The sequence below is a fragment of the Methylobacterium terrae genome (genome assembly GCF_003173755.1).
GTDB lineage: Bacteria > Pseudomonadota > Alphaproteobacteria > Rhizobiales > Beijerinckiaceae > Methylobacterium > Methylobacterium terrae.
Genome location: NZ_CP029553.1, coordinates 2404446 through 2462116 on the forward strand (window position 1 = coordinate 2404446; position 57671 = coordinate 2462116).

Here is a 57671-nt window from a genome sequence, read left to right on the forward strand (position 1 = left end):
AGTTCGCCAGCCGCTTCTCGCCGGCGGTGATCCGCTCGAGCCGCACGCCCGGCAGGCGGAACTCGATCTCGACCTCCGGGATCGAGCCGAGCAGGCGGTAGGCGAGGGAGGCGGTCTTGGCGGTGTGGCTCGTCATGGTGAAGCCGAAGGGCGAGGGCGCGAAATGCTTCACCTTCTCCTTCATCGTCTTCGACGGGCGCCACCACCAGGAATCGTGCACGTAGGCGACGTGGGCCGGATCGACGAAGCTCAGCGCCACGAGGTCGAACGACGCCTCGACCTCCAGGATCTCGACGAGCTGGCCGCAATACTGGAAATCGACCTCCGGGATCGGCGGCGCCGCGCCCGGATCGCTGCTGGCTGGGCTCGCCGCGAGCGGGTTCGCGGCCGCGTGGACCCAGATCAGGCCGGACCTCTCGGCCACCGCAAAGCGGGCGAGGCGGACCGAGGCGAAGTTGGCGTCGTCCCGGCGGGCGAGCGCGGGGATCGCCGCGCAGGCGCCGTCGGGCCGGAACTGCCAGCCGTGGAACGGGCAGACGAGGTTGCCGTCGACGAGGCGGCCGGCCGACAGCGCCATGCCGCGATGCGGGCAGCGGTCGCGCAGCGCGAACAGCGCCCCCGATTCCTCGCGCCCGACCACCACGGCCTCCTCGCCGAGGCTCACCGCGCGCATCGCCCCGGGCCGCAGCGTGCGGCTCTCGCCGACGCAGTACCAGACGTCGTCGAGCGCCCGGCGGATCGGATCCCCTGTCATGCCTCTTCCACGGTCGTGATGCTCCCGGCCTTCGGCAGACGTCCTTACCCCATCCTGCAGGCCCGTGAAGCGCCGGGATGCGCGCACCCCCGCGCGCGGGGCGCATCGGTCGCGATCCGATCCGTTCGCGGGACGGCCGGAATCGCGGCGGCCGGGGAGGAACGCCGAGCGGGGCCGTTCGTTACCGTGCCGGCGCTGCCGCAACGCGAGTGCGCCGCGGACCCCCTTTCACGGCCGCCTCGACGGCCCCCCACATGCCAAGCCCCTGACGGAGGATGACACGATGAGCCTGCTCGGGACGATCGTCAGCAAGATCCTGCACCCCTTCGGCGGCGGCGAGGCCCAGGCGCAGACGCCGGGCGAGGCGACGAAGACCGACACCACCTCGGCCGGCGGCGGGGCCTCCGGCGGCGCGTCGTCGGGCGGCGACGTGCCGAAGGTCGACGGCAAGGTCGATGTCGAGGCGGTCCTCAACGACCTCGCCTCCAAGGCCGGTCAGCCGCTCAACTGGCGCACCTCGATCGTCGACCTGATGAAGCTGCTCCACCTCGACAGCAGCCTGTCGGCCCGCAAGGAGCTCGCCAAGGAGCTGAACTACACCGGCGACACAGAGGATTCGGCCACCATGAACGTGTGGCTGCACAAGCAGGTGATCAAGAAGCTCGAGGAGAACGGCGGCAAGGTGCCGGACGACCTGAAGGACTGAGGATGTCCCGGCCCGCTCCCTCCGGGGGCGGGCCTCACGTCCGACCGTCGGGCGGGCGCCTCGCGGCGAGGCGCCGGGCCTCCGCCAGGAGGCGTCTCGCATCCGCGACCGCCTCCTCGAGCCCGAGCCGCGCCTGGCGCACCTGCGCGGTGAGGCCCTCGCCCATCCGCCGCAGGCGCTCGGCGTCGACGTGGCCCTGCGCCGTCGCCAGCATGATCTCGTCCAGCCGCTCGCAGAGGTCGGCGAGGCTGAGGCCGCGGGGCAGGGCGGGCAGCCGGGGACGGGAGCGGCCTCGGGCAGGCCGACCAGCGGCAGGCGGGGCCAGGCGGCCCGCAGCCGCCCCACCACCTCCGGCAGCGCCGGCGAGGCGGACAGGCCCGCGCTCACCAGAGCGAGGTCGATCACCCGGAACCCCGGACCGGACGGCGCGACGCAGACCTCCGTTCCGATCGCGTCGAGGACGCCGTAGCCCTTGGCCGCCAGCTGCCCGGCGAGGACCGGCACCGCCTCGCCGGCTTTCCGCAGGACCATCAGGACGGGTTCGCAAGGGTCGCCCATCGCATCTGGGTAGCACGGGCGCCAGCGTGCCTGTAGCACGCCGTTTGACCTAAACTAGGCCGTGAGCCGGGACCGTCAGCGCCCGGTGCGCACCCGGGTCCAGAGGCGCGTCACCACCCGCTGGGTGCGGTCGTCGTAGGCGGTGTTGGTGAACAGCCGGCGGAAGGTGGCTTCGTCCGGGTAGATGCCGGGATCGGACAGGATCTCGGGCTTGACCAGTGCCTTCGCCGCCAGGTTGCCGCTGGCGTAGGAGACGAAGTTGGTGTTGGCGGCCGCCACCTCGGGCCGCATCATGAAATCGATGAAGGCGTGGGCCTCCGCCGCGTGGGGCGCGTCCTTGGGGATCGCGAAGGCGTCGAACCACATCAGGGCGCCCTGCTGCGGGATGGAGTAGGCGATGTCGACGTCGTTCTTGGCCTCGCGGGCGCGCTTTCGCGCCTGGAGCACGTCGCCCGAATAGCCGACCGAGAGGCAGACGTCGCCGTTGGCGAGCTGGTTGATGTACTCGGAGGAATGGAACTTCTGCACTGCGCCGCGGATGCGGAACAGCGCGTCGCCGGCCCGGTCGAGGTCGTCGATGCGGCGCGAATCGGGCTTGAGGCCGAGAGCCTGGAGCACGCTCGGGATGATGTCGTCCGGCGAATCCAGCATCGTGACGCCGCAATCCTTGAGCTTGGCGGTCAGCTCCGGACGCAGGACGATGTCCCAGGTGTTGAGCGGCTGGTTCGCGCCGAGGCGCTCGCGCACCAGCGCGGTGTTCACCCCGATGCCGGTGGTGCCCCACATGTAGTCGACGGCGTAGAGGTTGCCGGGATCGTAGGCCGCGAGCCGGGCCGTCACCTCGGGCCAAGCGTTCTTGAGGTTCGGGATCCTGGCCTTGTCGAGGGGCTGGAACGCGCCGGCCTTGATCAGGCGCTGCAGGAACGGCCCCGTCGGCACCACGATGTCGTAGCCCGAGCGGCCGGCGAGCAGCTTGGTCTCGACGATCTCGTTGGTGTCGTAGGTGTCGTAGACGACCCGGATGCCGGTCTCGCGGGTGAACGCGTCAAGCATCTTCGGGTCGATGTAGTCCGACCAGTTGTAGATGTTGACGACCCGCTCCGGCGCGGCCGCCGCGGTGCCGGCCGGCACCGCCACGAGGGCGAGAAGGCAGGCCAGGCTCCCGAGGAGACCTTGCCGCAGGAAGCCGCGCCGGAGGAGCCGCATCTCAGGCCCCGGTCGCGGCGATGATCGAGATCTCGACCCGGTATTGCGGGCCGGCGAGCTTCGCCTCGACGGTGGCGCGGGCCGGGGTGTGGCCGGCGGCGACCCAGCCGTCCCAGGCCCGGTTCATCTCGGCGAAGGTCGACATGTCGGCGAGGTAGATCGTGGCCGAGAGGAGCCGGGTCTTGTCGCTGCCCACATCGGCGAGCAGCGCGTCGATCTGGGCCAGGATGTCCTTGGTCTGCGCCTCGACGCCCTCGTTGTTCGAGACCTGATCCGCGACCTGGCCGGCGAGGTACGCGGTGCCGTTATGGACCACCGCCTGGCTCATCCGGGGGCCGGTCTCGAAACGCGTGATGGTCATCGACAAACTCCTCGAGGCCCTGGATCGGCGCTCCGGCGCCTTGTGCCGTCGAACCCCGGCCCGCGTAAAGGGCCCTCGCCGCGCCGGAACCCGGTCGCGAAGGGTCGATCGCGGCGCAACCACGGCGGGCCCGCGCGTTTGCCCTTCATCGAAGCGGAGCCGAAGGGCAGACCCCCATGCTTGCGATCCTGTGGACCATCATCATCGGCTTCGTCGCCGGTGTCATCGCCAAGTTCATCATGCCCGGCTCGGCCAACGAGCCGAGCGGCTTCATCATGACCACGCTGCTCGGCATAGTCGGTGCTTCGTAGTCTTCCTTTCGACTTCTCGGCCAGATCACCGGCTGGTACTCACCCAACCAGGGCGCCGGCCTGATCGCCTCGGTCGTCGGGGCCGTGATCGTTCTGGCGATCTTCGGCTTCATCCAGGGCCGCCGCCGCACCACCGCCCTCTGATCGTCGGGCCGGCGTCCCCCCGCCGGCCCTTCCCCTGAACGAAGCGAGGCCCGCGCCGGCATCCCGGCGCGGGCCTTCTCACGTCGGCCGAGCTTTCACGTCGGCTGAGCGGATCCGGGGCGCCGCGCGGGCGCCCCGGGCCTCGACGTCAGATGCGCGCCGGCGCGTGCGAGTCGCCGTTCATCAACGACTTGGCGGCGCAGTGGCCGGTGGCGCCGCGGATCGCCAGGAGCGAGCCGGCCACCAGGGCCGCGAGGCTCAGGAACTTGTTCGGCCGGGGCTGCGCCGCCGCGGCGGCCAGGCCGAGGCCGAGCACGACCGAGATGGCGCGCTCCTTGGTGGTCAGGTTGCGCTCGCCGCCGAACACGTCGTTGATCAGGTCGTTGGCCATGGGGGCTCCGTCGGGCTGAAAGGCGCGGACGAGTGTCCGCTCTCGTCGCGGTGCGAACGCGGCCGGACGCGGACGTTCCCTGGCGGAGACGGGGTCCTCAGCCCTGCGGGGCCTCTGCGATCAGCCGGTCGTCGATCTCCCGGGCCCGGATCGCCGCCGGGCGGTCGACGAGGCGCGCCACGTAGGCCTCGTAGGCCGGGCGCCGCTCGATTCCGCCAAACTGCATGCCCCACATCAGGTGCGAGCCGAGATAGAGGTCGGCGGCCGAGAAGCGCCCGCCGGCGAGGTACCCGCCGCCCGAGACCGCCCCTCGAGGGCGTCGAGGACCTCCGCGAGGCTGCCGTAGCCGACCATCGCGCGCATCCGGGGATCGTCCGGCACCACGACGCCGAGCGCCTTGTTGGTCACCGCCGCCTCGACCGGCCCGGCCCCGAAGAACAGCCAGCGGTAATAGGCGCCGCGCTCCGGGCTGTCCGGCGCCGGGGCGAGGCCGGCCTGCGGGAAGGCGTCGGCCAGGTAGGCGCAGATCGCCGCCGTCTCGGTCACGGTGACGCCGCGGTGGCGCAGTGCGGGCACCTTGGCCAGCGGGTTGACGGAGCGGTAGGCCGCCTCCTTCATCGCCGGGCCGTAGCCGAGGATCTCGGTGCGGTAGGTCGCCCCGACCTCCTCCAGCATCCAGCGGACGATGCGCCCGCGCGACATCGGGTGGGTGTAGAAGACGAGATCGTCGCTCATGCGCTGCCTCCCCGGCGGGCGAATCAGCGGCGCCCGCGATAGACCTTGAAGCAGAGGCGGGGCTGAGCGGGAAGAAGGACGGCGGCGGGCGGTTCACAATTCCAGGAATACCGCAGCCGGAAAGCCGAACCGAACAGCCAGCGCTCGCGCCTGACGCGGGTTGATCCGGCGCTTCCCGTCCAGGATCTCGGACACGACCGATTGTGCCCCGATTTCGGGAGGTCGGACTGCCCTAGGCCGCGCTCCTGCATAACGGCGCGCAACACCTCGGCGCCCGACGCCATCGGGAGAGGCCGGCGCTCCTCGTCATAGGCTTCGATCAGGTCGCCCATGCGGGATGCTAGTAGGGAGAGGGAATGGTCCTCGTCCTCGCCGGCGAGGGCCAGCACCTCGTCTAGCTGCTCGACCAGCCGCTGGTACGCTTCATCCGTCGTCGGTTTGGTGAGCAACGGCGCGAAGTAGGACCAGTGCTCGGCAACCTGCTTCACACAACAACCGTCATCGCCATTTCCCCTTGTCGTATTGGGAATGATCCATGATGTCCTGGATATATATCTTGCCGAATTTAGAATTTACGATCGCAATCAGGCAAATTTGTTGCCACCGATGTCGAACACGTGGAAACGGCCGACTTTGTCGGTGGCTGGGAAGAGCCCCTTCATGCCGGCGAAATCAGCAGGAGCCGATGCCTTGATCAGCCTGTACCACGCATCGAGTGCGCTCGCCGTGTGCGGCCACCGCTGCTTCGCCTCCCAGATGCGCGCTTGGGTGATGACATGCATGGCAGGCTATCGCAATTTGCTATAACCATGAAACTAGAAGCGCCTCGATCTGGACGCAAGGGATCTTAGTGAACCAGCCGGCCTGACGCAGCCTTTCGCGGCAAACACGAAAAAAGCGCGGTCCCACAGGACCGCGCTTCTCGTAGAACCGGGCGGCGGGAGCCCTGACAGGCTCCCGCCGGATGGTCAGGCGATCACTCGCCGCGGGGCTGCCGCTCGCGGGAGCGGTCGGCGTCGCGCTGGGCCTTCAGCTTCTCGGTGAGGTCCTCGCCGGTCTCCTGGTCGACTACCTTCATCGAGAGGCGGATCTTGCCGCGATCGTCCTGGCCGAGGAACTTCACCTTCACCTTGTCGCCCTCCTTCACCACGTCGGTGACCTTGGCGACGCGCTGGGCGGCGAGCTCGGAGATGTGGACGAGGCCGTCCTTGGCGCCGAAGAAGTTGACGAAGGCGCCGAACTCCATCGTCTTCACGACCGTGCCCTCGTAGATCATGCCGACCTCGGCCTCGGCCACGATCGAGCGGATCCAGTTGTAGGCCGCCTTGATCGCCTTGCCGTCGGCCGAGGCGATCTTGATGATGCCGGTGTCCTGGATGTCGATCTTGGCGCCGGTCTTCTCGACGATCTCGCGGATCACCTTGCCGCCGGTGCCGATCACTTCGCGGATCTTGTCGGTCGGGATCTGCATCGTCTCGATGCGCGGCGCGTGCTCGCCGAGCTCGGGACGGGCGGCGGTGAGGGCCTTCGCCATCTCGGCGAGGATGGTGGCGCGGCCGTCCTTGGCCTGGGCGAGCGCCACCCGCATGATCTCCTCGGTGATGCCGGCGATCTTGATGTCCATCTGGAGCGAGGGTGATGCCCTCCTCCGTGCCGGCCACCTTGAAGTCCATGTCGCCGAGGTGGTCCTCGTCGCCGAGGATGTCGGACAGCACCGCGTAGCGCTCACCCTCGAGGATGAGGCCCATGGCGATGCCGGCCACCGGACGGCGCAGGGGCACGCCGGCATCCATCAGCGACAGCGAGGCGCCGCAGACCGAGGCCATCGAGGACGAGCCGTTCGACTCGGTGATCTCCGACACGACGCGGATCGTGTAGGGGAACTCGTGGGCGGCCGGCAGGACCGGGTGCACGGCGCGCCAGGCGAGCTTGCCGTGGCCGATCTCGCGGCGGCCGGGCGAGCCCATGCGGCCGGTCTCGCCCACCGAATAGGGCGGGAAGTTGTAGTGGAGGAGGAACGTCTCCTTGTAGGTGCCCGAGAGCGCGTCGATGAACTGCTCGTCGTCGCCGGTGCCCAGCGTCGCCACCACCAGCGCCTGGGTCTCGCCGCGGGTGAACAGGGCCGAGCCGTGGGTGCGGGGCAGCACGCCGACCTCCGACACGATCGGGCGCACGGTCTTCACGTCGCGGCCGTCGATGCGGGAACCCGTGTCGAGGATGTTCCAGCGGACCACCTTCGACTGGGCCTCCTTGAAGGCGGCCTTGATCTTCTCGGCCTCGAAGCGGGCCTCGCCGTCGGTCGGAGCAAGGGCGGCCATCACCTTCGCCTTCACGGCGTCGACGGCGGCGTAGCGCTCCTGCTTGACGGTGTTCTTGTAGGCCTCGCGCAGGTCGGTCTCGCCGACCTCGAGCACGGCCTTCTCGACCTCGGAATTGTCCGCGGGCTGGAAGTTGCGCGGCTCCTTGGCGGCCTTCTCGGCGAGACGGATGATCGCCTCGATGACCGGCTGGAAGTGCTTGTGGCCGAACATCACGGCCCCGAGCATCACGTCCTCGGACAGCTCCTTGGCCTCGGATTCGACCATCAGCACGGCGTCCTGGGTGCCGGCGACGACGAGGTCGAGGGTCGAGCCCTCCATCTCCTGGATGGGCGGGTTGAGCTTGTACTGGCCGCCGACATAGCCGACGCGGGCCGCGCCGATCGGGCCCATGAACGGCACGCCCGAGAGGGTCAGCGCCGCGGAGGCCGCCACCATGGCGAGGATGTCGGGGTCGGTCTCGAGGTCGTGCGAGAGCACGGTCACGACGAGCTGGGTGTCGTTGCGCCAGCCCTCGACGAAGAGGGGGCGGATCGGCCGGTCGATCAGGCGGGAGACCAGGGTCTCCTTCTCGGAGGGACGGCCCTCGCGCTTGAAGTAGCCGCCCGGGATGCGGCCGGCGGCGTAGGTGCGCTCCTGGTAGTTCACCGTGAGGGGGAGGAAGTCGATGCCGGGCTTCGGCTCCTTCATCGACACCACGGTGGCGAGCACCGAGGTCTCGCCGTAGGTGGCGACCACGGCGCCGTCGGCCTGGCGGGCGACCTTGCCGGTCTCGAGCACGAGCTTGCGCCCGCCCCACAGCAGCTCTTCGCGTTGAACGTCGAACATTGTCGTCATGCCTTCCTGCGGTCCGGGAGGGCGGCGCCAGCGCAAGACGGCGAGGGGCTCATCCGATGAGCCACCGGCGATCCTGCCCTGGCGGTCGCGGCCCGCATCCTTGCGGGTCCCGGCAGAGTGGGGCGGCCGGACCCATTCCGGCCCACCGGGACGGGCGAGCGCCCCTTCGTGGAAAGGGCGGCTCACCCGCGAAAACGCGGCCCGGACCGGTGCCCGAACCGCGCAAGCGCGCCTTAGCGGCGGATGCCGAGGCGCTCGATGAGGGCGCGGTAGCGGGCCTCGTCCTTGCGCTTCAGGTAGTCGAGGAGCGACCGGCGCTGCGACACCAGCTTGAGCAGGCCGCGGCGCGAGTGGTTGTCCTTGGTGTGGGTCTTGAAGTGCCCGGTGAGGTTCTGGATCCGCTCGGTGAGGATCGCGACCTGCACCTCCGGCGAGCCGGTGTCCGAGCCGCCGCGGGCGTGTTCCTTGATGAGCGCGGTCTTGCGCTCCGCCGTGATCGACATCGCGTGTCCTTTCAGTGCTACGGGTTCACGAGGTGCGCGGCTCCCCGGAGGGAGGCCGCCTTCCGCACGGGGCTCGGCCGGGCCGGGATGTCGTCCAGCGCGGTCTGCCAAGGCGAAAAACCTCGCCGTGTGCGGGCGAGGGTGGCGCACCTCTACACGAAACAGCCGGCGCTTGCCACTCCCCCTCGTCCCGTCGTCCCACGCGCGGTTTCGTCACGCCGGTGCCGGACGCTCGCGATACGGCCGAGGTCGAACCCAGGATACCCCCGAGCAGTTTGCCCGCCATTCCCCGCCACGCGAGGCCTCCGCGATGACCCCTACGACGACCGCGAGCACGACGACCGCGAGCGAGACCGGATCGGCCACGAACGAAACCGCTCAGTCGATCTACGTCACGGCCCTGCGCAACACCCACGCCCTGGAGAAGCAGGCGGCGCAGATGATTCAGCGCCAGATCGAGCGCTACGAGAACTATCCCGAGCTGACCCAGGCCCTGCGGCTGCACAAGAGCGAGACCGACCAGCAGGCCACCCGCCTCTCCGACCTGCTGCACGGCCACGGCGAGGACCGCTCGCTCCTCAAGGACGTGGTGACCCAGACCGTGGGCAACGTCGCGGCGCTCGTCCACAGCGTGACGGGCGACGAGGTCTTGAAGAACCTCTACACCGACTACTCGGTCGAGACCTACGAGATCGCCGCCTACACCTCGCTGATCGCGCTCGCCGAGGAGGCCGGGCAGGCCGGAGACGTCGAGACCCTGCGCCTCTCGCTCCGGGAAGAGGAGCGCATGGCCGAGGCGGTCTTCGAGCAGATCGTGCCGGTGACGAAGGGCTACGTCGCCCGCGAGGCCCGGGGCGAGAAGGCGGACCGGTAGAGCGTCTTCCGACGGAGCGGGCGAGCCCCGTCCGACGCCGCACGCCGGACGGGGCTCGAGGTTCCGCCTCCGCCGCCGCCTACTTCGCCCTCTCGTGCTCGGCCATCCCCACAGCCTTGTAGTCGTAGGTCGGGTAGAACTCGGTGCGGTAGGCGCCCCAGGCGGTGTCCTCGAGGACGCGGTTGACCTCGCGCAGGCGCGTCGCCGGCAGGCGCAGGACGATGACCTGGCCGATGCCCATCGCGACCGTCCAGGACACCACCTCCATGCCCGGCGGCGGGAAGGCCTTGTAGAACCCTTGCTTCGCGAGCTGGGCGTTCAGCTCGGAGAGCGGCCGCGACTGGTCGTGACGCAGGAAGACCGTCAGCAGCACGGCGTTGTCCGGCGTCGCCGTCGCCGAGCCAACGGGCGGCGCGGGCGCGGTCTGGACCGCACCCTGATTCTGGGCTTGGGCTTGGGCGGGCAGGGCGAGCGCGGCGCCGAGCAGCACGGCGGCGGTTCGGGCCGCGAACGGAGGTGACCTCATGCCTGATCCTGGGATCGCGAGAACGTCGATCGAGGGCGCCGGGCCGGCGCCGGCCGCTCAACGCGGTGCGGATCGATCCGATCCCAAGCACTGACAAATTCCGGGAGCCGACGAATGCGGGCCGACGGAGCGGCGGGACCGATCGCTAGAGGAGCTTGCGGGCGAACCGCACGAGCTGCGACGCCGCCGTGCCGACGCGTCCGCGCAGGCCTGCCGCGGCGGCCGGGAGCCCGCTGCCGAACTCGCCGCGGACGAGCCCGAGGATCTCGGCGACCTCCGCCTCGCGCCCGGTCCCGGGCCCGAGCCGCGCCAGCTCGTTCACCGCCCGGGGCGCCGGGTCGGCGACGCGCGTGCCCCAGTCGGTGCCCCAGACCCGGCGGGCGAGGGCGTCGTTGCGCCGCGCATGGACCTCCCGCACCCGCGCGACCATGCGGAGATCGAGGGCGCGGAACGGCTCGCTGTCGAGGCCGTGCTCGTGCGCCAGGACGTCGATGCGCGCGGTGACCGCGCGGGCGAGCGGCTGCGACCCGCCGGCCCCGGCCGCCCGCAGGCGGCGCGACACCTCGACGCCCACGGGCCCCAGGCTCTCGTTGGTGCGGTAGGCGAGGTCGTCGGGCGTCAGGAGCGGCAGCAGCCGGTCGGCGATCCCGAGCTCGGTCGCGATCCGCTCGACCAGGGGCGCCCGCGAGTGCCGGTCCTGCACCGGCACGAGGTGCACCCGCCCCGCGGCTTGCCCCGCCCAGTGGCGCAGCCCCCGCCAGTAATCGTAGCGCCGCGCCCGCAATTCGGCCTCGAACGCCGCCGCGAAGGCCCGGGCCTCGCGCAGGAACTGGATCCGCCAGGTGTATTGCGACTGCAGGTAGGTTTCCTGCGGGCGCACCGTCATCAGGATCTCGGGCCGGAAGCCGCGGCGCTCGAACAGGCCGCAGATGAGCTTCGGGGCCCGGTGCCAGGGCGGCAGCAGGCACAGGCTCTCGTAGGAGAGGAGGGCGACGTCGGCCCGGGTCTCGGCGAGAATCCGGTCGAGGTCGGCGAGGAGCTCGCCCCGCTCGCGGCGCGGCCGGCGTCCGTCGAGGGTCTCGCCGAGATGCTGGTGGCTGGCATGCGGGTGGGCGGCGGAGGCCGGCGTCAGCGCCGGGTAGAGGATGCCCGCCCGGCCGAGGTCGTCCCGGTGGAGGTGCAGCAGCATCTGCAGCGACGAGGTGCCGGTGCGGGGCGTGCCGATGTGGATGATGGCGCGGCGCATCGGCGGATCAGCCCTCGCCGGCCCGCGCCTCCGGGCGCGCGATCGGCGGGGCGGGGCGCCGGATCGGAGTTCCGCGCGGCGAAGTCCGGTCGGCCGGGATCATGCGATCCTCCCTCGTGTGCCTGCCTCGTGTGAGCGCCCGGTCGGCCGCGCGCCGCGGCGCCGGCCGCCGGCCGAGCCGCGCCTACCGGGACGCTTCCGCCACCCGAGTGCGAGCCCGAACACGGCGTTTTTGCGACGCCGCGACACTACATTCGAGCAGAAACACCGGAGACACGAGAGAAATGCGCGCCATCGATCGATCAGCTATACGGCCAAGCTCTTGATTTTCGATGCGATTTCGATCGATTTCAGATGGCTGGCCTATCGAATGCCGGGCAATTGAATGTAAATGTTGCGAAATATGTGTCTGAGTTCGTGAGCTGTGTTGGCGGGCACGATCGACCGTGCGGGCCGATCGCAGCGCGCCGTCCGGCTCAGCGCAGGCCGCCGCCCACCACCCCGGCCTCGACGGCGACCGACAGGCGGTCGGTGATCGCCCACTCGACCCCGACATGCGCGTCGGGCCGCACGATGATGTCGTCGCGCGAGAACGGGGCCGAGACCGGCGTCGCCCCGGCCCGCAGCGTGCCGTGCACGGCCGCGGCGCCCGCCCGGGCGTAGAGCAGCACGTCCGGCGTCAGCAGCGTGCCGACCTTCACCTGCACCGCGCCGGCGAAGTCGCGGGTGTAGCTGAGGCCGCCGAAGCCGGGGGTCAGGCCGCCGGAGGTCGCCGCGAGGTAGTCGAACCCGCCGGCGATGCCGTAGACGAACCGGCCCTCCTGCCACAGCCGCCCGCCCTCGAACCCGATGGTCGGCCCCGCGTAGCTGCCGAAGCGCCGCGACGAGACCGCCTCGAACCCGGTCGACAGCCGGGCGTAGGAGCCGGACCAGCGCCCGTCCGCTCCCGGTCCCTCTTCCAGGGCCCTCGGCCAGGCAAAGACGGGCAGGTAGCCGAAGCCGACGAGGCCCTGCGCCGCGCCGGGATCCGGCGCGAGGGCACAGGCGCCGAGGACGAGGCAGGCCGCGAGGCGGCGCACGAGGGGGCGGGCCGCGAGGCGGCGAAGGGGGCGGGCCGCGAGGCGGCGCAGGGAGCGGGAATCGGCGCGTCCGGTCATGCGGGCAGGATAGCCGAGGGCGCGCGAACTAGACAGACGGCCGCTTTTCGCGCGCGCCGCCCAGGCCCGCTGCCACCGGCAGGCCGGCGGCGCACAGGGCCGCCATGATCCAGAACGCCCCGGCGCCGAGCGCGCCGTAGAGCAGGCCGCCCGCCGCGGTCAGGATCGCGGAGGCGAGGCCGAGGCCGAACGTGCCGTAGAGGGTCTGGCCGGTGGCGGCGAGGCGTTCGGGCACCAGCTCGGCGATCCGCCGCATGATCGCGAGGTGGAGGAGCGCGAAGGTCAGGCCGTGGCTCGCCTGCGCGACGGCGAGGACCGGCACCGCGCCGCTCGTCGCCATGGCGCCCCAGCGCAGCCCGCCGAGGCCGGCGGCGAGCATCGCGGCCCGCGCCGGCCCGAGCCGGGCGAGGAGCCACGGCCCGGCGAGGACGAACACCACCACCTCCGAGGCGACCGCGAGCGACCACAGGAGGCTGATCGTGCCGGCGCCCAAACCCGCGGCGCGCCAGCGGATCACCGCGAAGGCGTCGTTGAGGGCGTGGCTGCCGATGACGAGGGCCGCGACGAGGAGGAGCCGGCGGAACGGCGCCAGGCCCAGGAGCGCGCGGATCCCCGACAGGCCCGGCGCCGGGGCGCCGCCGTCGGTTCCGCCGGCCGGCACCCGGGTCGTCGCGAGCGCCATGACGAGAAACATCGCCGCGCTCGCCGCCACGACGCTCGCGAGGCCGGCGAGCCCGACGAGCTGGCCGGCGACGAGCGTGCCGAGCACGAAGGCGGCCGAGCCGGCGCCGCGCACCCAGCCGTAGGAGAAGACCCGCTCGCGGGCGACCGCGGCCAGCGCCAGGGCGTCGGCGAGGGGCGCCAGGGGCGCCGTCGCCGCGGCGTGCAGCAGGCTGACCGCCAGGAGCGCCGCGAGGCCGTGCCCGGGAAGGTAGGCGAACGCGACGATCCCGGAGGCCGCGGCCGCAAGGCCCAGGACCGACCGGGTCGCGCCTCGGCGGTCGGCGAGATGGCCGGCGGCCGGGCCGGCGACGAGCCGCACCAGGGTCCCGGCGGCGAGCACGAACCCGATCTCCGCCGCGCTCAGGCCCCGCTCGCCGAAGAAGCTCGGCAGGAACGGCGCCTCGAGGCCGTAGGCCGCGTAGAGCGCGCCCTGGAGGCCGACGAAGGCCGGGAAGGAGCTTCGCCGAAGGGCGCCCATCACCCGGCCCCTCGGCCGAGGAGCCAGAGCGCCAGGCCCGCGCCCGCGATGCCGGACAGCCCCCAGAACGCGGCGGGAAAGCCGAGATACTGCGCCGCGAGGCCCGCGAGCACCGGGCTCAGCGTCGCGCCGGCGCCGAAGGCCGTCATCACGCCGCCGAGCCCCGCGCCCGCGTGGCCGGTGCCCTCCATGATCTCGGCCACCAGGGCCGGGATGGCGACGCCGGCGAGCCCCATCGCGAGGCCCTCCAGCACCTGGACCGGGATGATCCATCCCCAGGAATCCGCGAAGGCCGCGAGGCCGCCGCGCAGGACCACGAGGGCGAGCGCCAGCGCCAGGACCCGCCCGTGGCCCCGCCCCGCGGCGAGGCGGGCCGCACCGAGCGCCGCGGCGATCATCGTGAGTTGCGCCGTCACCGTCATGATTCCGGTGGTCAGGCTCGGATCGGCGCCGGCGGCGGTGCGGGCCTGGGCGAGGAAGGGCAGCATCGCGCCGTTCGCGGTCTGGAACGCCAGGACGCTGCCGGCCAGCACCAGGAGCGGGCGGGTGCCGAACAGCACCCTCAGGGTCGAGCGCCCGTCCTGCTCGCCGCCCCGCGCCGCCGCGTGGTCGATCCGCGCGGGATCGAGGGTGAGGAGCACGCCGCAGGACGCGACCGCCATCACGACGATCGCCACCGCGACGAAGCCGAGGCCGCAGGTGTAGCCGAGGAGCCCGGCGAGCGCCGCGTTGGCGGCGTTGCCGGCATGGTTGAACGCCTCGTTGCGCGAGACCTGGCGGCCGTAGGCGGCCTGCCCGACGAGCCCGAGGGTCAGCGCCGCGACGAGCGGCGCGATGCTGGTGTCGGCGACCCCGATGACGAGCTGCGCCAGGGCGATCAGCCACAGGCTCTTCGTCGCGACGAGCCCCGCCGCCCCGAGGGCGATCGCCGCCACCGCGACGGCGAGCAGGGCGCGCTTGGCCTTGGTGCGGTCGATGAGGGCGCCGATCGGCGTCGTCGCCGCGAGGCCGGCGAGACCGGCGAGCCCCATGGCGAGGCCGATCGCGGCCGGCGCGAAGCCCTGCTGCTGCAGGTAGACGCCGAGAAACGGGCCGAACCCCTCCCGCGCGCCCGCCAGGGCGACGTTGAGGGCCAGCAGGCTGGTCGTGGGCGGCATGCCGGCCTTTCAGGGAGTCACGGTCGATTTGGTCGCACCCCAGAGAACTAGGGTGGGGTATGACATATGTTGCCGTCCAAGGGCTGCCAGTGCGACCGAGCAGTGCGACCGAGGTGGCCCGCCGGAGACGCCGCGCGTGATCGATCGAGAAGGGCAAGACCTGCGGGAGGGCCCCGACCCGGGCCCGACCCGGGGTCGGACGTCGTCGGGCCGGGCCCGGATGCCGGAGCCGGGCGCTCCGCCCGCCCCGCGCTGCGTCGTCGCCGTGCCGGTGCGCAACGAGGTCGACCGGATCGGCGCCTGCCTGTCGGCGCTCGCCGGGCAGGAGGAGGTCGGGCCGGACGCGATCGGCGTCGTGCTGTTCCTCAACAACTGCACCGACGGCACCGCGGAGGCCGTCGCCGCCCTGCGGCCCGGCCTGCGCCTGCAACTGCGGGTGATCGAGCGCGACTTTTCCGGAGCCCATGCCGGCTGGGCCCGGCGCGAGGCGATGGAGGCGGCCGCCGCCTGGCTCGAGGAGACCCGGCTCGAGGAGGCGGCTCCGGACGGCGTGATCCTCACCACCGACGCCGACAGCCGCGTGCCGCCGGACTGGATCGCCCGCAACCTCGCGGCGCTGGCCCAGGGCGCCGACGCGATCGCCGGCACCATCGCCCTCGACGCCGAGGAGGCGGCGCGCCTGCCGGACGCGCTCCACGCGCGAGGCCGGCTCGAAGGCACCTACGAGGCGCTGCTCATCGCCCTCGAGGCGCTGGTCGACCCGGTCGCCCACGATCCCTGGCCGCGGCACGCGACCCGTTCGGGCGCCACGCTCGCGGTGCGCCTGAGCGCCTACCGCGCCGCGGGCGGCCTGCCGGCGATCCCGCTGGGCGAGGACCGGGCCTTCGTCGCCGCCCTGCTGCGGGCGGATGCCCGGGTGCGGCACGCCCCCGACATCGTCGTCGTCACCTCGGGCCGGCTCGACGGCCGGGCCCCGGGAGGCGCCGCCGACACGATGCGCCAGCGCTGCGCGGTGCCGGAGAGCCCCTGCGACCCGCGCCTCGAGCCGGTGTGGCGCGCCCTGTTCCGCTTCGCCTGGGGGCGCCGGCTGCGGCGCCTGCACGCGGCCGGGCGGCTCGACCGCACCCGGCTCTGGGCGCCCTGGCTGCGGATCGGGCGCGAGGAGGCGCGCCGCATCGCCGGCCTGCCCACCCTCGGCGCCCGGCTGGCGGCGATCGAGGCGGAAAGCCCGCTCCTCGCCTACCGCGCGTTGCGCCCCGGCGCGCTGCCGCGGCACATCGCGGGCGCGCGCGGGCTTCTGTCCGGGCTGCGGCGCGGGGTGCGGGCCCTGCGCGCCGTCCGCGCCCTCGCCCCGGGACGGGCCCGGCCCGCCCTCGGACCCGCCTCGGAGGAGGCCGGCAATGCTTGACCTCGACCCGCCCGCGACCCCGCGCCCGACCGCGCCTTGTCACGAGGACATCCCGATGGACCCGCGGCCCCCCGTCCGCGACGCCGTCGCGGCCGCCCGCCTCGTCGCGGGTCGCGCCGCGGCACGGGCCGACGCGCAGGACCACGACGGCGGCTTCCCGGCCGAGGACGTGGCCGACCTCGCCCGGGCCGGCCTCCTCGCCGCGCCGGTGCCGGCGGGCGAGGGCGGCGCGGGCCTCGGCGAGGAGCCGGGGGCGGCCGACCTCGCCGAGGCCTTGCGCCTCGTCGGCCTCGGCAGCCTGGCGCTCGGCCGGGTCTACGAGGGCCACGTCAACGCGCTCCAGCTCGTCGCCCGCTACGGCGATCCGGCGGCGCGGCGCGCCCTGTTCGCGGATGCTCGCGCCGGCCACCTGTTCGGGGTGTGGAACACCGAGCCCCCGTCCGGCGGCCTCGTGCTGGGCGGGGACGGGCGGCTCACGGGGTGCAAGACCTTCGCGTCGGGCGCGGGCTACGTCACCCGCGCCCTGGTGACGGCGCGCCGGCCCGGGGAGGAGGCGCCGCTGATGCTCGTCGCCGCCCTCGAAGCCGGCACCCGGGCCGACCTCTCGGCCTGGCGCGCGCACGGCATGCGCGCCTCGGCCACCGGCACCGTCGACATGACGGGGCTCGCGCCGCTCGCCGTCCTCGGCGGGCCGGACGACTACCACCGCCAGCCGCACTTCTCCGGCGGGGCCTGGCGCTTCGCGGCGGTGCAGCTCGGCGGCGTCGAGGCGGTGTTCGAGGCCTGGCGCGGCCACCTCGCCCGGACCGGGCGGGGCGACGACCCCCACCAGCTCGCGCGGCTGGGCGAGGGCGCCATCGCCCTCGAAGGCGCCCGCCTGTTCGTGGCGCGGGCGGCCGGCCTCGTCGCGGAGGATGCGCTGCCGGCCGAGCGCATCGTCGCCTTCGTCAACCTGACCCGCCTCGCGGTCGAGCGGGCGGGGCTCGAGGTGCTGGGCCTCGCCCAGCGCTCGGTCGGCCTCCAGGGCTTCCTGCGCGGGCATCCGCTGGAGCGGCTGTCGCGCGACCTCGCGACCTACCTGCGCCAGCCCGCCCCCGACCGGGCGCTGACCGGCGCCGCCGCGACGATCCTGGCCGCCGACGAGCCGGTCGCCGCCCTGTGGCGGGAGGCGCCTTGATGCGGGCCGACGCCTTCCTCGCCGCCGCCGAGGCGCTGCCGGTGCGCAGCTTGCGCGAGATCGTGCCGTCGGGCGGGATCGTCGTGGTGGCGCCGCACCCGGACGACGAGAGTCTCGGCTGCGGCGGGCTCATCGCGGAGGCCTGCGCCCGCGGGGTGCCGGTCCGCCTCGTCGTGGTGAGCGACGGGGTCGGCTCGCACCCGAACTCGCCGAGCCACCCGCCCGAGCGCCTGCGGTCCCTACGCGAATCCGAGACCCTGGCGGCGGCCGCCGCCCTCGGGCTCTCGGCCGAGCACGTCGCCTTCCTGCGGCTGCCCGACCGGTTCGTGCCGGCGTCCGGCCCCGAGGCCGAGGCGGCGGCCGGGGCGATCGCCGCCGCGGCCCGGTCCTGCGGGGCCGGCGCCCTGTTCGTGACCTGGGCGCACGACCCGCATTGCGACCACGGGGCGAGCGCGGCCATCGCGGGCCTCGCCCGGACCCTGCTCGGGGGCGTCGCGCTCCATGCCTACCCGGTCTGGGGCTGGACGCTGCCGCCCGCCACCGAGGTCGGTGCGCCGCCCCGGGGCGCCCGCCTCGCGATCCATCCTCACCGCGACGCCAAGGCGGCGGCGATCGCCGCCCACCGCTCCCAGACCACCGACCTCATCGCCGACGATCCCGACGGTTTTCGCCTGGAGCCGGCGATGCTCGCCCGCTTCGGGCGGGAGCACGAGATCTTCCTCGAGATCGCGCCGTGAGGAGACCCCGATGACCCGGCACACGACCTCGCTGCCCCCCGGCTACTTCGACGAGCGCTACGCCGCCGATCCCGACCCGTGGAACTTCGCGGACAGCCCCTACGAGCGGAGCAAGTACGCCGCCACCCTCGCGGCCCTGCCCCGCGCCCATTACGCCTCGGCGCTGGAGGTCGGCTGCTCGATCGGCGTCCTGACCGCCGCCCTGGCGGAACGCTGCGACGCGCTCCTCGCCCTCGACGTCGCCGAGGCCGCCCTCGACCAAGCCCGCGCGCGCTGCCGCGACCGGCCGGGCGTCCGCCTGCTGCGGGCCCAGGTGCCGGGCGAGTGGCCGGAGGGCACCTTCGACCTGATCCTCCTGTCGGAGGTGGTCTACTACCTCGATACCGGCGACGTCGCCGCCCTGGCGGACCGCGTCCGCGCCAGCCTGGCACCCGGCGGCGACGTCGTTCTGGTTCACTGGACCGGCGAGACGCACTACCCGCTGACCGGCGACGAGGCCGCCGACCTGTTCATCTCCGGGACCCGCGACCGCCTGGCGGTCGACCGGCAGGTGCGCACGGGGCAGTACCGGCTCGACGTGCTGCGGGGGAGGGAGGCCGGGTAGCGGCGGACCGGCACGGCGCGCCGGCCTCGCCTCTCCCCGAGGGTCGGAACGGGCGAAGGGGCCCCGGTGCGCGAACCCGCGTCCTCGTATCGCATGATCCGGTCGAGAGATCGGGCCGAGGGAGCAGGCCGGGACCGCCGAGGCCATTGCGGTGGTCGGAGCGCGTATCCCGCATCTTCCAGCCGGAGGGCCAGGTTTCAACCTGATCAAGCCGGTTCTTGCATAAATCATACCCTTGCACCTCGGCATCGACACGTCGATGCCGAGGCGTCCGGCGCATCAATGCCGACGCCCGTTCGGGCTCAGCCAGCGCCTTGGAACGGATCCGTTCCAAGGCGCTGCGGTATCGGTACGCTGATGCGCAGAGCGAGGTCGTGCAGAGAGGTTGCCGCGTGCTGGATCGTTCAGTGGGTGTCACGCCACCTTTCGCCACGAAAGCTGCGCTTAGCTAACTCCAGGGGTGGAATGAGACGCTGAACAGAGGGTAGGGATGCTTCTTTGTATCGGCAGCTCAACGCTCCCGCTGTTGCCGCCTACGTGGCGGACGTATTCGACGGCGCGCCCCGCGCGATCGACGAACCGCCCGAGCCCTCGCGACATGTCGGCAAACGGCAGGCTCTCAGGCCGCCGCGCGGCCGGCCATCCGCGCGCTCCGCGGCGCCTCTCCCGCCGTGGAGCGCACTTCCTCCGCCTCGCGGCACAGAAGCTCGGCGAGCACCCGCGCCCGCTCGGCCCAGTGGTCGCGCTCGGCGCACAGGGCCTCGATCCGGTCGCGGCCGACCGCCAGGGCGACCTGAAGCTCGTCGACCTCGGCCGACAGGGCATGCGCCCGGTCGCGCTCGCGGGCGAGCGCCGTCCTCAGGACGGGGAGCGCCGCGGATCCCGGCTCCGGCACAGGGGCCGCCGGCGAGGACGGGGATGCCTCCGGCGGGGTGCCGCCGGCAGCGATGCCTCGGCCGGGATCGGACGGGCGGGCGTCGCCACGGACGCGGCCGAGGGCGCGGCCCCGGTGACCGGGACGGGCACCGCCGCGACCGGAGCGGCCGCGATCGGGGTGCCCTCCTCCTCCAGCACCAGGCCGTGCAGCATCGCGAACACCCCGTCGCCGTCGAGGCGGGTGAGGTCGAAGCCGCTCTCGGCGGCGAGCCCGCACCACAGGGCCTGCCCGCGGGCGGACTGGCCGACGAAGGCCATCGACCAGTCCGGGAAGCCGCGGGCCTCGACCGGGCCGCATTGCAGCACCGTGACGTCGCCGTGGCGCTCGTCGCGCTGGATGCGCTCGAAGGTGTCCTCCACGCCGGTCCGCGGCCCCTCCAGCACCTGCGCGAAGGCGCCGCCGTTGAACATCAGGGCGCCGGTGACGCCGACCCGGCGGTTGTTGGCCTGCGAGGCGGCGAGGATCCGGCGCACCGCCGCGGTCACCTCGTGGTCGGGGCCCTGGAGCAGGTTCTTGCTGGCGTAGACCAGGCGGTACAGGTCGCTCATGACGGATCGCTCACGGGTGGAGTCCGGGGAAAGGGGGAGCCGGCGGCGAGGAGGCGCAGGAGGTCGTCGGGGGGCAGCGGCTTGCTGATGAGGTAGCCCTGCACGTCGGTGCAGCCCTCGGCCCGGATGCGGCGCAGCTGCTCGGCGGTCTCGACGCCCTCCGCCACCGTGGTCATGCCGAGGCTGCGGCCGAGGCCGGCGATCGCCCGGATGATCGCCTCGCCGTCGGCCTTGTCCTCCATGTCGGAGACGAAGGAGCGGTCGATCTTGATCTTGTCGAAGGGGAAGGCGCGCAGGTAGCTCAGGGACGAGTAGCCGGTGCCGAAATCGTCCATCGACACCCGCACGCCGAGCGCCCGCAGGCGATGGAGGGTGTGCAGGGTCTTCTCGTTGTCCTGCAGCAGCACGCCCTCGGTGATCTCGATCTCGAGCCTCGATGCCGGCAGGCCGGCATGGCTGAGCGCCGACACGATGGTCTCGACGAGGCGGTCGCTCTTGAACTGGGCCGGCGAGACGTTGACGGCGACCGAGAGCGGCCGCGGCCAGGAGGCGGCGTCGCGGCAGGCCTGGCGGATCACCCACTCGCCGATCGGCACGATCAGGCCGATCTCCTCGGCGAGCGGGATGAAGTCGAGGGGCGAGACCAGGCCGCGCTCCGGGTGACGCCAGCGGATCAGCGCCTCGCACCCGACCAGGCGCTCGTCGGCGAGGTTGAGCTGCGGCTGGTAGTGGAGCTGGAACTCGCGCCGGGCGAGCGCCTGGCGCATGTCGAGCTCGAGGCGCCGGCGCGCCTGCATCCGCGCGTCCATCGCCGGCTCGAAGAACCGGAACGTGCCCCGCCCGTCGAGCTTGGCGCGGTAGAGGGCGAGGTCGGCGTTCTTCAGGAGCCGGTCGGCGTCGTACCCGTCGGCCGGCGCGAGGGCGACGCCGACGCTCGCCCCGATCGAGAGCAGCTGGCCCTCGATCATGTAGGTGCGGCCGACGAGGTCGACGACGCGGCGCGCCAGCGCCTGAGCCTCGTCGGGCGCGGACACGCCGGCCTGCAGCACCACGAACTCGTCGCCGCCGATCCGCGCGACGGTGTCGCCGGCCCGGACCATCGAGCGCAGGCGGTCGGCCACCTTGTGCAGGAGCGCGTCGCCGACCGGGTGGCCGAGCGTGTCGTTGACCGGCTTGAAGCGGTCGAGGTCGACGAGGAGCACCGCGCAGCCCTCGCCGGTGCGCTGCAGGCGCCCGAGCGCGGCGTCGAGGTGCTCACGCAGCTGCAGGCGGTTGGGCAGCCCGGTGAGCGGATCGAGGCGGGCGAGGTCGTGGGCCCGGCTCTCCGCCGCCCGGCGGGCGCTGACGTCCTCCAGCACCAGGGCGACGCCCTCGTCCGGGACCGGGTGCATCTCGACCTGGACGCTGTGGCCGCCGGCGGCCACGTCGAGCACGGCGCGGGCACCGAGGCGGGTGACGATCTCGCGGATGGTAAGGCCGGAACCGGCGCGGGCGAGGCGCAGGAGACGGCGCAGGGACGGCGCGCCGTCGAGGCCGAGCCGGGCCAGCAGCGCCAGGGCCGGCCCGGTGCAGACGGCGACGCGACCCCGCGTATCGATCATCAGGAAGCCGTGCCGGACGGCATCGAGACCGCGGGCGAGGCGCGGCGTCGCGGCCCGACCCGGCCCGTCCGCACGGGGGCGCCCGCTGTCCGGGGCGAGATCCGGCGAGAGACCCGGCGAGAGACCCGGCATGCAGCGCAGCGCGGCGGAGGGGAGGGCGGTCATGGGAGGCGTGTCGGGCTCCGCGGGGGACGCCGTCTCGGCGCGGGTTCGATACTGGATAGGACTATATTGCAGCGCTTAATGCTTCGTCTCTCCGGGCGATCAGCCGGAAGAACCGGTGCCAGGTCTCGCGCCGGCCGAGCATCGGCCGGGCGGTTTCACCGCCGCACGGGATCGTAACGGCGCAAGAGACGACAAGCTCCGCCGTGGTCTCGGCGCATACCTAATGCTTCGTCATCGCGCGATGGTCGATGGAGCGGCGGTGCCGGCGGCGCGGAATCAGGGCGCATCGGGGAGGTGCGGAGCCCGCGACCCTCCCCGCCGGGATCTCGTCACGCGGTACGGCGGTGCGGATCGGACGTGGCACGAATTTCTTCCCCCGCCGCCTTGCGCGACGGGGGCGGGGAGAGGTCGGCGCATCGTCGGGCCGGGAGGGCGCCGCCCTCCCGGCCCGACGCGGCTCAGTTCGAGCGCCGCGACAGCGACACCGCGTAGGCCGGCGAGCGGATCGCGAACATCGGGTCGTCGGCCGGGCCGGCGATGCCCTCGGGCAGGTCGACCACCGGCTCGAACGTCGCGGCGTCGCAGGTGGCATCGGGCTCGATGCCGGCGATCGCCAGGGTGCCGAGCGTGCGGGTCTTGCGCCCCTCCGGCAGGTCCGCGGTGACGTCGGTGGTCGGGTCGCCCGGCTCGGGCAGGATCGCCACGAGGTCGAACTTCGCCGGGCCCCGGGCCAGCCGCTCCTTCAGCTCGTCGGCGTAGAAGCTGTCGGGCTTGGCCTTCAGCTCGTCGTCCGACAGCGTCGCCTTGTCGGCGGCGACGAACGTGAGCCGGGCCTTCGTCGCCTCGCCCTTGGCGTTGGTCAGCGTGTAGGTGTGCACCGCCCAGTAATCGGTGCCCGCGAAGCTCGCCGGCACCGGCCGCGCGTTGAGCCACGCGGCCTGGCGGCCGGTCTCCGGGTTCTTCGCCGCGAAGGCCTTGATCTTCTCCGGGTCCGGCTTGCCGTCCGGCCCAGGCGCCCGGACCTGCAGGAACTCGAGCAGCTGCGCCGGGGTCCTCGTCGAGAAGACCGGCGCGGAGATGATCACGAAGGTCAGGTCGCCGGCCGGGTCCTGCATCCGCATCGCGAAGCCGCGGGTGGTCGGCTTGGTCTTGTCCGAGATCTTCGGGTTGCCGCCGCCCATCGAGAAGCGGGCGGTGACCGGCACGGCCTTGGCGAATTGCGGCGCCTTCGACAGGCTCGCCGCGTCGGCGGCGGGCGTGAAGGTGCCCTTCAGGCAGACGCCCTTGGCGCCGCTCGCGCGCACGCCCTTGTGGTCGCCGCTGAGGGCGAATTGCAGGGCGACGATGGCGCCGGGATCGACTTCCTCGGCCGGGGCGGGCGCGGCGAGGGAGGCCAGCACGGCGGCGCTGGCCAGGACGGAGAGGGACCGGATCATGGGGGCGTTTCCTCGGGATTGCCGAGGGTGACTTTGAATTGCGCGCAACTTTCTTGCAAGACTAATTCCAATCGGTGTCCGGACCGTTTCCGATCCGCACGCCGCGCGCCCGGATCAGGCGGCCCCGCCGCGCGACCGTCGCAACGCCGCGACCGCCGTCGCGAGGCGCCGCATTCCCTCGTCCAGCCGCTCCGGCGGGTTGAGGGTGAAGTTGAGCCGCATGCCGCGCCGGTTCGCTCCCGTCGCGTCGAAGACGCTGCTCGGCGAGAAGCAGATCCCGGCCGACAGCGCGTGGGGCAGCAGCGCGTCGGTGTCGAGGGCGGGGTCCTTCGCGACCGCCCAGACGAACATGCCGCCGACCGGCACCTCCCAGTCGAACCAGTCGGAGAGATGGGCCGAGAGCGCGGCGCAGAGCGCGTCCCGGCGGCTGCGGTACAGGGCGACGAGCGCCGGCCGGATCTCGTCGACGAGCCCCGACTCGATCGCCGCGAGCGCGACGCGCTGGGTCACGCCGCTGGTGCACAGGTCCGAGCCCTGCTTGGCGAGCGTCAGCGCCTCGATCATCGCCGGTGCCGCGACGACCCAGCCGACGCGCAGGCCCGGCGCGATCTCCTTCGAGAGCGTACCCATGGAGATCACCGGGCCGGCATAGGGCTCGCCGGGTGCGGCTTGCGCCGAGAGCTCGATCAGCCGCGGCAGCGCCGCGCCGTCGTAGTGCAGCGTGCCGTAGGGATCGTCCTCGACGAGCCAGGTCCCGGTCCGATGCGCCGCCGCGACGAGGGCGCGGCGCGTGGCGAGATCGACCATCCGGCCGGTGGGGTTCGAGAAGTTCGGCACCGCGTAGGCGAATTGCGCCCCCGCGACGGCCTCGAACGGGTCGAAGCCCGGCGCCTCCAGCACGAGGTTGCGGAACGACGGCGCGCGCGGGCGCCAGGCATCGAGGGCGCCGAGATAGGTCGGGTACTGGCCGGCGACCAGGCCGCCGTCCTCCAGCAGCACCTTGCCGATCAGGTCGAGGCCCTGCATCCCGGAGGTGGTCACCAGCACGTTGTCGCGCGTCAGCGGCAGGGCCGGGGAGCCGAAGCGGCGCGCGAGGGCGTCGCGCAGGGCCGCCAGCCCCTCGACCGGGCCGTAGCTCAGCACCTCGTCCGGATGCTCGGCCACCGCCCGGCGGGCGAACTCGGCGAGCCGCTCGGTCGGGAAGATCGTCGGGTCGGGCAGGCCGCCGGCGACGTTGATCAGGCCGGGGATCGCGCCGGCGGCGAGGAACGTGCGGGTGATCTGGTTCGTCGTGCCCATCCACCGGGCGAAGGCCGGCCGCGTCGCGGTGCTGGCGGGCAGGGGGGAGGACGGCGCCATCGAGGTCGGCTCGCGGGTTCGGGGATGAGGGACCGGGAATCACCGCCCGGGCCGTTCCGACCCTCTACCACCGGATGCGGGCGTTCGCCGTGCGATCTCGTCCCGCCCCTCACGCCGGTTCGGCGAACGTCGCCCCCGGCACCGCCGCCAGCAGGCTGCGGGTGTAGGGATGCTCGGGCGCCCGGAACAACTCTGCGGTCCGGTTCATCTCGACGATCTCGCCCCGGTGCATCACGGCGATCCGGTCGCAGATCGTCGCCGCCACGCGCAGGTCGTGGGTGATGAACAGCATCGCGATGCCGAGGCGCGCCTTCAGGTCCTCCAGGAGCGCCAGCACCTGGGCCTGGACCGAGACGTCGAGGGCCGAGACCGCCTCGTCGGCGACGAGCACGTCCGGTTCCATCGCGAGCGCGCGGGCGATGCCGATGCGCTGGCGCTGGCCGCCCGAGAAGGCGTTCGGGTAGCGCCCGGCGGCGCTCGGCGGCAGGCCGACGAGGTCGAGGAGCTCGCGCGCCCTCGCCCGGGCCCGGCTGGACGGGGTGCCGTGGGCGATGGGACCGCCGGCGATGATCTGCTCGACGGTGCGGCGGGGGTTGAGCGAGGCGAAGGGGTCCTGGAAGATCATCTGGATCCGCCTGCGCTCGTCGCGGAGCTGCGTGGCCCCGAGCGCCGTGAAATCGAGGCTGCCGAGGCGCACCGTGCCGTGATCGGGCTCGATCAGCCGGATCGCCAGCCGCGCGGTGGTCGACTTGCCGGAGCCCGATTCGCCGACGAGGCCCAGGGTCTCGCCCCGGCGCACGTCGAAGCCGACCTCCTTGACCGCCGCCACCACCCGCGGCTTGCCGAACAGGCCGCCGCCCGTCGCGTAGGTCTTGGCGAGACCCGAGACCGACAGGGCGACCGGCGCCCCGGTGATCGGCGCCCGCTCGGGCGGGGTCAGGCTCGGCACCGCGGCGAGCAGCGCCTTGGTGTAGGCGGCCTGCGGGCGGCGCAGGACCGCCTCGGCCGGGCCGGCCTCGACCAGCCGGCCGCGCTGGAGGACCGCGACGTGGTCGGCGATGTCGGCCACCACGCCGAAATCGTGGGTGATGAACAGGACCGCCATGTTGCGGCGGGTCTGGAGGTCGCGGATCAGCTTGAGGATCTGCGCCTGGGTCGTCACGTCGAGGGCCGTCGTCGGCTCGTCGGCGACGAGCACCGCGGGTTCGAGCGCCAGCGCCATCGCGATCATCGCCCGCTGGCGCTGCCCTCCCGAGAGCTGGTGCGGATAGGATCTCACGATCTGCTCCGGCTGCGGCAGGCCGACCTCGCGGGCGAGCGCCACCGCGCGGGCGCGCCGCTCCCGCGGGGTCAGGAGGTCGTGGGCCTCGAACATCTCGGCGATCTGGTCGCCGATCCGCATCACCGGGTTGAGCGCCGTCATCGGCTCCTGGAAGATCATCGCGATCCGCCGGCCGCGCAAGGAGCGCCAGGCGCGCTCGTCGAGGCGCAGGAGGTCCCGGCCCTCGAACCGGATCTCGCCGCCCGCCATCGTCAGCGCCCGCGGCAGCAGGCCGGTGAGCGCGTAGGCGCTCATCGACTTGCCCGAGCCGGATTCGCCGACGACGCAGAGGATCCGCCCCGGCATCAGGTCGAGGCTCAGATCCTCGACCGCGTGCGGCCGGTCGGCGCCCGCCGGCAGGGCGAGGGTCAGGTTGCGGATCTGGACGATCGGTTCGCTCATCTCTGCCCCTTGGATGCCCGATCATTCAGGCCGTTCGTGCCGTATCGTCCCTACCCGGAACGGGATGGCTGAGCGTTCCGGGATCGCGGTGCCGGGCGGTCCGGCCTCTCAGGCCGCGGCCTTCCGCCCGGCCAGGACCGCCGGCCCGGTCTCGCCGAGGTCGAAGAACAGCCCCGCCATCAGCCCCAGCGCCTCGCGTGTCGGCGCTCCGAGCAGGTGCTCGTCCGGCGCGTGCTGCGAGCAGGCCGGGTAGGAATGCGGCACCCACAGCGTCGGAAGCCCGAGGATCTCCGAGAAGGCGTCGTTCGGCAGCGAGCCGCCGAGGTTCGGCAGCAGGGCCGGGCGCTTGCCCGTGCTGGCCTCGATCGAGGCCAGCGCCCAAGCCACCCACGGATCCTCGACCGGCAGGCGGGTGGCGCGGAAGACCTCGGTGCGGGCCTGCCGCACCTCGACCATCGGGAAGCCCTTGGCGTCGAGGTGCCGGCGGATCGCCGGCAGCAAGTTCTCCCAGTCGGTGCCGACGACGAAGCGCAGCTGCATCGTCGCCTTGGCGGAGGGCGGCACGGCGTTCTGCGGCCCGTCCGGGTCGCCGCACTTGAAGGCCAGCACCTCCAGGGTGTTCCAGCCGAAGACCCGCTCGGCCGGGGAGAGGCCGGGCTCGCCCCAGCCCTCGTCGATCGCCGGGGCGTTCGGGTCGCCCCCGACCGTGATGTCGGCGAGGGCGGCGCGCACCCCCTCGGGGATCGGCGGCGGGCGGAACGCGTCGAGGAGGATGCGACCCTGCCCGTCGACGAGGCTCGCGATGGCGCTCGCCAGCACCGTGCCGGGGTTGCGCAGGAGCCCGCCCCAATTGCCCGAATGGTGGCCGCCCTCGCGCAGGTCCACCACCAGCTCGAAGGTGTAGCCGCCGCGGGAGCCGAGGAACATCGTCGGCCGCGCGGCCTCGATCCGCGGCCCGTCGGAGGCGATGAGGAGATCGGACTTGAGCGCCGGGCCTTCCGCGCGGCAGACCTCGCGCAGGCCCGGCGAGCCGGCCTCCTCGCCCATCTCGATCAGTAGCTTGACGTTGAAGCCGAGCTTGCCGCCGCGGGCCTGCATCACCGCCTCGAGGGCGCCGAGGTTGATCAGGTGCTGGCCCTTGTTGTCGGCGGTGCCGCGCCCGTACCACCGCTCGCCCTCGACCACGACCTCGAGCGGGTGCAGCCCGGCGCGCCACTGCTCGGGGTAGTTCCGCACCGTGTCGCCGTGGCCGTAGGTGAGCACCGTCGGCAGGTCGTCGCCCTCGTGCCGGGTGGCGATCAGGAACGGTCCCTGGCCCGCCTTCGGGTTCTCGACGATCCGGGTCTCGAAGCCGAGCCGCGTCGCCAGCGGGATCATGAACCGGTCGAGATAGGCGGCGAGCGCCGGCCCCTGGTCCGGGGCCTGGCTCTCGGTCGGCAGGGCGACCGCCCGGCGCAGCACGGCGAGGAAATCGCCGTCGTCGTAGTGCCGGTGGGCCAGCGCGATGGCGTCGCGTCGCGACATGGGCAGGACTTTCCGTAAGCGAGTGGGAAGGACGAACGTCAGGTCTCGACCGGTGCTCAATGCCGCCCTTCCGGCGCGGTGATGTCGCGCACCCCGTCGCCGAGCAGGTTGATGCCGAGCACCAGGACCAGCAGGGCCACGCCCGGGATGGTGATGACCCAGGGCTGGAAGAACATGTACTGCTTGCCCTCGGCGATCATCAGCCCCCAGGACGGCAGCGGCGGCTGCACGCCGAGGCCGAGGAAGGAGAGCGCCGCCTCGAGCAGGATCGCGTGCGCCATCTCCAGGGTCGCCACCACGATCAGCGCGTTGAGGATGTTGGGCAGGATCTCCTGGGCGAGGATCCGCACCGGCCCGAAGCCCGAGGCCCTGGCCGCGGCGACGAAGTCCTGGGCCCGCACCTGCCGGGTCGCCGCGCGGGTCACCACCGCGAAGCGGTCCCAGAGCAGGAGGCCGAGCACCAGCACCACGACCTTCAGCGAGCCGCCGACCAGCGAGGCCATGGCCAAAGCCACGAGCACCACCGGCATCGCGAGCCGCGTGGTGACGACGTAGCTCACCACCGCGTCGACCCGGCCGCCGTAATAGCCGGCCAGCACCCCGAGCGTGGTGCCGATCACCCCCGAGATCAGGGCGGCCGAGAGGCCGATCAGCAGCGAGATCTGGCTGCCGTAGATCAGGCGGCTGAGATAGTCGCGCCCGAGCTTGTCGGTGCCGAGCCAGTGCTCGGCGCTGCCCTTGGCGTGCCAGAACGGCGGGATCAGCCGGCGCGACACGTCCTGGGCGTAGGGGTCGTGCGGGGCGATCAGGGGCGCGGCGAGCGCCGCGAGCAGGATGAGCCCGACGATGCCGGCACCGATCAGGAAGCCGCCGTGGGACAGCCCGCGCCCGAGCGCGATGGCGGCGGGCGAGCGCGAAGGGGGCAGGGCGGTCTCTGGCAGGGCGGTCTCGGCAGGGGGCGATGCCGTCGCCGGCGCTCGGGCGAGGGGGGAGGCGGGCCGGACGGTCATGCGCGCAGCCTCGGATCGAGCAGGGCGTTGAGGAGGTCGGCGGCCAGCGTCAGCGCGATGTAGATCATCGCCAGCACCAGCACGATCGCCTGGACGACGGGGAAGTCGTTGCGGGCGATCGATTCCCAGGCGAGCTGGCCGAGGCCCTGGAGCGAGAACACCGCCTCGATCACGATCGAGCCGCCGAGCATGAAGCCGAACTGCACCGCGGCGAGCGCGATCACGGGGATCACCGCGTTGCGGAGCGCGTGGCGGATCAGGATCTTGCGCGGGGGCAGCCCCTTGGCGCGGGCGGTGCGGACGTAGTCGGAGGACAGCACCTCCAGCATTCCGTTGCGGGTGACCCGCATCACCGCCGGCATCGCGTAGTAGCCGAGCGCCACCGCCGGCAGGATGAAGTGCTTCCAGGTCGCGTTGCCGGAGACCGGCAGCCAGCGCAGGTTGACGGAGAAGATCAGGATCAGGGTGAGGCCGAACCAGAAGCTCGGCATCGCCTGCCCGAGCACCGAGACGGCGAGCGCCGTCCGGTCGATCCAGGTGTCGCGGTGGAACGCCGCCAGGACCCCGAGAGGGATGGCGACGAGGAGCGCCACCGCGAGCGCGATCACGCCGAGGGTCAGGGTGACCGGCAGGCGGGCGGCGAGCAGGTCGGTCACCTGCTCGGGGAAGTAGAACGAGCGCCCGAAATCGAGGTGGAGCGCGTGCCAGCCCCAGGACCCGAACTGGACCACCAAGGGCTGGTCGAGCCCGTGCTGGGCGCGGATCGCCGCGACCTGCTCGCCCGTCGCCTCCGGGCCGGCGATGGCGGTGGCGAGGTCGCCCGAGAGGTGGAGGAGCAGGAAGCTCGCCATCGAGACGGTCAGCGCGACGCCGACCGCCACCAGGAGGCGCCGCAGCGCGAAGCGGAGCACGGCGCAGCCCCTACTTCTTCCAGGAGGCCGCGTAGAAGCGCGGCACCTCGTCGGTCTGCGCGGCGAAGTCGAGGTCGGCCGTGAAGGCGTAGTTCGACGGGTAGGAGAACATCGGCAGGGCGTAGGCTTGCGCTCCGATGCGCTTGAGCGCCTCGGCGTACTTCGCCTTGCGGGCGGCCGGATCGACGCTGGTGTCGCCGGCCTGGAGGTCGGCGATCACGGTCGGATCGCGGGCCAGGTCCTCCTCGCCGCCGCGGAAGTAGATCCCGGTGAAGCCCGAGACGTCGTTGATCGAGAACGAGCCCCAGGTCTGGTAGCCGATCGAGGTCTTGCCGGCCCGCATCGCGTCGCGCATGGCGGCGTAGCGCAGGTAGTTGAGCTTCGCCCGGATGCCGACGGCGCGCAGGTAGCCGATCACCGCCTCGGCGTAGTCGCGCTCGCGATAGGCCGTGAGGTCGATGTCGAAGCCGTTCGCGTAGCCGGCCTCCTTGAGGAGCGCCCGCGCCTTGGCCGGGTCGTAGGGATAGGCCGGCACGCCCGCGTCGGTGCAGCCGAACTGCTCGATGAAGCACAGCGCGTTCATCACCCGGGAGCCGCCGCGCACCAGGTTGTCGACCATCGCCTTGCGGTCGATGGCGTAGGAGATCGCCTGGCGCACCCGCACGTCCTTGAGGGGCGAGTTCGCGACCGCGCGGCCCAGCACGTCGAATTGCAGGAAGCCGACCCGCATCGTCTCGGCGGAGACGACGGTCAGCGTCGGGTCGCGCTTCAGCTGCTCGGCCTGGTCGGTCGGCACGCGCCAGATCCAGTCGATGCCGCCGGTCATCAATTCGGCCATCCGGCTGTCGCCGTCCGGGATGATGCGGAACTCGAGCTTGCCGATCTTCGCCTTGCCCGCCGGGCTGCCGGGCCAGTACTTATCGTTGCGCACCATCTTCACGCCCTTGCCGCTCTCGGCGGAGACGATGCGGTAGGGGCCGGTGCCGACCGGGGCCTTGCTGAAGCCGTCGAGGCCCACCTTCTTGAAGTAGGCGGCCGGCAGGATCGGGGTCGGGCCGGACAGGTATTCGAGGGCGGCCGGGAACGGCGCCTTGAGGTGTATGCGCACGCCGTGCGGCCCGGTCACCTCGGTCGACTTCATCCAGTCGACGTTGCCCTTGGTGATGATCTTCGCCTCGGGCGTCAGTACGTAGTTGAACGTGAAGGCGACGTCCTCGGGCGTCAGGGGATCGCCGTTGTGGAAGGTCACGCCGTCGCGGATCGTCAGGTCGAGGGTGACCGGGTCGACCCAGGTCCAGGCGGTGGCGAGCATCGGCTGATGCGCGCCGGTCTTCGGATCGCGGTAGAGGAGAGTGTCCCAGACGTTGCGGGCGAGGATCACCCCCTCGCGCAGGTTGTTGTGGTAGGGGCTCAGGTTCTCCGGCTCGCTGTCCGAGGCGTAGACGAGCGTGTCGTCGGCCTTGCCGGCGAGCGCCGGGCCCGCCGCCCCGGCGAGGAGGAGGCCCGCGAGCAACCCGCCCGCCAGCCCTCTTCCAGCCAGCCCTCTTCCCGCCAGTCCTCTTCCCGCAAGTCCTCGGCCCATCTTGCGAACCCGCCCCGCTTCGATCCGTGTCGACATGTCGGCTCCGCCTGATCGGGGGCAGCGCGGGCGTCGCCACCCGTCATGTTGCACTGCCGCAAAATTCATCGTGCCAGGATGTTGCGCAGATCCGATCGCAACAAGTCGAATTTGTCGATAGGTTCGTTGCCGAAACGGCAAGGCAGGAGTGGACGGTGCAGACCACGGCGTTGCGCTACTTCCTGGCGGTGGCCCGCGACGGCTCGATCGCGGCGGCCTCCGGCCGGCTCAACGTCGCCCCCTCGGCGATCAGCCGCCAGGTCGCCAACCTCGAGGCCGAGCTCGCCTGCCCGCTCTTCGAGCGCCGGCCGCGCGGCATGGTGCTGAGCCAGGCCGGCGAATTGCTGGCCCGCCACGCCCACCAGGTCCTGTCGAGCGCCGAGCAGGTCGTCACCGAGATCCGCGAGCTGGAGGGCCTGTGGCGAGGGCTGGTGCGGGTCGCCTGCACCGACGCCTTCGCGGTCGACCTCGTCCCGAGCCTCGTCGCCGAGTTCCACGGGCGCCATCCGGGCATCCGGTTCGAGCTGAGCGTGCTGCCGCCGGCCCAGGTCACCCACCGGGTGATCCAGGGCGATGCCGATCTCGGCATCACCTTCAGCCTGGAGCCGTCCGCCGACGTCGCGGTCGCCTATCGCACCAGCCTCGCCATGGTCGCCCTCTGCGCACCCGACCATCCCCTCGCCGGGCGCCGGCTGATCGGCCTCACCGACGTTGCCGCCCATCCGGTCGCGCTCCTGCCCCGCGACACGACGCTGCGCACCATCCTCGACGCGGCCTGCGCGGCGGAGGGCATCGCCATCGAGCCGGTGCTGACCGCGAACGCCCTCTCGGCCCTGCTGCCCTTCGTGCGCCGCACCCGCGGGCTGACCCTGGTCTCGTCGATCGCGCTCCAGGGCGAGGTCGAGCGCGACGCGTTCCGGGCCCTGCCGATCCAGTCGCGGCGCAGCCTCGCCCGCGGCATCGAGGTCCAGACCATGCGCGACCGGCGCCTGCCGCGGGCGGTGCAGGCCTTCCTGACCGCTCTGGTGGCGGCGTTGCCGCGCGTCGAGGGATGAGGGAGACCTTCTCGCATCCGAACCGAGGCCGCTCTTCTAACGTCACTACGCTCCGTTAAAACTAATTCCGGTTTAACGATCGTTAGATCTCACCAATTGCCAGGATAAGTTCCGCCATGCGCCCTTGTCTCAAAGATATTTCGCCATAGCTGTCACGGTATCCGTTCCACCGAGATCGAGAAACGTTTCGCCATGGTGAGCCGTGTCCTGCGCCTGACCGTCATCTCGCTCGCGATGCGCAGCAGTATCATTGGGACTATCGTCCTCATGCTGGCGGTGGCCGGCGTGGTCGGCCTGATGCTGCGGGACGTCGAGGCGGAGATGCTCCGCCACGCGACCGACGCGCTCGAGGGCAACGTGCGGCTGCTGAAGCGGACGCTCGCCGACGAGGGCGCGTCCGCCGACTTCGCGCTGGTGGACGGGCGACTGACGATCGGCTCCCACGTCGTCGGCGCGGCGGAGCCGGCGGTCGACCGCGTGCGGGACGTGATGGGCGGTACCGCGACGGTGTTCGCGGGCGACACGCGGATCGCCACGACCGTCCTCAACCCGGACGGCTCCCGCGCCATCGGGACCAGGCTCGCGCGCGGTCCGGTCCACGAGGCGGTCCTCGGCCGGGGCGAGACGTATCGCGGCGAGGCCGTCATCCTCGGCATTCCCTACCTGACGATCTACGAGCCGATCCGCGATGCCCGCGGCGGCGTGATCGGCATCTTCTATGCGGGCGTCAGGAAGAGCGAGTACTACGCCCTGCTCGACCGCATCCGGGGCCAGTCCGTCGGGCTCGGCCTCGCGATGGCTCTGGCCGGCGCCGCGATCCTCTGGCTCAGCCTGCGCCGTGCGGTCGCGCCCCTGCGCAAGCTCGATCACGCGATGCGGCGGCTGGCGGCGGGGGATGTCGCGACCGCCATCCCCGGCGCGGAGCGACGCGACGAGATCGGCGCGATGGCGGCCGCCGTGCAGGTGTTCAAGGACGGCCTGATCCGGGCCCGAACCCTGGAGGAGGAGACCGTCCTCGCCCGCGCCTCGGCCGAGGAGCAGCGCCGCGCCGGCATGCGCCGGATGGCGGACGCCTTCGAGCAGGCGGTCGGCGGCATCGTCGGCCGGGTCTCGGCCTCCGCCACCGAGCTGCAGGCCACCGCCCAGGCGATGACGGCGACCGCGACCCAGACCGCCGCCCAGTCCACCGCCGTCGCGGCGGCGGCCGAGGAGGCTTCCTCCAACGTCGGCACCGTCGCGGCCGCGGCCGAGGAGCTCGGCGCCTCGGTCCAGGAGATCGGCCGCCAGGTCGACGGCTCGGCGCGGCTGGCGCAGGCCGCGGTCGCCGAGGCCGGACAGACCGCCCACCAGGTCCGGGCGCTGACCGAGGCGACCGCCCGCATCGGCGACGTGGTCGGGCTGATCTCCTCGATCGCCGCGCAGACGAACCTGCTGGCGCTGAACGCCACCATCGAGGCGGCGCGCGCCGGTGCTGCCGGCCGCGGCTTCGCGGTGGTGGCCGCGGAGGTCAAGGAACTCGCCGGCCAGACGGCCCGCGCGACGGAGGAGATCACGAGCCAGATCGCGGCGATCCAGGCCTCGACGGGTCAGGCGGCCGGCGCGATCGGCACGATCACCGCGCGGATCGAGGAGATCTCGGGGGTGGCGACCTCGATCGCCGCGGCGGTGGAGGAGCAGGGCGCGGCGACCCAGGAGATCGTCCGCAACGTCTCGCAGGCGGCCTCCGGCACCGGCGAGGTGACGGGCAACATCGCGGGCGTCGCAGCGGCGGCGGAGGAGACCGGGGCGGCCGCCTCCGAGGTGCTCGCCTCGGCTTCCGAGCTGTCGCGCCAGTCCGAGCACCTCTCGGCGGAGGTGGCGCGCTTCCTCGGTACCGTGCGGGCGGCCTGAGAACTGCGCTGCCGCCGTGCCGTCGCGGTTCTCCCCCGCGATGTGGAGTTGACGGCCAGGCTCGCCCTCGCGAGACTGGCCGGACGAATCGACGATCGGAGTCGATCGATAGGGTTGCGATGGACCTTGCGTCCCACTCTGCTTGACGAGAGGCCCGCCGGCGCGCGCGGCCCGGGCGAGACGACGACGGCATGACGTCGATCGCGGGCCTTCCCGACTTCCTCGTCTATCTCGGCACGGGCGCAGGTCTGACCGGCCTCTACCTCGTCGTCTACACCCTCGCGACGGCGCATAACGAGCTCGCGCTGATCCGCCGGGACGTGACGGCCGCGTCGGTGTCGCTCGGCGGCAGCCTTCTCGGCTTCACCCTGCCGCTGGCGGTCGCGATCTACAACGCCCGCTCCGTCCTCGATTGCCTGGTCTGGGGCCTCGTCGCGCTGGTGGTGCAGGTCGGGGTCTACTGGCTGGTCCGCCTCGTCCTGCCGGACCTGTCGCGCCGGATCGAGGACGATCGGATCGCGGCCGCCCTGCTGCTCGGCGCCGCCTCCCTCGCCGGCGGCGTGCTGAACGCCGCCTCGATGACCTACTAGGGTGTCATGAGCGAGCCCGCGCCCGCCTCTCCCCCGGATCCCGCCCGCCGCGCCAAGCGCTCGGCCGCCATCTCCCTGGTGCTCGTCGCCGGGGCCGGCGCCACCGCGATCGGGCTCGCGCGCCTCGACCCCTCGCAGCGCGACGAGGACGTGCTCGTCTACGGCTCGCTCGGCGCCTGCATCGCCGACCGGGTCCGCACCGAGCAGGCCTGCACCGAGGCCGAGGCCGCCGCCCGCGCCGCCTACGCGGCGAGCGCGCCGCGCTACGAGACCCCGGCGGAGTGCGAGCGCCACCACGGCCGCGGCGGCTGCGTCCCGGGCGCGACGGTGACGCCGGCGGCGCAAGGCCGGTTCCTCCCGGTGATGGCCGCCTTCATGATGGGACGGACCGAGGAGCAGGACCTGCCGGTCCAGCCGCTCTACGCCCACGCCCCGGAGGAGGAGCGGCACGCCCATGGCGGCACGGCCGGCGGCTACTGCACCGGCTCGGGTGCCCGGGTCGTCGCCGCGGGCGGCACCTCGCGGGTCCACGTCTCCAGTGCGGTCGCCCGCAGCACGACCTCGAGCCCGCGCACCGTCGCCCGCGGCGGCTTCGGCGGGACCGGGCGGGCGGTCGCGGCGATGGGGAGCGGGCACGGATCCGGGGGCGGCTGATGCGCCGCGTCGCCACGCCAGAGCGGCCCGACTGGCGCGAGCACGCGGCCCGGGCCGGCTTCCACTTCCACTCCTTCGACGGGGCGCCCTACTGGGACGAGAGCGCCCACTACGCCTTCGGCCTCGCGGAGATCGAGGACGACATCGAGGCGCCGAGCCGCGAGCTGCACGCGCTCTGCCTCGCCTTCGTCGAGCGGGCGGTCGAGGATGGCGGCATCCTCGCCTCCTTGGGAATCCCCGAACACGCCTGGGACGCGATCCGGGCGAGCTGGCGCCGGCGCGACCCCGCGCTCTACGGGCGCCTCGACCTCAGCTACGGCGGGGCCGGCACCGGGCCGGCGAAGCTCCTCGAGTACAACGCCGACACGCCGACCGCCCTCTACGAGAGCGCGGTGTTCCAGTGGCTCTGGCTCGAGGACGGGCTCGCCCGGGGCCGCCTGCCGGCGGGCTGCGACCAGTTCAACGCCCTGCACGAGCGGCTGGTCGCGCGCTTCGCCGCGATCGCGTCGACCCGCGCCATCGCCTTCACGGCCTTTGCCGACGCGCCGGAGGATCGCGGCACGGTCGCCTACCTGCAGGATTGCGCGCTCCAGGCCGGCCTCGCGGCGCCCTTCCTGCCGCTCGAGGCGATCGGCCTCGATTCCGACGGATGGTTCGTGGACGCGGAAGGGCGGCCGATCGAGGCCCTGTTCAAGCTCTATCCGTGGGAATGGGTCTTCGCCGACCCGTTCGGCCGGGCGGTCGGGGCCTCGCCGACCCGCTTCGTCGAGCCGCCCTGGAAGGCGGTCCTGTCCAACAAGGGCATGCTCGCCCACCTCTGGGCGATGGAGCCGGGCCACCCGAACCTGCTGCCGACCTTCCTCGAGGCGGACCCGGCCAGGGCCGTCCTCGGCGGGAGCTTCGTCAGGAAGCCGCTCTACGCCCGGGAGGGCGCCAACGTCCTGATCCTGCGCGACGGCGCGGTCGCGGCGCGGGTCGAGGGGCCCTATGGCGGCGAGGGCTACGTGCGCCAGGGCCTCGCCGCGCTGCCCCGCTTCGAGGGTCGCCACGCGCTGGTCGGCAGCTGGATCGTCGGGGACGAGCCGGCCGGCCTGTGCCTGCGCGAGGGCGACGGCCCGATCACCACCGACCGGGCCCGCTTCGTGCCGCACGTCATCGACCCGTGATCGTCCCCGCGGGAGGCGACCGCGCTCAGGTCGCCGCCGCCCCGCAGCACGCCCCGGTCTCCTTGAGCGGGCACAACGCCCCGCAGGACGCCACCCCCGGCAGGCGCCGGCGCAGGCAGCAGGTGCGCCGCCGCCGCCCGCCGCCCGCCGCGCACAGGGCCTGGGCGAGAGGATTGCGGGGGCAGGGAGGCCCGCCGCACCAGCCGAGGCAGGTCGCGACCTCGGGGCAGGCCAGGGTCTCGGGCTCGCCGAGCTCGCGCGCGACGTGGTCGAGGATCACCGCCGCGTTGCCCCAGATCACCCGGGGGGCGATGCCGCACTGGGCCCGGCACAGCTCGACGAAGGGCCGCAGGTGGTCCTCGACGAGGCCCGCGAGGCCCGGGGAGGCCTGCCCGGCGGAGCGGCAGGGCGAGGGCCGCGCCGCCTCGGGCTGCACCAGGAAGCGGGCCGGGCGGCCGGCGGCGTCGAGCTCGAGGCTCGTCGTCGCGAAGGCGAGCGGCAGCGGTGTCCTCAGGCGCACCAGCGCGGTCATGACCGGGGTGGCGAGCGGGGCGAGGTAGAACTGGCTCCAGTACGAGACGAGGGCCCGCCGGTCGGTCGTGCCCGGCGCCGCCCCGAGCCCGGCCTCGAAGGCGGCGAGCGTGGCGTCGAACACGGCGGGATCGCGCAGGGCGACGAGGGGCGTCGCGGCCGGCCCGCCGGGGCCCGCCGCCACGCCCTCGCGGTAGGTGCCGAGCGAGGCCGGCACGATCGCGGCGATCTCGGGGATCATCGCGCATCCGCCCGGTCGGCCCGCAGGGTGCGGGCGATCGTGAGGACGAGCCAGGCGAGCGCCGCGGCGTAGAGCGGCATCGTCGCCGCGAAGTAGACCGGCCAGCCCGCCCAGCCGGCGAGCGCCGGGGCGGCGACCCGCAGCGGCATCGCGGCGAAGAAGGCGGCGCCGAACAGGAGCGCGTAGTCGGTGGCCGGCCGCGGTCCTTGAGCCCAGCGGTAGATCATGTTGAACACCGGCACCCCGAGGAAGCCGCCGAAGACGAAGTTCAGGACCGTGGCGGTCACCGCCAGCTCCTGGGACCGCAGGGCGGAGGCCGCCGCCATCAGGCCGCCGGCGGCGAGCACCCCGAGGCCGCCGAACGCGACGAGCCGCACGGTGCCGAAGCGGGCCGCCAGGCCGCCGGCCACCAGCGCCATGACGAGGTTGACCCCGGGCAGGACGGTGCCGGTCAGCGCCCCGACCCGGGCCAGCGGCACCCCGAGATCGAGGAGTGCCAGGGTGTTGGGCCCGGCGATGAGGTAGGCGGCGGCGAAGTAGGCGCCGAGCGCGGCGATGCGGCCGGCGAGCACCCGCAGGCGGGCGAGCGAGCCGGACCAGCGCTCCGGCACGCCGCCGAGCCCCTGACGCCGCGCCTCCGGATAGGCGAGGATCGGCACGAGGCAGAGCGCGTCGAGGGCCGCGCAGGCGAGCACCGCCGCCTTCCAGCCGAGGGCGTCGTAGGAGCCGACCAGCACCCCGACCCCCAGGATGCCGCCGAGCGAGGCGCCGCAGAGCTTGGCCGAGGCGACGAAGGCCCGCCGCTCCGGCGGCACCGTCTCGACCACCAGGGCCTCGAGCGCGATGTCCATGGTGGCGGCGCAGGCGCAGATCGCGACGGCGAGCGCCAGCAGGGCCGCGAGCGGCCAGTGCTCGCCGAGGCTGAGGACCGCCAGCAGCGCGACCGTGGACCCTTGCGCCGCGACGATCCAGCCGAGGCGCCGGCCGAGGAACGGCAGCCGCACCCGGTCGAGGAGGGCGGCCCACAGGAAGGTCAGGCCGACCGGCAGGTTGATGAGCTGCAGGAGCCCGACCTCGGCGAGGTCGAGCCCGCGCGCCCGCAGGATCAGCGGCGCCCCGCCGGCCAGGAAGCCGAGCGTGGCCCCGAAGGTCACGTAGAGGCAGAAGAAGGGGCCGAGCGGGCGCAGGGCGGCGAGGACGCCCCGCGTCTCGCGGATCGCGAGGGAGGACGTCACCGGACGGCGGATCCCGCGGCCGTCGTCCGGAGGGGGGCGTAGTTTGGAATGAGACTAATTCTTCTTTGGTTCCAGTGACTTGCAGATTACGAGGACGGGGCGCGGCCCGCAAGGGCGGCGCATTCGCCCGCGCTCCCCGCCCTCACGGCTCCCGGATGCCCTCGTCGGCCACCTGCATCAGCGGGTAGAGGAAGTACGCGATCACCCGCTTCTGCCCGACCCGGACCTCGCCCTGCACCGCCATGCCGGGGATCAGGCCGGCGCCCTGGGGCAGGGCGCGGAGCGCCGTGTCGTCGAGGCTGATGCGGGCGCGGTAGAACAGGGCGGGCGGCTGGCCCGGCCCGGGATTGCCGCGCCCCTCCGCGTCGGACGGGAAGGCGTCGCGGCTCACGGTGCGGACATGGCCCGAGAGGGTGCCGTGCTTCTGGAACGGGAAGGCGTCGAGCTTCACCCGGGCGGTCTGGCCGCTGGCGACGTGGCCGATGTCGCGGGGATGGATCATCACCTCGGCCTCGAGCGGGCTCCCCGCCGGCACCAGGGTGAACAGCGGCTCGGCTTGCTTTGCCACCGAGCCGGCGCCGCGCTGGGCGATGTCGAGGACGATGCCGTCGGCGGGCGCGGTCAGCGTCACGAGCTGGCGCCGGAGGGCCGCCTTGCGCAGCTCCTCCGTGGCCATCGTGCGCTTCTCGCGCGCCTCGGCCAGGGCTTCGAGCACGGTGCGGCCGGTCTCGTCGAGGAAGGCCTGGCGCTGGGCGGTCGCCTTGGCGAGGTCGTGGCGCGCCTCCCCTTGGGCGCCGCGGGTGCGCACCAGCGAGGCCTCGACGTCGAGGCGGGCGTCGCGGGTCTGGAGCAGGTTGAGCTTCGAGCCGATCTGCTGCTCGAGCAGCGTCGTGCGCATCCCCTCGATCTCGCGCAGGCCCTCGAGCCGGGCGAGCAGCACCGTCTCCTCGCGGCGGTTGCGGTCGAGGCTCGTCCGGGCCCGGGCCAGCTCCTCGTCGAGGCCGCGCAGGCGGCTCTCGCGCAGCGCCCTGCGCTGGCGGGCGAGGCGGGATTCGAGCGCCTGCTCGGGTCGGGCCATGTCGAAGGCGACCTCGCGCTCGTCGAACTCGGCCTCGAGGCGCGCCACCAGGGCCTCCGCCGCGGCGAGCCGGGCGGTGAGCTGCTGCACGTCGGCCTCGCTGAAGGTCGGGTCGAGGACGGCGAGCGTCTCGCCGGCCTTGACCGGCTGGCCGACCGCGACGGCGATCGAGCGGATCGCCGCCGTCTCGAGCGGCTGGACGACGATGTGGGGGACCGTGGTGACGAGCCGGCCCCGGGCGCTGGCGATCTCGTCGATCTCCGACAGGCACGCCCACGTCACGCCGGTCGCCAGCAGGGCGGCGACGGCGTAGAGCGTCGCCCGGGCGACGCGGGGCGGCGCCCGCTCCTCGACCGCGAGCGCGTCGGGCTGGAAATCCGAGACGACCGCCGGCCGGCGCCGGGAGGGCAGGATCACGACCTCGCCGCGGGGCGGAGCCTTGGCGGGAGCGGGCTCGGAATCCGGCACGGAGGCCAGCGCCGGCCGGGCGGTCTCGTCGCCGGAGCCTCCGTGGGTCTGGGGGGCGCTCATGCGGCCTGCCTCGTCTGCTGGTTCCACAGGTGGCGGTAGGTCGTGCAGGAGGTCAGCAGCTGGTCGTGGCGCCCGGTCGCGACGAGGCGGCCGCCGTCGATCACCAGGATCGCGTTGGCGTCGACCAGGGTGGCGAGGCGGTGCGACACGATCAGCACCGTGCGGCCCCGGGCGATGCGGCGCAGGTTGCGCCGGATGATCGCTTCGCTGTCGGGATCGAGCGCGCTCGTCGCCTCGTCGAGGATGAGGAGCCGCGGATCGGTCACGAGGGCGCGCGCGATGGCGAGCCGCTGGCGCTGGCCGCCCGAGAGGTTCGAGGCGTTCTCCTCCAGCATCGTCTCGAAGCCGCGCGGCAGGCGCTCGATGAACTCGTCGGCTCCCGCGGCGCGAGCGGCCTCGGCGATCTCCTCGAAGCTCGCCGAGGGCTTGGCCGCCGCGATGTTCTCCCGCACCGTGCCGCGGAACAGGAAGCTGTCCTGGAGCACCACGCCGACCTGGCGGCGCAGGTGCGCGAGGTCGATCTCGCGGATGTCGTGCCCGTCGAGGCGCACCAGCCCCTGCTGGACGGGATAGAGCCGCTGGATCAGCCGGGTGATGGTGGTCTTGCCCGAGCCGCTGCGCCCCACCACCCCGACGATGCTGCCGGCCTCGAGCGTGAAGGACACGGAATCGAGGGCGGGCGGCCGGTCCGGCCCGTAGGCGAAGCGCACGTCCTCGAAGGTGATCTCGCCGCGCACCGGCGGGCACAGGCCGCGGCTCGGGCCCTCGGCCTCGGGTGCCCGGTTCATCACCTCGCCGAGCATCCTGACCGAGAGGGCCACCTCCTGGTACTCGTGCGCCATGGTGAGCATCTGGACGAGCGGCCCGGAGACGCGGCCGGCCAGCATGTTGAAGGCGACGAGCGCGCCCACCGTCATCGAGCGGTCGAACACGTCGAGCGCGCCGAGGCCGATGATCGCCACGGAGGTGAGCTTCTCCAGCAACCCCGTGACGGCCTGCGCGATCGCCGAGATCCGCTCGACGCCGTAGCGCATCTGCACGGCCTGCGCCGAGGAATCCTCCCACTGGCGTCCCTGCAGCGGCTCCATCGCCAGGGACTTGATGGTGCGCATGCCCTGGACCGATTCGACGAGCAGGGCCTGGCGCTCGCCCTCCGCGTCGTAGAGCGCCTGGAGCCGGCGCCGGAACGGCCCGATCAGGGCCAGGATGGTGAGCGCGACGAGGCCCGTGAAGGCCAGCACCACCAGGGTCAGCTTCGGGCTGTAGAGCAGCAGAACGGGAATGAAGACGAGGAGCGAGCAGGCGTCGAGCGCCGTGGTGAGCAGCCGCCCGGTCAGGAACTCGCGCACCCGCGAGGCCTGCTGCATGTGCTTGACCAGGATGCCCGCCGGCACCTGCTCGAAATGGGCGAGCGGCAGGCCGAGGAGGTGGGCGAAGGTCTTCACCGCGACCCGGATGTCGATGCGGTTCGAGGCGTAGAGCAGCAGGTAGCGCCTGAGGAAGGTGAAGCAGGCCTCGAAGACGAGCGCCAGCACCACGCCGCCGGCGAGCACCGTGAGCGTCGCGTAGGATTCGTGGGTCAGCACCCGGTCGATGACGAGCTGGGAGAACAGCGGCACCGCGAGGCCGACGGCGTAGAGCGCGAGCGCCGCCACGATCACGTCGGAGAACAGCCGGCGCTGGCGCAGGATCTCGGGAACGAACCACAGGAGCCCGAACGGGCGCCGGCCGTCCGTGGTGCGCCGGCGGGCCTTCGGCCGCAGCAGCAGCATCTCGCCGGCCCAGGCGGCGCAGAAGGCCGCCTCGTCGAGCAGGAAAGGCTCGTGCCGCTCGGCCTTGGGGTCGAACACGACGAGGCGCGGCGCCTCCGCCTGCCGGTCGGCGCCGGTGACGACGACCCAGTTGCCGTTCCGGAGGCGGGCGAGCGCCGGGAAGGCGCCGCCGAGATCGGCGAGGCTCGGGAAGGACAGGCGGGTCCGGCCGGCCCGCAGGCCGACCTCCCGCGCCATCCGGGTCAGCCGCGACGGGGAGACCGCCTCGTCCCCCACGGCAAAGGCGTGGGCGAGGCGCTCGGGATCGAGGTCGACGCCGTGGTGGCGCGCGACGGCGACGAGGCAGTGCAGTCCGGTATCCACGGCGGCGCCCGACGACGGAGATCAGGAGAAGTTCGGCGAGGTGTTGCGCCCCGGGCGGGCGCCGGCGAAGGGCACCGCGTCCCGCGGCGCGAGACCCTGCCCGGTGTGTCCCGGGCTGATGACGCCGGATTCGATCAGGCTGTTCTTGACCTGCTGCATCAGGTCGGCGGCGTTGGCAAAGGCGTCGGCCGGCAGGATCAGGCGCTGGCGCACCACCGGCACCGGGTTGCCGTTGGCGTCGCGCTCGGAGGGCGACAGGCTCATCAGGTCGACCCGGACGATCGAGCCGGTCACGGTGATCTCGCTGATGCCGTCGGTGTAGGTTTCCTGGATCATCGCGTTCTCCTCGGGGGACAGTTTTTGGAAGCCGCGCGTCCGGTCAGGCCGCGGCGGACGGATTGAAGACGACGTCGACCCAGTAGTTGGACCGGTTGAAGGACTGGGTCGGGAACAGGCTGGTGCTGCCATAGGCGAAGACGCCGTTGCCGCCCGACGCGTCGCTGGCCGGCGCGGTCAGCGGGCCGCTCGTCACCGCGCTGGCGAAGGCGTTGGCGGTGTTGGAGTAGCGGCCCGCATTGGTGTGGTAGGATGCCGTGTAGGTCGTGCCCGCCGCGAGGGTGACCGGGCTCGAGAAGGTGGCGGTCTGCCAGCCGCTCGCGGTCTCGTTGGTGAAGGTCGCGGTGGCGAGCTTCTGGCCGGTGCTCGACCACAGGGTGCCGGTATGGGTGCCGGTATCCTGCGTGCCCTTGTAGAACTTGATCGCGCTCACCGTCCCGGCGGTCGAGCTCTGGAACTTCACGCCGAGTTCGACCGGGCTGGTGTCGTTGGTGTTGGTCGCGGCCGGCGTCGCCGAGGACGAGAACAGGCTGACGGGGCCGGTGCCGGGGGCCGAGACGGTGAGGGCGACGCTGGCCGACGAGGTGCCGCCGCGCCCGTCCGAGATCGCGTAGGCGAAGTTCGCCGCCCCCGTGAAGCCGGTGGCCGGCGTGAAGGTGACGGTCGCGTCCGTGGTGTTGAGCGCGGCGGTGCCGCCGGTCCCGCTGGTGACGCTCGTCACGGTGAGCGGGTCGCCGTTCGGGTCGGTGTCGTTGGCGAGCAGCGCCGAGGTCGAGAAGGTGATCGGCGTGTTGCGGGTCACCGCCGGGCCGGTGTCGTTCACCGCGGTCGGCGACTGGTTGGCGGCGCTGCTGTTCGGGTTGAACACGACGTCGACCCAGTAATTGGTGTTCTGGAACGATTGGGTCGGGAAGGCGCTGGTGCCGCCGTAGGCGAAGACGCCGTTGCCGGAGGACGACGCCGTGAGCGGGCCGCTCGTCACCGCGCTGGCAAAGCCGTTGGCGGTCGTCGAGTAGCGGCCCGCATCGGTGTGGTAGGACGCCGTGTAGGTCGCGCCCGGGCTCAGCGTCACCGGGCTCGAGAAGGTGGCGGTCTGCCAGCCGCTCGCGGTCTCGTTGGTGAAGGTCGCGGTGGCGAGCTTCTGGCCGGTGCTCGACCACAGGGTGCCGGTATGGGTGCCGGTATCCTGCGTGCCCTTGTAGAACTTGATCGCGCTCACCGTCCCGGCGGTCGAGCTCTGGAACTTCACGCCGAGTTCGACCGGGCTGGTGTCGTTGGTGTTGGTCGCGGCCGGCGTCGCCGAGGACGAGAACAGGCTGACGGGGCCGGTGCCGGGGGCCGAGACGGTGAGGGCGACGCTGGCCGACGAGGTGCCGCCGCGCCCGTCCGAGATCGCGTAGGTGAAGTTCGCCGCCCCCGTGAAGCCGGTAGCCGGCGTGAAGGTGACGGTCGCGTTCGTGGTGTTGAGCGCGGCGGTGCCGCCGGTCCCGCTGGTGACGCTCGTCACGGTGAGCGGGTCGCCGTTCGGGTCGGTGTCGTTGGCGAGCAGCGTCGAGGTCGAGAAGGTGACGGGGGTGTTCTGCGTCACCGCCGGGCCGGTGTCGTTCACCGCGGTCGGCGACTGGTTGGCGACCGTGGCGCCGGGATTGAACACCACGTCGACCCAGTAATTGGTGTTCTGGAACGATTGGGTCGGGAAGGCGCTGGTGCCGCCATAGGCGAAGACGCCGTTGCCGGAGGACGACGCCGTGAGCGGGCCGCTCGTCACCGCGCTGGCAAAGCCGTTGGCGGTCGTCGAGTAGCGGCCCGCATCGGTGTGGTAGGACGCCGTGTAGGTCGCGCCCGGGCTCAGCGTCACCGGGCTCGAGAAGGTGGCGGTCTGCCAGCCGCTCGCGGTCTCGTTGGTGAAGGTCGCGGTGGCGAGCTTCTGGCCGGTGCTCGACCACAGGGTGCCGGTATGGGTGCCGGTATCCTGCGTGCCCTTGTAGAACTTGATCGCGCTCACCGTCCCGGCGGTCGAGCTCTGGAACTTCACGCCGAGTTCGACCGGGCTGGTGTCGTTGGTGTTGGTCGCGGCCGGCGTCGCCGAGGACGAGAACAGGCTGACGGGGCCGGTGCCGGGGGCCGAGACGGTGAGGGCGACGCTGGCCGACGAGGTGCCGCCGCGCCCGTCCGAGATCGCGTAGGTGAAGTTCGCCGCCCCCGTGAAGCCGGTAGCCGGCGTGAAGGTGATGGTCGCGTTCGTGGTGTTGAGCGCGGCGGTGCCGCCGGTCCCGCTGGTGACGCTCGTCACGGTGAGCGGGTCGCCGTTCGGGTCGGTGTCGTTGGCGAGCAGCGCCGAGGTCGAGAAGGTGATCGGCGTGTTGCGGGTCACCGCCAGGCCGGTGTCGTTCACTGCGGTCGGCGACTGGTTGGGGGTCGAGGCGCCGGGATTGAACAGCACGTCGACCCAGAAATTGGTGTTCTGGAAGGTCTGGGTCGGGAAGGCGCTGGTGCTGGCGTAGGTGAAGACACCGTTATTGGTCGAGGCGGTGAGGGACCCGCTGGTGAGCGGCGTGCTAAAGTAGCCGACGCTGCTCGAATAATGGCCGCGGTCGGTATGGTAGGACGCCGTGTAGGTGGTGCCCGGGGTGATGGTCACCGGGGTCGAGAAGGTGGCGGTCTGCCAGCCATCGGTGGTCTCGTTGGTGAAGGTCGTGGTCGCCAGCTTCTGGCCGGTGCTCGACCACAGGGTGCCGGTATGGGTCCCCATGTCCTGGGAGCCCTTGTAGAAGCGGATGCCGCTGATCGTGCCGGCGGTCGAGCTCTGGAACTGGACGCCGAGCTCGACCGGATCGGTGTCGACGGTGTTGACGACCTGGGGCTTCGCCGAGCCGGGAAACAGCGTCTGGGCGGTCGGCGCCGTCACCGTCAGGGTCCGCCCGGCCGACGGGCTCTCCATGTTGACGCTGTCGTCGGTGGCCCGGGAGCGGATCACGTAGGTGCCGTTGACCTGCGGCGCGAAGGTGTAGCTCCAGTTCTCGTCGCCCTTCGCCGCGCGCCAGGTGACGCCGTTGTCGGTCGAGACCTCGACGCCCGCGATCACGCCGCCGACGTCGCTCGCCGTGCCCGTGATGGTCACGGTCTGGAACGCCGACACGGTGGTGCCCGCCGTCGGCGTCGTGATGGTCGAGGTCGGCGCGGTGTGGTCGGTCGAGGCGGTGGCGGCGGTCAGGTTCGGGTCGAGCGTGCCTGGCTGGATGCCCATGTCGGCGAGCAGGTTGACCATCGCCTGCTGGATCCGCGGGTCGGTCGGCGTCGCCTCGTTGTCGTGGTTGGCCGACAGGCCCCAGGACCAGTAGACGGTGCCGGCGCCGAACACGAGGGCACCGCTCGGGGCCCGGTAGAGCGTCAGGCTGTGGGTCGCCGTGCCCTTGCCGGTGGTGTTGCCGTAATCCTGGAGGTAGGTCGTCTGGTCGAGGGTGGTCGAGGACAGGCGCACCAGCCCAGCCGGCGCCGAGGCGTTGTCGGGCGCCTCGTCCCACTCGTAGCCGAGGTAGTTCTGGTTGAGCGAGGCGGTCTGGCCCGGCTGCAGGCCGGCGATGCTGGTATTGCGCCAGAAGCGCAGGTTGGCGTCGTCGTAGGGCACCTGGATCGTGTCGAGAACGTAGGAATCGACCTGGAACATCGTGCCCGTGAGGGCATTCTCGGGGTCGTTGTTGCCGACCGTCCCGGCCGGCCCGCGGGGATCGCGGAAAGTGCCGGTCCACTGGTTGGTCGGGTCGAGGTTCTGGTTCGCCCCCCAGGTCTCCTTGTACGAGACCAGCGTGCGGTACGGCGTGGCGTCGCTGCTGATGCTGTTGGAAAACCGCGTCCGCCAGTAGACCTCGTTGCCGCTCCAGAACGACAGGTTGACGCCCGCGTCCCGTGCCGCCTCGACGTTGTCGCGCTGCCGGCCCGACCAGTACTCGTCGTGGCCGACATCGAGGTACATCTTGTGGTTCAGGAGCAGGCTGCCGTAGCGGTCGGCATCGACGCCCGACATGTACGAGACGTCGTAGCCGTTCTGCTCCAGCCACATGATCGCCGGGAACTCGGCGCCGTAGATATAGTCCTGTGGCCCGGCCGCGAGTGTGCCACCCCGGGTGGTGATCGGGCGGTTGTAGCTGACCGCGTAGGCGCGCCCCTGGCCCTGGCCGGTGGCCGGGCCGTTGCCGCCGTAGAAGTTCGCCCCGCCCCACGGGTTGTAGGCCTGCCAGGTCTGGTCGGCGGTCTGGAAGATGATGTCGCTGCGGCTCGAATCGTCCCGGACGATGAACGGAATCTCGTTCTCGCCGGCCACGCCGTCCTGGCGCGTCAGCTTGGCGATGTAGACGCCCGAGACCGCGTCCGTCGGCACGGTCCACGATGCCGAGATCGACCAGTTGCCGGCATCGACCAGTCCGGTCGTCGCGTCGCGCAACGGGTTCGGCTGGTTCTGCACCCCGGTATGCTGGATCGTCTGGACCTTGCGCGCACCCAGGCCCCCGTAATAGCCGAGCCGGTAGATGTCGATCCGGTAGTTTGCCGAATCGGTGTTGATCTTGAAGTTGACGGTGTTGCCGACGTTCGTGCTGATGTCGGTGGCGAAGCCCTCGATGTTGTCGTCGCCCGAGCCGTCGATGCCCCATTCGCTGACCGGGTTGCCGATCTTCTGGTTCTCGAGGACGATCTTGTTGCTCGCCGTGGCGGTGGCGCTGCCCGATGCGGTCAGCGAGTTGCCGGTCGTGCCCGTGGGCTTCGCGGCGGCGACAGCGCTGGTGATCGGGCCGCTCAGGCGCGAGATCTGGCTCTTCGACGGGCCGGTGGCGGCGGTCTCCGCCCCGCCGGGCAGGGTCGTGGCGGCGCCCGCGGGCGCGCCGCTGCCGTAGCCCGGGAGCTGGCCGTTCGAGGACAGGATGCTGCCGGTCGGCAGTTCGAGGATCCGGGACGGGCAATTCACGTAGCCGCAGGTGCCGCAGCAGAACGCGACGTTCGGCGCGCCCGCTGCCGCGCCCGTGGTCACCGTGAGATCCCTGACGAGAAGGGCTGGATTTGCTGCATCGGGCGTGCCGCTCGAGCCGACGGGGGCCGAAGCGGTCAGCGCCGCGACCTTCGATCCGGAGCCCGCATCCTCCGTCGTGGCCGTGCTCGCGGTCGCCGGTTCGACCACACCCGGGACCGAGGACGATGCATTGCCGCCGGTCTGAACGGGATTGAACACCGGATCGACGGTCGTCTCGTCCGAATAGAGCATGGCGTCTGCTTTCGACAAGAAGGATTCGCGATGAGCGGCACTGTCACATTGGAAACTTCATTGTGAAAGGAGCCTTAGGCCGGCCCTGCACACAGCCTTTCGGTGCGGGCGACAACTGTCGCCTACTCCTTTCGGCGGTATTTCGTGATGGGGCCGAACGAGCTTTGATGCGGCGACGCGGCGCGTTGGCGTAGACCTGCCCGACGCGAAGGTGAGACCGGCTTTCGCAAGTCGGCGAAAGCATCTTCATCGGATGTGCTTTCAGTCGCATAATCGTCGCGACCGTGACGACTGCCGGACCTGCCGGCCTCGTCTGGCGCGGGGCATCTCGTCGTGCAATCGATGCGCAGCTTCGCGGAACTCAGCCTGCGGCTTCATCGAAACCACGCGACGCCTGTCTCATTACGGGACGATCATTCATCTTATGTACGGCGAGGGATACGAGCTATCCCGCAGCTCACGGAACCCATCCTGCGCCCCTCTATACGGCCTAGTTGCTGCACTGCATCGCAGGCGTGAGAGTTGTCGGCGCCGATCTCTTGGCTCCGAAACCGGCGCCTGCCGCACAGGAGGCAATTCACTGCGCGATTTTTACGCGGCGGAAGCGACGAATCGCCGGCTCATCACCGGTCGTTGCAGGAATATTTGATAAAATATCGATAAGACTACGTTTATTAACCCAGGCTTGACAGCCAAACATTGCTACTTATTGTCTGCGTTGCGCATCGGATCGGTCCCCGGACGGGCCCCGATCTATTTGTCATCGCGCAATCATGCCGCCGCGTTCCGCGGTTCGGCTGCCTTTCCACAGAACCGGAAATGATACATGGCTTATGAAACGGTCGCGCAGCCTTTTGCGCCGAGCAGCATCTGGAACACCCCGATCGGATCGAGTGCTCAGTTCCAGGCTGCATCCGGGGCGCAGACCGCGTCCATTCAGCATCAGGCCGGCGTGAACACCTGGATCGGGCAGGACGCGATCCCGATCTACCAGGCGAAGTCGACCGATCCGATGGCGACCTGGAGCTACGACAGCCGCGGCACCAACAATGCCGATTGGACCCTCGGCGGCAATTCGTCGATGAACGGCACGTTCCAGATGCGGACGCCGACCGACGTCCAGTTCAAGACCGGCGACGGCTGGGCGATCATCGTCTCCGAGGACGGTCAGCACTACATCGAGACCTGGCTCGGCGCGAAGACCGGCAGCAACAGCTACCACGCCAACCTGGTCGTCGAGAACACCGTCACGGGTGACGGCATCGCCAACGCGCCGGGCGCGCACGAGGGCATCCGCGCCGCCGGCATGTCGCTGATGGGCGGCGTGGTGCAGAAGGCGGACCTCGACTCGCTCGAGATCGACCACGCCGTCGCGATGGCGATCTCGACGACGCAGGCCGGCTCCGCCAAGACCCCCTACGTCTGGCCGGCGACCACCGCCGACGGCTTCAGCGGCAGCTATTCGGGCTCGATCCCGCTCGGCTCGCTGTTCGCGATCCCGAAGGACGTCGATCTGAACGCGATCGGCATCAAGACCGCCGAGGGCATGGCGCTGGCCAAGGCCTACCAGAACTACGGCGGCTACGTCACCGACACGGCCGGCCCGAACACGATGCAGCTCGCCTACCTCGAGAAGGGCGTGAGCCAGGCCCAGGCCGACAACCTGTTCAAGGACATGGGCGCCATCCGCGCGCATCTCGAGATGGTGACGAACAACACCGCCGCGACCCCGGCGGGCGGCGGCGACCACAGCGTGCCGAGCACGCCCGCCACGACGACGCCGGCCCCGGCCACCCCGGTCGCGACTCCGTCGACCGGTGGCGGCACGGCCCAGCCGAGCGTCAGCCTCGGCAGCGGCTCCGACCAGCTGCTGCTGAAGATCAGCCAGGACGCCTATCACGGCAACGCGCAGTACGCCGTGTCGGTGGACGGCAAGCAGATCGGCGGCGTCCAGACCGCGCACGCCTCGCACGCCGCGGGCCAGTCCGACCTGATCTCGGTGCGCGGCGACTGGAGCCAGGGCAACCACGACGTGGCGATCCGCTTCCTCAACGACGACTGGGGCGGAACCGCCGCCAAGGACCGCAACCTCTACGTCGACAGCGCCACCTATCACGGCCAGGACGTCCAGGGCGCGCACCTGACGCTGATGAGCGACGGCGCGCAGCACTTCACCTTCCACGACTACCTCGTCTGAGGCATCCGGCGCCCCGCCCGCCACCGGCGGGCGGGGTTCCCGCGTGCCCCTCTCCTCCCACCGACGCGCCGCCGCCGCCGGCCCGATCCCTCCGGCCGGCCGCCGCCGCGCGCCGTCCCACGGAGCCCGCCCCCTTGATTGCCCCCGATCTCCGCCTCCCGCGCCCCGGGATCGTCCGGCGCGTCGGCGCCTTCGCGCGCGCCCGGACCGCGCCCCTCCTCGCGTCGCTGCGCGCGCCCGGCTCCGCCGAGCCCGGCGAAGGTCTGCGCCAAGAAAGTTCGCCCCGAGCGGGCCTGCGTCACGACGCGCTCACCGCCTTCGGGCTGGGGGCCTCCCGCGCCGCCTCGGCCCCGCCGCTGGTGACGGCCCTGGCGCAGCTGCGGCACGTGGTGCTGGGCGTCGCGGTGCTCAGCGGCGCCGTGAACCTCCTGGCGCTCGCCGGCTCGTTCTACATGCTCGAGGTCTACGACCGGGTGATCCCGAGCCGCAGCGTGCCGACGCTCGTGGGCCTGAGCCTGATCGTGCTGGTGCTCTACCTCGGTCAGGGCTTCTTCGAGCTGATCCGGTCGCGCCTGCTCCTGCGGGCCGGCCGGGCCTTCGACGAGGCCCTGAGCCGCCGGGTGTTCCGCGCCGTCGTCACCCTGCCGCTGCGCGGCCGGGCGGAGGCCGACGGCCTCAGGCCGATGCGCGACCTCGACCAGATCCGCGCCGCGCTCGCGGGCGGGGGCCCGGGCGCGCTGTTCGACCTGCCCTGGGTCCCGGTCTATCTCGGCCTGCTCTTCGCCTTCCACGTCTGGATCGGGCTCACCGCGCTCCTCGGCGCGCTGGCGCTGATCGGCCTGACGATGCTGGCCGAGATCCTCACCCGCCACCACGCCCGCGACGCCCGCGAGGCGGCGGCCGCCCGCGGCTTCGTCGCCGAGGCGAGCCGGCGCAACGCCGAGACCGTGCGGGCGATGGGCATGGAGCCCGACCTCGCCGGGATCTGGTCCCGGGCGAGCGCCGCCTCGCAGGCCACCCAGGAGCGCACCGCCGAGATCACGGGGGCGATCCACAACGCCTCGAAGGTGCTGCGGGTGGTGCTGCAATCGGCGGTGCTCGGCGTCGGCGCCTTCCTGGTGATCCGCCAGGAGGCGACCGCCGGCGTCATCATCGCCGGCTCGATCCTGAGCGCCCGGGCGCTGGCGCCGATCGACCAGGCGATCGGCTACTGGAAGACCTTCTCGGCCGCCCGCGAGTGCTGGCGCCACCTCGGTTCGGCGCTCGGCGCCGCCGGCGCGGAGCCCGAGGGGCTGACCCTGCCGGCCCCGCGCGAGGGGCTGACCGTCGAGCAGGCCAGCGTCGGCCCGCCCGGGGGGCAGCGCCTCACCGCCCTCGATGTCGGCCTGACGCTCACGGCCGGGCAGGGGCTCGGCATCGTCGGCCACAGCGCGTCGGGCAAGTCGTCGCTCGCCCGGCTGCTCGTCGGGATCTGGCCCGCGGCCCGGGGCGCGGTGCGCCTCGACGGCGCCCGCCTCGACCAGTGGCGGCCGCAGGATCTCGGCCGCCACGTCGGCTACCTGCCGCAGGAGGTCGAGCTGTTTCCCGGCACGGTGGCGGCGAACATCGCGCGCTTCCGGCCGGAGGCGGAGGCCGAGGCGATCATCGCGGCGGCCAAGGCCGCCCGGGTCCACGACCTGATCCTGTCGCTGCCCGAGGGCTACCAGACCCAGATCGGCGAGCGCGGGGCGCTGCTGTCGGCCGGCCAGCGCCAGCGCCTGGCGCTCGCCCGCGCCCTCTACGGCGATCCCTTCCTGGTGGTGCTCGACGAGCCGAACTCGAACCTCGACCAGGAGGGCGAGGCGGCGCTCACCGAGGCGATCGTCGGGGTGCGGGCGCGGGGCGGCATCGTGGTGGTGGTCGCCCACCGGCCGAGCGCGCTCGCGGCGCTCGATCAGGTGATGGTGATGGCCGATGGCCGCGTCCAGGCGCTCGGCCCCCGCGACGAGATCCTGCCCGCGCTCAACCGGCCGCGCGCGATGCCGGCCGCCCCGACGGGCTTCGCCGCTGGGTTCGCCCCGATGAGCCTCAAGGTCGCCCAGGGAGGGCGTGCGTGATGAACCCGATCACCCCCCGGACCCAGGCCTCGATCCGCCGCCACCTCCTGGCCGGCGCGGTCGGCGGCGCGCTCCTGTTCGTCGGCGCCGGCGGCTGGGCCGCCCTCGCCGAGTTCTCCGGCGCCGTCGTCACCGCCGGCTCGCTGGTGGTCGAGTCCGACGTCAAGAAGGTGCAGCACCCGACCGGCGGCGTCGTCGGCGAGTTGCGGGTGAAGAACGGCGACCGGGTCGCGGCCGGCGACGTGCTCCTGCGCCTCGACGAGACGGTGCTGCAGGCCAACCTCGCCATCGTCACCCGCTCGATCGACGAAGCGACCGCCCGGCGCGCCCGGCTCGAGGCGGAGCGCGACGGGGCCCCCGACGTGAGCTTCCCGGACGCGCTGACGGCGCGGGCCGCCGACCCGGTGGTGGCCGGGCTCATCGCCGGCGAGCGCCGGCTGTTCCAGACCAGGGCCAGCGCCCGCGAGGGCCAGAAGTCCCAGCTCGCCGAGCGGGTCGGCCAGCTCGACGAGCAGATCCGCGGCCTCGACGAGCAGATCGCCGCCAAGGCCCGGGAGATCGTCCTGATCGAGCGGGAGCTCGGCGGGGTGCGCGACCTGTGGGAGAAGAAGCTCGTGCCGATCCAGCGGGTGAGCGCGCTCGAGCGCGACCTCGCGCGGCTGGAGGGCGAGAAGGGAACGCTGATCTCGACGATCGCCCAGGTGCGCGGGCGCATCACCGAGACGCGGCTGCAGATCCTCCAGATCGACCAGGACCTGCGCACCGAAGTCGGCAAGGAACTGGCGGAGATCCGCAGCAAGGTGTCGGAATACGCCGAGCGGCGCATCACCGCCGAGGACCAGCTGAAGCGCGTCGAGATCCGGGCGCCGCAGGACGGGCTCGTGCACCAGCTCGCGGTCCACACGGTGGGCGGCGTGGTGGCGCCCGGCGCCGAGATCATGCAGATCGTGCCGACCGCCGATCACCTGACCGTCGAGGCGAAGCTCGCGCCGCAGGACATCGACCAGGTCCATGTCGGACAGGCGGCGACCCTGCGCTTCTCGGCCTTCAACCAGCGCACCACGCCGGTCATCACGGGGGCGGTGTCGCGGATCTCCCCCGACCTCACTACCGATCCGCGCACCGGCCAGGGCTCGTACACGACCCGCGTCGCCGTGCCGGAGGCCGAGCTGAGGCGCCTCGGCGCCGTGAAGCTCACGCCGGGCATGCCGGTCGAGGCCTTCATCCAGACGCAGAGCCGCACGGTGCTGAGCTATTTCACCAAGCCGCTCGCCGACCAGGTCGCCCGGGCGTTCCGCGAGAAGTGAGGGCCGGGGCCCGTCCCCGGAGGACGGGCCCCTTCGCGATTCCTCAGCCCCCGATGGCGCCGGAGGCGCCGACCACGGCCACCAGCAGCCCGCAGGCCAGGACGCCGATCATCGCGTAGGTGACGGTCTTCAGCATCGATGGTCCTCGCTATGCTCGGTTGGACGGTGCCACCGCTCGCAGGTCGCGTGCCAACGCGCCCTCCGGCGGCAGGCGGCTCCTGGGTAAAACGGCGAACGCTGCGGAAGGTTCATCGCAGCGCACAAATACCGAGGCTTCGATTGAAACGGGGACGTCGGATTGTGCGGTGGCGCACATCGGCGGTTCGACGGGACCCATCGCCCGGAACGATTCCCGCCGACGAACCCCCCTCCCTCTGCGGGGGAGGGTGCCCTGCGGCGAGTGCGAAACACGCGTGCGCGGGGCGGGAGAGGGGAACCGCGCTCCCGAAGATGACTGAACCGTTTTGAAGGGCGCTCTCAGGATGAGCGTCGCGCTACCCCTCTCCCGCCTCGCTTCGCTCGCCAACCCTCCCCTGCAGAGGGGAAGGGTTTTCGCGCGTCTTTACGCCGCCTCGCGCGACAGCTTGATCGTCTCGCGCTGGATCAGGTCGCGGTAGAACCCGTCGAGGTGCACGAGGCGGTCGGGCGAGCCGTCCTGGATCACCTGACCGCCGTCGAGCACGACGATCCGGTCGAAGTCCTTCAGGGTCGAGAGACGGTGCGCGATGGCGATGGTGGTGCGGCCCTTCATCAGGTTGCCGAGCGCCTCGCGGATCGCCTCCTCCGACTCGGTGTCGAGCGCCGAGGTCGCCTCGTCGAGGAGCAGGATCGGCGAGTTCTTCAGGATGGCGCGGGCCACCGCGATGCGCTGGCGCTGGCCGCCCGAGAGCTTCACGCCGCGGTCGCCCACGATGGTGTCGAAGCCGCCCGGCAGGTCGTTGATGAAGTCGGTGCAGCGGGCGGCGGCGGCGGCGGCCCAGACGTCCTCGTCGGAGGCGTCCGGCCGGCCGTAGCGGATGTTCTCGCGCAAGCTGCGGTGGAACAGCGAGATGTCCTGCGGCACCACGGTGATCGCCTCGCGCAAGGATTCCTGCGTGACCCGGCCGATATCCTGGCCGTCGATGAGAATGCGGCCGTTCTGCGGGTCGTAGAAGCGCTGCAGCAGGGTGAACAGGGTCGACTTGCCGCCGCCGGAGCGGCCGACGAGGCCGACGCGCTCGCCCGGCTTGATGTCGAGGTTGAAGTCGCCGAACACCTCGCGGCCGTCGGGATAGTTGAACTTCACCTTCTCGAAGGTGATGCGGGCGCCCTCGCCGACGAGGGGCTTCGCTTCCGGGTGGTCGCGCAGGTCGTGCGGCTGGAGCAGCGTGCGCAGGGCCTCCGACAGGCGGGCGGTGTGCTGGGTGACGTCGACGAGCGCGACCGCGAGGTCGCGGGTCGCCGCCAGGATGGTGATGCCGAGGGTGCAGACCAGCACCACCTGGCCGGCGGTGGCGGCGCCCGCCTGCCACATCTTGATCGCCCAGAACAGCAGGCCCAGCACCGCCACGACGGTGATGAGGGCGTGCATGATGCGCAGGCGCTCGAGGTAGAGGAGCGAGCGGCGGCGCGCCTTCATCTCGGTGCCGATGGTCTCGTCGAAGCGGGCGAACTCGCGCTTGTAGGCCGAGAAGGCGCGCACGAGCGGCATGTTGCTCACGAGATCGACCATCTCGCCGTCGACCGAGGCCGCCTTCTCGGCGAAGTCGTGGTGCAGCGGCTTGCCGGCGGCGGCGATGCGGAACATCAGCACCACCACGCCGCCGCAGATGACGAGCAGCCCGACCGCCATCGGCACGCTGACGCTGCCGACGTAGAGGATCGCGCCGAACGCCGCCGCGCAGGGCGGCATCACGTTCCAGACGAACATGTTCTCGGCGGTGAAGATCGCGTTCGAGGTCGCGGTGATCCGGCTCGCCAGGGTGCCGGGCTGCCGGTCCGCGAAGTAGGACGGCGAGTGGCCGGTCAGGTGCTGGAACAGGTCGCGCCGGACGTCGCCGGTGACCTTCACGAAGGTGAAGCTGGCGATCAGGCTCGCCACCCGCCACAGCATGTTGTCGGCGGCGATGAAGCAGATCAGCACGGTGAGCGCCGGCCAGATCAGGGTGTTGTTCTCAGGTCCCTTGCCGAGGGCGTCGACGACGCCCTTCAGGCCGTACTGGGTGCTCACCGAGCAGGCCACGGCGCCCAGAACGGCGACCAGGATGGCCGCGTGGGGCACGATGCGGCGGCGCAGGTAGCGGGCCACGAAGGCCCAGGGCCGGTTGGCGTACGCGCAGAGGTCATCCATCGTGGCGATCGATCCCGGTTCTTCGCACGCGTGCGACCCACGGTCGGGAGAGGGAAACGGGATGCAAGAACCCCGCCGAACGCCTCTCCGCACTCTCCCGCAAGCCCCACCCGCTTCTCGCAACGCGCAAGCGTCACCTTATGTTTCAGGCGGACGGTGAAGTCCGTGGTGTAATCCGTCGATCCTGAACGGGAGTTGAGCGGCGCTGCACCGCACACCGGTTTCCGGCGCCCCGGGCCGCGGATCTCCCGGCCTCACGCGTCCCGGGCCCGCCGGGTCTCCGGCATGATCAGCACGATCAGGACGAGCGCCGCGAAGGCCACGGCGGCCAGCCCCAGGAAGGCGGCGTGGGAGCCGAAATGGTCGGCCATGTAGCCCGAGAGCGTCGTGCTGGCCGCGGCCCCCAGGCCCATCGCGGTCCCCACCGCCCCGAGCGCCATGTTGAAGCGGCCGGTGCCGCGGGTGCAGTCGGCGACGATCAGCGGCACCATCACGCCGAGCACAGCCGCCGAGATGCCGTCGAAGACCTGCACCGCCACCAAGAGCTCGGGCGCGTCGGTATAGGCGAAGAGCAGGCCGCGGATCGGAAGGGCGGCGAAGCCCAGGATCAGGAGCGGGCGCCGGCCATAGGCCTGGGCGGCGCGGCCGACCGCCGGCGCGATCAGCGCCATCACCATCTGGGGCGCCATGATGCAGGCGGCGATCAGGATCGTGGCGGTCTGGCTCGCCCGCACGGTGAGCACGCTGCCGACCAGCGGCAGCATCGCCGCGTTGGCGACGAAGAACAGGGTGATGCAGGCGGAGAAGCACAGGAGCGCCCGGTTGGTGAGCAGGAGCTTCAGGCTCGCCCAGCCGCCCGGCGCCTCGCCGCCGTCCGGCGCCTGCGGCCGCACCACGTCGATCTCGCTCGCGCGCACGAAGTACAGGGCGGCGAGCGTCGGCAGCGCCAGGGCGGCCGTGACGTAGAACACCGCCTCGCTCGACAGGTAGTAGCCGCAGGCCCCCATGCCGGCGGCGGCGAGCGCGTTGCCGATCGAGGAGAAGCGGGCGTTGCGCCCGAGGCGCTCGCCCAGGCCCGCATGGCCGACGAGGCCGAGGCTGATCGCCGCGATCGCCGGCGTGAGGGTGCAGCTCGCGATCGAGTGTGCCGCCATCGAGAGCGCGACGATCAGGAAGGTCGGGAACAGGGCGAGGCCGGCGGCCGAGAGGCCGATCACCGCCACCGACAGGGCGGCGACGAAGCGCTTCGAGGTCACCCAGTCGACGAAGGCGCCGCCGGGCACCTGCCCGAACAGGCTGAACA

At 72.3% G+C, this 57671-nt stretch carries 45 protein-coding genes and 3 pseudogenes (2 of these 48 cut by a window edge); 15 read left to right on the top strand and 33 right to left on the bottom strand.

Going from position 1 to position 57671, the window contains the following annotated elements:
- A protein-coding gene (locus DK419_RS10830) for an aromatic ring-hydroxylating oxygenase subunit alpha (RefSeq protein ID WP_109959084.1) crosses the window boundary here: on the bottom strand, positions 1-754 show its 5' portion. It extends 311 nt beyond the left edge of the window; 754 of the gene's 1065 nt are visible here — the first part of the coding sequence; its start codon is at positions 752-754; its stop codon lies beyond the left edge, outside the window.
- Positions 755-1037: 283 nt separating this feature from the next.
- Between DK419_RS10830 and DK419_RS10835 the strand changes: the two genes are divergently transcribed.
- Positions 1038-1460, top strand: a complete 423-nt coding sequence (locus DK419_RS10835) for a DUF3597 domain-containing protein (RefSeq protein WP_109959085.1) — start codon at positions 1038-1040, stop codon at positions 1458-1460.
- A gap of 34 nt (positions 1461-1494) precedes the next feature.
- Here the strand turns inward: DK419_RS10835 and DK419_RS10840 are convergent, their stop codons facing one another.
- The 3 genes from DK419_RS10840 to DK419_RS10855 all read right to left on the bottom strand — a co-directional run bounded on the left by DK419_RS10840 (position 1495) and on the right by DK419_RS10855 (position 3585).
- A complete protein-coding gene (locus DK419_RS10840) occupies positions 1495-1674 on the bottom strand; it encodes a hypothetical protein (RefSeq protein ID WP_109959086.1) in 180 nt (59 codons plus the stop codon).
- 419 nt (positions 1675-2093) lie between these two features.
- Positions 2094-3224, bottom strand: coding sequence for a polyamine ABC transporter substrate-binding protein (locus tag DK419_RS10850; protein ID WP_109959088.1), 1131 nt, complete (start codon positions 3222-3224; stop codon positions 2094-2096).
- A gap of 1 nt (position 3225) precedes the next feature.
- Positions 3226-3585: a RidA family protein gene (locus DK419_RS10855; protein WP_109959089.1), complete on the bottom strand. Its 360-nt coding sequence runs from the start codon at positions 3583-3585 to the stop codon at positions 3226-3228.
- A gap of 176 nt (positions 3586-3761) precedes the next feature.
- Here DK419_RS10855 and DK419_RS10860 point away from each other — a divergent pair.
- A pseudogene (locus DK419_RS10860) lies at positions 3762-4040 on the top strand (GlsB/YeaQ/YmgE family stress response membrane protein).
- Between the two features lie 148 nt (positions 4041-4188).
- Here DK419_RS10860 and DK419_RS10865 read toward each other — a convergent pair.
- The 6 genes and pseudogenes from DK419_RS10865 to rpsO form a co-directional block, all read right to left on the bottom strand.
- Positions 4189-4431 carry a YgaP-like transmembrane domain gene (locus DK419_RS10865; protein ID WP_109959090.1) on the bottom strand — a complete coding sequence of 81 codons (243 nt, stop codon included), beginning with the start codon at positions 4429-4431 and terminating at the stop codon, positions 4189-4191.
- 97 nt (positions 4432-4528) lie between these two features.
- Positions 4529-5166 (bottom strand): annotated as a pseudogene (locus tag DK419_RS10870) (glutathione S-transferase family protein).
- Between the two features lie 23 nt (positions 5167-5189).
- Positions 5190-5654: a hypothetical protein gene (locus tag DK419_RS10875; RefSeq protein WP_245442901.1), complete on the bottom strand. Its 465-nt coding sequence runs from the start codon at positions 5652-5654 to the stop codon at positions 5190-5192.
- 96 nt (positions 5655-5750) lie between these two features.
- Positions 5751-5948, bottom strand: a complete 198-nt coding sequence (locus DK419_RS10880) for a type II toxin-antitoxin system HigB family toxin (protein WP_342587219.1) — start codon at positions 5946-5948, stop codon at positions 5751-5753.
- Between the two features lie 194 nt (positions 5949-6142).
- Positions 6143-8312, bottom strand: a pseudogene (gene pnp / locus DK419_RS10885) (polyribonucleotide nucleotidyltransferase).
- Positions 8313-8554: 242 nt separating this feature from the next.
- Positions 8555-8824, bottom strand: coding sequence for a 30S ribosomal protein S15 (gene rpsO / locus DK419_RS10890; RefSeq protein WP_048444669.1), 270 nt, complete (start codon positions 8822-8824; stop codon positions 8555-8557).
- A gap of 310 nt (positions 8825-9134) precedes the next feature.
- On the opposite strand from rpsO, the gene DK419_RS10895 reads away from it, so the two are divergent.
- Positions 9135-9698, top strand: coding sequence for a DUF892 family protein (locus DK419_RS10895; protein ID WP_109959091.1), 564 nt, complete (start codon positions 9135-9137; stop codon positions 9696-9698).
- A 79-nt stretch (positions 9699-9777) separates the two neighbouring features.
- On the opposite strand, the gene DK419_RS10900 is transcribed toward DK419_RS10895, so the two are convergent.
- The 5 genes from DK419_RS10900 to DK419_RS10920 form a co-directional block, all read right to left on the bottom strand.
- Positions 9778-10224 carry a hypothetical protein gene (locus DK419_RS10900; protein ID WP_109959092.1) on the bottom strand — a complete coding sequence of 149 codons (447 nt, stop codon included), beginning with the start codon at positions 10222-10224 and terminating at the stop codon, positions 9778-9780.
- A gap of 145 nt (positions 10225-10369) precedes the next feature.
- A complete protein-coding gene (locus DK419_RS10905) occupies positions 10370-11470 on the bottom strand; it encodes a hypothetical protein (RefSeq protein WP_109959093.1) in 1101 nt (366 codons plus the stop codon).
- 476 nt (positions 11471-11946) lie between these two features.
- Positions 11947-12627 carry an outer membrane protein gene (locus DK419_RS10910; protein WP_208642304.1) on the bottom strand — a complete coding sequence of 227 codons (681 nt, stop codon included), beginning with the start codon at positions 12625-12627 and terminating at the stop codon, positions 11947-11949.
- Between the two features lie 28 nt (positions 12628-12655).
- Positions 12656-13828 carry an MFS transporter gene (locus DK419_RS10915; protein WP_109959094.1) on the bottom strand — a complete coding sequence of 391 codons (1173 nt, stop codon included), beginning with the start codon at positions 13826-13828 and terminating at the stop codon, positions 12656-12658.
- Positions 13828-14985 carry an MFS transporter gene (locus tag DK419_RS10920; protein ID WP_109959095.1) on the bottom strand — a complete coding sequence of 386 codons (1158 nt, stop codon included), beginning with the start codon at positions 14983-14985 and terminating at the stop codon, positions 13828-13830. Before DK419_RS10920 ends, DK419_RS10915 begins: the two co-directional genes overlap by 1 nt.
- 136 nt (positions 14986-15121) lie before the next feature.
- Here DK419_RS10920 and DK419_RS10925 point away from each other — a divergent pair, with 136 nt between their 5' ends.
- The 4 genes from DK419_RS10925 to DK419_RS10940 are packed head-to-tail and all read left to right on the top strand — an operon-like array spanning position 15122 to position 18911.
- Entirely contained in the window at positions 15122-16393 is a 1272-nt protein-coding gene (locus DK419_RS10925) for a glycosyltransferase family 2 protein (RefSeq protein WP_245442902.1), read from the top strand.
- A 55-nt stretch (positions 16394-16448) separates the two neighbouring features.
- Positions 16449-17570: an acyl-CoA dehydrogenase family protein gene (locus DK419_RS10930; protein ID WP_109959097.1), complete on the top strand. Its 1122-nt coding sequence runs from the start codon at positions 16449-16451 to the stop codon at positions 17568-17570.
- Complete coding sequence (locus DK419_RS10935; protein WP_109959098.1) at positions 17570-18307, top strand: PIG-L deacetylase family protein; 738 nt, start codon at positions 17570-17572, stop codon at positions 18305-18307. Before DK419_RS10930 ends, DK419_RS10935 begins: the two co-directional genes overlap by 1 nt.
- Before the next feature lie 10 nt (positions 18308-18317).
- Positions 18318-18911, top strand: coding sequence for a class I SAM-dependent DNA methyltransferase (locus DK419_RS10940; RefSeq protein ID WP_109959099.1), 594 nt, complete (start codon positions 18318-18320; stop codon positions 18909-18911).
- Between the two features lie 619 nt (positions 18912-19530).
- Here the strand turns inward: DK419_RS10940 and DK419_RS10945 are convergent.
- From DK419_RS10945 to DK419_RS10990, 10 genes are all read right to left on the bottom strand, one after another.
- Positions 19531-19806 carry a hypothetical protein gene (locus DK419_RS10945; RefSeq protein WP_109959100.1) on the bottom strand — a complete coding sequence of 92 codons (276 nt, stop codon included), beginning with the start codon at positions 19804-19806 and terminating at the stop codon, positions 19531-19533.
- Positions 19770-20396 (bottom strand): BLUF domain-containing protein, encoded by a 627-nt coding sequence (locus tag DK419_RS10950; protein WP_109959101.1) that lies wholly within the window; start codon positions 20394-20396, stop codon positions 19770-19772. The genes DK419_RS10945 and DK419_RS10950 overlap by 37 nt, the downstream gene beginning before the upstream one ends.
- Complete coding sequence (locus DK419_RS10955; protein WP_109962243.1) at positions 20393-22129, bottom strand: putative bifunctional diguanylate cyclase/phosphodiesterase; 1737 nt, start codon at positions 22127-22129, stop codon at positions 20393-20395. Before DK419_RS10955 ends, DK419_RS10950 begins: the two co-directional genes overlap by 4 nt.
- 491 nt (positions 22130-22620) lie before the next feature.
- Positions 22621-23598: a catalase family peroxidase gene (locus tag DK419_RS10960; RefSeq protein WP_109959102.1), complete on the bottom strand. Its 978-nt coding sequence runs from the start codon at positions 23596-23598 to the stop codon at positions 22621-22623.
- 114 nt (positions 23599-23712) lie between these two features.
- Positions 23713-24957 carry an aminotransferase-like domain-containing protein gene (locus DK419_RS10965; protein ID WP_109959103.1) on the bottom strand — a complete coding sequence of 415 codons (1245 nt, stop codon included), beginning with the start codon at positions 24955-24957 and terminating at the stop codon, positions 23713-23715.
- Between the two features lie 109 nt (positions 24958-25066).
- Positions 25067-26680 carry an ABC transporter ATP-binding protein gene (locus DK419_RS10970; RefSeq protein WP_109959104.1) on the bottom strand — a complete coding sequence of 538 codons (1614 nt, stop codon included), beginning with the start codon at positions 26678-26680 and terminating at the stop codon, positions 25067-25069.
- A gap of 108 nt (positions 26681-26788) precedes the next feature.
- Positions 26789-28204 (bottom strand): M20 family metallopeptidase, encoded by a 1416-nt coding sequence (locus DK419_RS10975; RefSeq protein ID WP_109959105.1) that lies wholly within the window; start codon positions 28202-28204, stop codon positions 26789-26791.
- Positions 28205-28260: 56 nt separating this feature from the next.
- Positions 28261-29214, bottom strand: coding sequence for an ABC transporter permease (locus tag DK419_RS10980; RefSeq protein ID WP_109959106.1), 954 nt, complete (start codon positions 29212-29214; stop codon positions 28261-28263).
- Entirely contained in the window at positions 29211-30125 is a 915-nt protein-coding gene (locus tag DK419_RS10985; RefSeq protein ID WP_109959107.1) for an ABC transporter permease, read from the bottom strand. Before DK419_RS10985 ends, DK419_RS10980 begins: the two co-directional genes overlap by 4 nt.
- Positions 30126-30135: 10 nt before the next feature.
- Positions 30136-31707: an ABC transporter substrate-binding protein gene (locus DK419_RS10990; protein ID WP_109959108.1), complete on the bottom strand. Its 1572-nt coding sequence runs from the start codon at positions 31705-31707 to the stop codon at positions 30136-30138.
- A 191-nt stretch (positions 31708-31898) separates the two neighbouring features.
- Here DK419_RS10990 and DK419_RS10995 point away from each other — a divergent pair, with 191 nt between their 5' ends.
- The 5 genes from DK419_RS10995 to DK419_RS11015 all read left to right on the top strand — a co-directional run bounded on the left by DK419_RS10995 (position 31899) and on the right by DK419_RS11015 (position 37098).
- Positions 31899-32798, top strand: coding sequence for a LysR family transcriptional regulator (locus DK419_RS10995; RefSeq protein WP_109959109.1), 900 nt, complete (start codon positions 31899-31901; stop codon positions 32796-32798).
- A 192-nt stretch (positions 32799-32990) separates the two neighbouring features.
- Entirely contained in the window at positions 32991-34688 is a 1698-nt protein-coding gene (locus DK419_RS11000) for a methyl-accepting chemotaxis protein (protein WP_245442904.1), read from the top strand.
- A gap of 191 nt (positions 34689-34879) precedes the next feature.
- Positions 34880-35278, top strand: a complete 399-nt coding sequence (locus tag DK419_RS11005) for a DUF350 domain-containing protein (RefSeq protein WP_109959110.1) — start codon at positions 34880-34882, stop codon at positions 35276-35278.
- 6 nt (positions 35279-35284) lie between these two features.
- Positions 35285-35932: a DUF1190 domain-containing protein gene (locus DK419_RS11010; RefSeq protein WP_109959111.1), complete on the top strand. Its 648-nt coding sequence runs from the start codon at positions 35285-35287 to the stop codon at positions 35930-35932.
- Entirely contained in the window at positions 35932-37098 is a 1167-nt protein-coding gene (locus DK419_RS11015) for a glutathionylspermidine synthase family protein (protein ID WP_109959112.1), read from the top strand. Before DK419_RS11010 ends, DK419_RS11015 begins: the two co-directional genes overlap by 1 nt.
- Positions 37099-37123: 25 nt before the next feature.
- On the opposite strand, the gene fhuF is transcribed toward DK419_RS11015, so the two are convergent.
- The 6 genes from fhuF to DK419_RS11045 form a co-directional block, all read right to left on the bottom strand.
- Complete coding sequence (fhuF, locus tag DK419_RS11020; protein WP_109959113.1) at positions 37124-37870, bottom strand: siderophore-iron reductase FhuF; 747 nt, start codon at positions 37868-37870, stop codon at positions 37124-37126.
- Positions 37867-39105, bottom strand: coding sequence for an MFS transporter (locus DK419_RS11025; protein ID WP_109959114.1), 1239 nt, complete (start codon positions 39103-39105; stop codon positions 37867-37869). Before DK419_RS11025 ends, fhuF begins: the two co-directional genes overlap by 4 nt.
- 142 nt (positions 39106-39247) lie before the next feature.
- Entirely contained in the window at positions 39248-40714 is a 1467-nt protein-coding gene (locus DK419_RS11030) for an HlyD family type I secretion periplasmic adaptor subunit (RefSeq protein ID WP_109959115.1), read from the bottom strand.
- A complete protein-coding gene (locus DK419_RS11035; RefSeq protein WP_109959116.1) occupies positions 40711-42849 on the bottom strand; it encodes a peptidase domain-containing ABC transporter in 2139 nt (712 codons plus the stop codon). Before DK419_RS11035 ends, DK419_RS11030 begins: the two co-directional genes overlap by 4 nt.
- Before the next feature lie 21 nt (positions 42850-42870).
- Complete coding sequence (locus DK419_RS11040; RefSeq protein ID WP_109959117.1) at positions 42871-43185, bottom strand: hypothetical protein; 315 nt, start codon at positions 43183-43185, stop codon at positions 42871-42873.
- A gap of 43 nt (positions 43186-43228) precedes the next feature.
- On the bottom strand, positions 43229-48439 hold the full coding sequence (locus DK419_RS11045; protein ID WP_109959118.1) for a DUF4082 domain-containing protein: 5211 nt from the start codon (positions 48437-48439) through the stop codon (positions 43229-43231).
- Positions 48440-49391: 952 nt separating this feature from the next.
- On the opposite strand from DK419_RS11045, the gene DK419_RS11050 reads away from it, so the two are divergent.
- From DK419_RS11050 to DK419_RS11060, 3 genes are all read left to right on the top strand, one after another.
- A complete protein-coding gene (locus tag DK419_RS11050) occupies positions 49392-50636 on the top strand; it encodes a carbohydrate-binding domain-containing protein (protein ID WP_245442905.1) in 1245 nt (414 codons plus the stop codon).
- Between the two features lie 323 nt (positions 50637-50959).
- A complete protein-coding gene (locus DK419_RS11055; protein WP_425352667.1) occupies positions 50960-52732 on the top strand; it encodes a type I secretion system permease/ATPase in 1773 nt (590 codons plus the stop codon).
- Positions 52732-54039 carry an HlyD family type I secretion periplasmic adaptor subunit gene (locus DK419_RS11060; protein WP_109959120.1) on the top strand — a complete coding sequence of 436 codons (1308 nt, stop codon included), beginning with the start codon at positions 52732-52734 and terminating at the stop codon, positions 54037-54039. The genes DK419_RS11055 and DK419_RS11060 overlap by 1 nt, the downstream gene beginning before the upstream one ends.
- 562 nt (positions 54040-54601) lie before the next feature.
- Here DK419_RS11060 and DK419_RS11065 read toward each other — a convergent pair.
- Together DK419_RS11065 and DK419_RS11070 are read right to left on the bottom strand one after the other, a co-directional pair.
- Entirely contained in the window at positions 54602-56368 is a 1767-nt protein-coding gene (locus DK419_RS11065; protein WP_109959121.1) for an ABC transporter ATP-binding protein, read from the bottom strand.
- A gap of 254 nt (positions 56369-56622) precedes the next feature.
- A protein-coding gene (locus DK419_RS11070) for an MFS transporter (RefSeq protein ID WP_109959122.1) crosses the window boundary here: on the bottom strand, positions 56623-57671 show its 3' portion. 307 nt of this gene lie beyond the right edge of the window; only the last 1049 of its 1356 coding nucleotides appear in the window; the start codon falls outside the window, past its right edge; the stop codon is at positions 56623-56625.

Bases quoted from the DNA above. Each gene is read 5' to 3' on its own strand.
- DK419_RS11000 (WP_245442904.1), top strand. From the start codon at position 32,991: ATGGTGAGCCGTGTCCTGCGCCTGACCGTCATCTCGCTCGCGATGCGC.
- DK419_RS10950 (WP_109959101.1), bottom strand. From the start codon at position 20,396: ATGAGCGACCTGTACCGCCTGGTCTACGCCAGCAAGAACCTGCTCCAG.
- DK419_RS10850 (WP_109959088.1), bottom strand. From the start codon at position 3,224: ATGCGGCTCCTCCGGCGCGGCTTCCTGCGGCAAGGTCTCCTCGGGAGC.
- DK419_RS11040 (WP_109959117.1), bottom strand. From the start codon at position 43,185: ATGATCCAGGAAACCTACACCGACGGCATCAGCGAGATCACCGTGACC.
- DK419_RS10955 (WP_109962243.1), bottom strand. From the start codon at position 22,129: ATGCCGGGTCTCTCGCCGGGTCTCTCGCCGGATCTCGCCCCGGACAGC.
- DK419_RS10855 (WP_109959089.1), bottom strand. From the start codon at position 3,585: ATGACCATCACGCGTTTCGAGACCGGCCCCCGGATGAGCCAGGCGGTG.
- DK419_RS10940 (WP_109959099.1), top strand. From the start codon at position 18,318: ATGACCCGGCACACGACCTCGCTGCCCCCCGGCTACTTCGACGAGCGC.
- DK419_RS11065 (WP_109959121.1), bottom strand. From the start codon at position 56,368: ATGGATGACCTCTGCGCGTACGCCAACCGGCCCTGGGCCTTCGTGGCC.
- DK419_RS10840 (WP_109959086.1), bottom strand. From the start codon at position 1,674: ATGCTGGCGACGGCGCAGGGCCACGTCGACGCCGAGCGCCTGCGGCGG.
- DK419_RS10930 (WP_109959097.1), top strand. From the start codon at position 16,449: ATGGACCCGCGGCCCCCCGTCCGCGACGCCGTCGCGGCCGCCCGCCTC.
- DK419_RS10905 (WP_109959093.1), bottom strand. From the start codon at position 11,470: ATGCGCCGCGCCATCATCCACATCGGCACGCCCCGCACCGGCACCTCG.
- fhuF (WP_109959113.1), bottom strand. From the start codon at position 37,870: ATGATCCCCGAGATCGCCGCGATCGTGCCGGCCTCGCTCGGCACCTAC.
- DK419_RS10900 (WP_109959092.1), bottom strand. From the start codon at position 10,224: ATGAGGTCACCTCCGTTCGCGGCCCGAACCGCCGCCGTGCTGCTCGGC.
- DK419_RS10915 (WP_109959094.1), bottom strand. From the start codon at position 13,828: ATGGGCGCCCTTCGGCGAAGCTCCTTCCCGGCCTTCGTCGGCCTCCAG.
- DK419_RS10960 (WP_109959102.1), bottom strand. From the start codon at position 23,598: ATGATCCGGTCCCTCTCCGTCCTGGCCAGCGCCGCCGTGCTGGCCTCC.
- DK419_RS11015 (WP_109959112.1), top strand. From the start codon at position 35,932: ATGCGCCGCGTCGCCACGCCAGAGCGGCCCGACTGGCGCGAGCACGCG.
- DK419_RS10975 (WP_109959105.1), bottom strand. From the start codon at position 28,204: ATGTCGCGACGCGACGCCATCGCGCTGGCCCACCGGCACTACGACGAC.
- DK419_RS11010 (WP_109959111.1), top strand. From the start codon at position 35,285: ATGAGCGAGCCCGCGCCCGCCTCTCCCCCGGATCCCGCCCGCCGCGCC.
- DK419_RS10920 (WP_109959095.1), bottom strand. From the start codon at position 14,985: ATGCCGCCCACGACCAGCCTGCTGGCCCTCAACGTCGCCCTGGCGGGC.
- rpsO (WP_048444669.1), bottom strand. From the start codon at position 8,824: ATGTCGATCACGGCGGAGCGCAAGACCGCGCTCATCAAGGAACACGCC.
- DK419_RS11060 (WP_109959120.1), top strand. From the start codon at position 52,732: ATGAACCCGATCACCCCCCGGACCCAGGCCTCGATCCGCCGCCACCTC.
- DK419_RS10880 (WP_342587219.1), bottom strand. From the start codon at position 5,948: ATGCATGTCATCACCCAAGCGCGCATCTGGGAGGCGAAGCAGCGGTGG.
- DK419_RS10895 (WP_109959091.1), top strand. From the start codon at position 9,135: ATGACCCCTACGACGACCGCGAGCACGACGACCGCGAGCGAGACCGGA.
- DK419_RS10980 (WP_109959106.1), bottom strand. From the start codon at position 29,214: ATGACCGTCCGGCCCGCCTCCCCCCTCGCCCGAGCGCCGGCGACGGCA.
- DK419_RS10965 (WP_109959103.1), bottom strand. From the start codon at position 24,957: ATGGCGCCGTCCTCCCCCCTGCCCGCCAGCACCGCGACGCGGCCGGCC.
- DK419_RS11045 (WP_109959118.1), bottom strand. From the start codon at position 48,439: ATGCTCTATTCGGACGAGACGACCGTCGATCCGGTGTTCAATCCCGTT.
- DK419_RS10990 (WP_109959108.1), bottom strand. From the start codon at position 31,707: ATGGGCCGAGGACTTGCGGGAAGAGGACTGGCGGGAAGAGGGCTGGCT.
- DK419_RS11030 (WP_109959115.1), bottom strand. From the start codon at position 40,714: ATGAGCGCCCCCCAGACCCACGGAGGCTCCGGCGACGAGACCGCCCGG.
- DK419_RS11005 (WP_109959110.1), top strand. From the start codon at position 34,880: ATGACGTCGATCGCGGGCCTTCCCGACTTCCTCGTCTATCTCGGCACG.
- DK419_RS10910 (WP_208642304.1), bottom strand. From the start codon at position 12,627: ATGACCGGACGCGCCGATTCCCGCTCCCTGCGCCGCCTCGCGGCCCGC.
- DK419_RS10865 (WP_109959090.1), bottom strand. From the start codon at position 4,431: ATGGCCAACGACCTGATCAACGACGTGTTCGGCGGCGAGCGCAACCTG.
- DK419_RS10970 (WP_109959104.1), bottom strand. From the start codon at position 26,680: ATGAGCGAACCGATCGTCCAGATCCGCAACCTGACCCTCGCCCTGCCG.
- DK419_RS10835 (WP_109959085.1), top strand. From the start codon at position 1,038: ATGAGCCTGCTCGGGACGATCGTCAGCAAGATCCTGCACCCCTTCGGC.
- DK419_RS10935 (WP_109959098.1), top strand. From the start codon at position 17,570: ATGCGGGCCGACGCCTTCCTCGCCGCCGCCGAGGCGCTGCCGGTGCGC.